At 58.9% G+C, this 57,115-nt stretch carries 52 protein-coding genes, 3 tRNA genes, 3 rRNA genes and 1 pseudogene (2 of these 59 cut by a window edge); 24 read left to right on the forward strand and 35 right to left on the reverse strand.

Translation table 11 applies throughout. From position 1 onward, the window contains the following. The 5 genes from secF to queA all read right to left on the reverse strand — a co-directional run. On the reverse strand, positions 1-741 hold the 5' portion of the coding sequence (gene secF, locus IF199_RS24580) for a protein translocase subunit SecF (RefSeq protein ID WP_096818609.1). Its footprint begins 174 nt before the window's first position; 741 of the gene's 915 nt are visible here — the first part of the coding sequence; it begins with the start codon at positions 739-741; its stop codon lies off the left edge, out of view. A 9-nt stretch (positions 742-750) separates the two neighbouring features. After that, on the reverse strand, positions 751-2,619 hold the full coding sequence (gene secD, locus IF199_RS24585; RefSeq protein WP_096818611.1) for a protein translocase subunit SecD: 1,869 nt from the start codon (positions 2,617-2,619) through the stop codon (positions 751-753). Positions 2,620-2,681: 62 nt separating this feature from the next. Continuing rightward, complete coding sequence (gene yajC, locus IF199_RS24590; protein WP_003227923.1) at positions 2,682-3,020, reverse strand: preprotein translocase subunit YajC; 339 nt, start codon at positions 3,018-3,020, stop codon at positions 2,682-2,684. A gap of 43 nt (positions 3,021-3,063) precedes the next feature. Continuing rightward, positions 3,064-4,179 (reverse strand): tRNA guanosine(34) transglycosylase Tgt, encoded by a 1,116-nt coding sequence (gene tgt / locus IF199_RS24595; RefSeq protein ID WP_161794909.1) that lies wholly within the window; start codon positions 4,177-4,179, stop codon positions 3,064-3,066. Between the two features lie 14 nt (positions 4,180-4,193). Further along, complete coding sequence (queA, locus tag IF199_RS24600; RefSeq protein ID WP_192558931.1) at positions 4,194-5,258, reverse strand: tRNA preQ1(34) S-adenosylmethionine ribosyltransferase-isomerase QueA; 1,065 nt, start codon at positions 5,256-5,258, stop codon at positions 4,194-4,196. A 108-nt stretch (positions 5,259-5,366) separates the two neighbouring features. Here queA and IF199_RS24605 point away from each other — a divergent pair. Both IF199_RS24605 and IF199_RS24610 read left to right on the forward strand, forming a co-directional pair. After that, positions 5,367-5,451, forward strand: a tRNA-Leu gene (locus IF199_RS24605). 138 nt (positions 5,452-5,589) lie between these two features. Beyond that, entirely contained in the window at positions 5,590-5,919 is a 330-nt protein-coding gene (locus tag IF199_RS24610) for a hypothetical protein (RefSeq protein WP_096823087.1), read from the forward strand. A 34-nt stretch (positions 5,920-5,953) separates the two neighbouring features. On the opposite strand, the gene IF199_RS24615 is transcribed toward IF199_RS24610, so the two are convergent. Continuing rightward, the gene (locus IF199_RS24615) at positions 5,954-6,703 is read right to left on the reverse strand and encodes a hypothetical protein (protein ID WP_192558932.1); all 750 of its coding nucleotides are present in this window, start codon (positions 6,701-6,703) and stop codon (positions 5,954-5,956) included. Between the two features lie 119 nt (positions 6,704-6,822). Here IF199_RS24615 and IF199_RS24620 point away from each other — a divergent pair, with 119 nt between their 5' ends. Further along, positions 6,823-7,068, forward strand: a complete 246-nt coding sequence (locus IF199_RS24620; protein ID WP_192558933.1) for a hypothetical protein — start codon at positions 6,823-6,825, stop codon at positions 7,066-7,068. A gap of 454 nt (positions 7,069-7,522) precedes the next feature. On the opposite strand, the gene rrf is transcribed toward IF199_RS24620, so the two are convergent. From rrf to IF199_RS24650, 6 genes are all read right to left on the reverse strand, one after another. Next, positions 7,523-7,638 (reverse strand): 5S ribosomal RNA (rrf, locus tag IF199_RS24625). 179 nt (positions 7,639-7,817) lie between these two features. Then, positions 7,818-10,708: ribosomal RNA gene (locus IF199_RS24630) — 23S ribosomal RNA — on the reverse strand. Between the two features lie 245 nt (positions 10,709-10,953). Continuing rightward, a tRNA-Ala gene (locus IF199_RS24635) sits at positions 10,954-11,029 on the reverse strand. Positions 11,030-11,059: 30 nt separating this feature from the next. Beyond that, positions 11,060-11,136 (reverse strand) — tRNA-Ile (locus tag IF199_RS24640). A gap of 81 nt (positions 11,137-11,217) precedes the next feature. Beyond that, positions 11,218-12,754 (reverse strand): 16S ribosomal RNA (locus tag IF199_RS24645). Together the 16S, 23S and 5S rRNA genes with 2 tRNA genes alongside form the textbook arrangement of a ribosomal RNA operon. A 293-nt stretch (positions 12,755-13,047) precedes the next feature. After that, positions 13,048-13,227: a hypothetical protein gene (locus IF199_RS24650; protein WP_192558591.1), complete on the reverse strand. Its 180-nt coding sequence runs from the start codon at positions 13,225-13,227 to the stop codon at positions 13,048-13,050. 131 nt (positions 13,228-13,358) lie between these two features. Here IF199_RS24650 and IF199_RS24655 point away from each other — a divergent pair, with 131 nt between their 5' ends. The 3 genes from IF199_RS24655 to IF199_RS24665 all read left to right on the forward strand — a co-directional run bounded on the left by IF199_RS24655 (position 13,359) and on the right by IF199_RS24665 (position 16,433). After that, a complete protein-coding gene (locus IF199_RS24655) occupies positions 13,359-13,565 on the forward strand; it encodes a hypothetical protein (protein WP_192561027.1) in 207 nt (68 codons plus the stop codon). A 111-nt stretch (positions 13,566-13,676) separates the two neighbouring features. Then, positions 13,677-14,441 (forward strand): hypothetical protein, encoded by a 765-nt coding sequence (locus IF199_RS24660; protein ID WP_192558934.1) that lies wholly within the window; start codon positions 13,677-13,679, stop codon positions 14,439-14,441. Between the two features lie 72 nt (positions 14,442-14,513). Next, the gene (locus IF199_RS24665) at positions 14,514-16,433 is read left to right on the forward strand and encodes an alkaline phosphatase D family protein (RefSeq protein WP_192558935.1); all 1,920 of its coding nucleotides are present in this window, start codon (positions 14,514-14,516) and stop codon (positions 16,431-16,433) included. 90 nt (positions 16,434-16,523) lie between these two features. Here the strand turns inward: IF199_RS24665 and IF199_RS24670 are convergent, their stop codons facing one another. Continuing rightward, on the reverse strand, positions 16,524-17,696 hold the full coding sequence (locus tag IF199_RS24670) for an aspartate aminotransferase family protein (RefSeq protein WP_192558936.1): 1,173 nt from the start codon (positions 17,694-17,696) through the stop codon (positions 16,524-16,526). A gap of 102 nt (positions 17,697-17,798) precedes the next feature. Here IF199_RS24670 and IF199_RS24675 point away from each other — a divergent pair, with 102 nt between their 5' ends. The 3 genes from IF199_RS24675 (at position 17,799) to IF199_RS24685 (ending at position 19,745) form a co-directional block, all read left to right on the forward strand. Then, positions 17,799-18,704: a LysR family transcriptional regulator gene (locus IF199_RS24675; protein ID WP_192558937.1), complete on the forward strand. Its 906-nt coding sequence runs from the start codon at positions 17,799-17,801 to the stop codon at positions 18,702-18,704. A 57-nt stretch (positions 18,705-18,761) separates the two neighbouring features. Then, positions 18,762-19,166, forward strand: a complete 405-nt coding sequence (locus IF199_RS24680) for a GNAT family N-acetyltransferase (RefSeq protein ID WP_096822799.1) — start codon at positions 18,762-18,764, stop codon at positions 19,164-19,166. A 63-nt stretch (positions 19,167-19,229) separates the two neighbouring features. Next, complete coding sequence (locus tag IF199_RS24685; protein ID WP_192558938.1) at positions 19,230-19,745, forward strand: DUF6622 family protein; 516 nt, start codon at positions 19,230-19,232, stop codon at positions 19,743-19,745. A gap of 18 nt (positions 19,746-19,763) precedes the next feature. Here the strand turns inward: IF199_RS24685 and msrA are convergent, their stop codons facing one another. The 3 genes from msrA to msrB are packed head-to-tail and all read right to left on the reverse strand — an operon-like array spanning position 19,764 to position 22,854. After that, on the reverse strand, positions 19,764-20,468 hold the full coding sequence (msrA, locus tag IF199_RS24690; RefSeq protein WP_096822801.1) for a peptide-methionine (S)-S-oxide reductase MsrA: 705 nt from the start codon (positions 20,466-20,468) through the stop codon (positions 19,764-19,766). A gap of 15 nt (positions 20,469-20,483) precedes the next feature. Continuing rightward, entirely contained in the window at positions 20,484-22,292 is a 1,809-nt protein-coding gene (locus IF199_RS24695) for a cytochrome c biogenesis protein DipZ (protein WP_192558939.1), read from the reverse strand. Positions 22,293-22,335: 43 nt separating this feature from the next. Beyond that, positions 22,336-22,854 carry a peptide-methionine (R)-S-oxide reductase MsrB gene (gene msrB, locus IF199_RS24700; protein WP_192558940.1) on the reverse strand — a complete coding sequence of 173 codons (519 nt, stop codon included), beginning with the start codon at positions 22,852-22,854 and terminating at the stop codon, positions 22,336-22,338. Positions 22,855-23,005: 151 nt separating this feature from the next. On the opposite strand from msrB, the gene IF199_RS24705 reads away from it, so the two are divergent. The 3 genes from IF199_RS24705 (at position 23,006) to IF199_RS24715 (ending at position 26,064) form a co-directional block, all read left to right on the forward strand. Beyond that, the gene (locus IF199_RS24705; protein WP_192558941.1) at positions 23,006-23,722 is read left to right on the forward strand and encodes a response regulator transcription factor; all 717 of its coding nucleotides are present in this window, start codon (positions 23,006-23,008) and stop codon (positions 23,720-23,722) included. Beyond that, positions 23,719-25,239, forward strand: coding sequence for a sensor histidine kinase (locus tag IF199_RS24710; RefSeq protein WP_192558942.1), 1,521 nt, complete (start codon positions 23,719-23,721; stop codon positions 25,237-25,239). Before IF199_RS24705 ends, IF199_RS24710 begins: the two co-directional genes overlap by 4 nt. 120 nt (positions 25,240-25,359) lie before the next feature. Further along, entirely contained in the window at positions 25,360-26,064 is a 705-nt protein-coding gene (locus tag IF199_RS24715) for a hypothetical protein (RefSeq protein ID WP_192558943.1), read from the forward strand. 70 nt (positions 26,065-26,134) lie between these two features. Here the strand turns inward: IF199_RS24715 and IF199_RS24720 are convergent, their stop codons facing one another. The 11 genes from IF199_RS24720 to hmpA all read right to left on the reverse strand — a co-directional run bounded on the left by IF199_RS24720 (position 26,135) and on the right by hmpA (position 35,703). Next, positions 26,135-26,626 (reverse strand): RidA family protein, encoded by a 492-nt coding sequence (locus tag IF199_RS24720; RefSeq protein ID WP_085709372.1) that lies wholly within the window; start codon positions 26,624-26,626, stop codon positions 26,135-26,137. Positions 26,627-26,825: 199 nt separating this feature from the next. Then, positions 26,826-27,140: a helix-turn-helix domain-containing protein gene (locus tag IF199_RS24725; protein WP_096822807.1), complete on the reverse strand. Its 315-nt coding sequence runs from the start codon at positions 27,138-27,140 to the stop codon at positions 26,826-26,828. Further along, positions 27,137-27,481, reverse strand: a complete 345-nt coding sequence (locus IF199_RS24730; protein WP_096822808.1) for a toxin — start codon at positions 27,479-27,481, stop codon at positions 27,137-27,139. The genes IF199_RS24725 and IF199_RS24730 overlap by 4 nt, the downstream gene beginning before the upstream one ends. A 125-nt stretch (positions 27,482-27,606) precedes the next feature. After that, the gene (cyoE, locus tag IF199_RS24735; RefSeq protein WP_085668163.1) at positions 27,607-28,494 is read right to left on the reverse strand and encodes a heme o synthase; all 888 of its coding nucleotides are present in this window, start codon (positions 28,492-28,494) and stop codon (positions 27,607-27,609) included. A 10-nt stretch (positions 28,495-28,504) separates the two neighbouring features. After that, positions 28,505-28,840: a cytochrome o ubiquinol oxidase subunit IV gene (gene cyoD / locus IF199_RS24740; protein WP_065261339.1), complete on the reverse strand. Its 336-nt coding sequence runs from the start codon at positions 28,838-28,840 to the stop codon at positions 28,505-28,507. Further along, entirely contained in the window at positions 28,840-29,466 is a 627-nt protein-coding gene (locus IF199_RS24745; RefSeq protein ID WP_007956720.1) for a cytochrome o ubiquinol oxidase subunit III, read from the reverse strand. Before IF199_RS24745 ends, cyoD begins: the two co-directional genes overlap by 1 nt. A gap of 3 nt (positions 29,467-29,469) precedes the next feature. After that, positions 29,470-31,500, reverse strand: a complete 2,031-nt coding sequence (gene cyoB / locus IF199_RS24750) for a cytochrome o ubiquinol oxidase subunit I (protein WP_096822810.1) — start codon at positions 31,498-31,500, stop codon at positions 29,470-29,472. A gap of 3 nt (positions 31,501-31,503) precedes the next feature. Further along, positions 31,504-32,445, reverse strand: coding sequence for a ubiquinol oxidase subunit II (gene cyoA / locus IF199_RS24755; RefSeq protein WP_096822811.1), 942 nt, complete (start codon positions 32,443-32,445; stop codon positions 31,504-31,506). An 823-nt stretch (positions 32,446-33,268) separates the two neighbouring features. Beyond that, entirely contained in the window at positions 33,269-33,778 is a 510-nt protein-coding gene (locus IF199_RS24760) for a disulfide bond formation protein B (protein WP_025109264.1), read from the reverse strand. A gap of 25 nt (positions 33,779-33,803) precedes the next feature. Continuing rightward, complete coding sequence (locus tag IF199_RS24765) at positions 33,804-34,364, reverse strand: ester cyclase (RefSeq protein WP_096822812.1); 561 nt, start codon at positions 34,362-34,364, stop codon at positions 33,804-33,806. 157 nt (positions 34,365-34,521) lie between these two features. After that, positions 34,522-35,703, reverse strand: a complete 1,182-nt coding sequence (gene hmpA / locus IF199_RS24770) for an NO-inducible flavohemoprotein (RefSeq protein ID WP_192558944.1) — start codon at positions 35,701-35,703, stop codon at positions 34,522-34,524. 163 nt (positions 35,704-35,866) lie between these two features. Here hmpA and norR point away from each other — a divergent pair, with 163 nt between their 5' ends. The 5 genes from norR to IF199_RS24795 all read left to right on the forward strand — a co-directional run bounded on the left by norR (position 35,867) and on the right by IF199_RS24795 (position 40,152). Further along, positions 35,867-37,420, forward strand: coding sequence for a nitric oxide reductase transcriptional regulator NorR (gene norR / locus IF199_RS24775; RefSeq protein WP_192558945.1), 1,554 nt, complete (start codon positions 35,867-35,869; stop codon positions 37,418-37,420). Positions 37,421-37,546: 126 nt separating this feature from the next. After that, positions 37,547-38,449, forward strand: coding sequence for a chemotaxis protein CheV (locus IF199_RS24780; protein ID WP_096822815.1), 903 nt, complete (start codon positions 37,547-37,549; stop codon positions 38,447-38,449). A 27-nt stretch (positions 38,450-38,476) separates the two neighbouring features. Continuing rightward, positions 38,477-38,935: a GNAT family N-acetyltransferase gene (locus IF199_RS24785; RefSeq protein ID WP_192561003.1), complete on the forward strand. Its 459-nt coding sequence runs from the start codon at positions 38,477-38,479 to the stop codon at positions 38,933-38,935. Positions 38,936-38,997: 62 nt separating this feature from the next. Next, positions 38,998-39,315: a hypothetical protein gene (locus IF199_RS24790; protein ID WP_192558946.1), complete on the forward strand. Its 318-nt coding sequence runs from the start codon at positions 38,998-39,000 to the stop codon at positions 39,313-39,315. An 87-nt stretch (positions 39,316-39,402) separates the two neighbouring features. Further along, on the forward strand, positions 39,403-40,152 hold the full coding sequence (locus IF199_RS24795) for a YkgJ family cysteine cluster protein (protein WP_192558947.1): 750 nt from the start codon (positions 39,403-39,405) through the stop codon (positions 40,150-40,152). On the opposite strand, the gene IF199_RS24800 is transcribed toward IF199_RS24795, so the two are convergent. The 4 genes and pseudogenes from IF199_RS24800 to IF199_RS24810 all read right to left on the reverse strand — a co-directional run bounded on the left by IF199_RS24800 (position 40,149) and on the right by IF199_RS24810 (position 42,542). Next, positions 40,149-41,213, reverse strand: a complete 1,065-nt coding sequence (locus tag IF199_RS24800; protein ID WP_425220395.1) for a methyl-accepting chemotaxis protein — start codon at positions 41,211-41,213, stop codon at positions 40,149-40,151. The genes IF199_RS24795 and IF199_RS24800 overlap by 4 nt on opposite strands. A gap of 243 nt (positions 41,214-41,456) precedes the next feature. Next, positions 41,457-41,738 (reverse strand): annotated as a pseudogene (locus IF199_RS30690) (PAS domain-containing protein); the annotation flags it as partial. Positions 41,739-41,885: 147 nt separating this feature from the next. Further along, positions 41,886-42,125 carry a hypothetical protein gene (locus IF199_RS24805; protein ID WP_096822819.1) on the reverse strand — a complete coding sequence of 80 codons (240 nt, stop codon included), beginning with the start codon at positions 42,123-42,125 and terminating at the stop codon, positions 41,886-41,888. Between the two features lie 111 nt (positions 42,126-42,236). Then, positions 42,237-42,542: a type 1 fimbrial protein gene (locus IF199_RS24810; protein ID WP_192558949.1), complete on the reverse strand. Its 306-nt coding sequence runs from the start codon at positions 42,540-42,542 to the stop codon at positions 42,237-42,239. A 650-nt stretch (positions 42,543-43,192) separates the two neighbouring features. On the opposite strand from IF199_RS24810, the gene IF199_RS24815 reads away from it, so the two are divergent. The 7 genes from IF199_RS24815 to IF199_RS24845 all read left to right on the forward strand — a co-directional run bounded on the left by IF199_RS24815 (position 43,193) and on the right by IF199_RS24845 (position 52,966). After that, entirely contained in the window at positions 43,193-44,353 is a 1,161-nt protein-coding gene (locus tag IF199_RS24815; protein WP_096822821.1) for an efflux RND transporter periplasmic adaptor subunit, read from the forward strand. After that, positions 44,350-47,451, forward strand: a complete 3,102-nt coding sequence (locus IF199_RS24820; protein WP_192558950.1) for a multidrug efflux RND transporter permease subunit — start codon at positions 44,350-44,352, stop codon at positions 47,449-47,451. The genes IF199_RS24815 and IF199_RS24820 overlap by 4 nt, the downstream gene beginning before the upstream one ends. Positions 47,452-47,459: 8 nt before the next feature. After that, a complete protein-coding gene (locus IF199_RS24825) occupies positions 47,460-48,137 on the forward strand; it encodes a heavy metal response regulator transcription factor (RefSeq protein ID WP_053123617.1) in 678 nt (225 codons plus the stop codon). Continuing rightward, a complete protein-coding gene (locus IF199_RS24830; protein WP_192558951.1) occupies positions 48,127-49,491 on the forward strand; it encodes a heavy metal sensor histidine kinase in 1,365 nt (454 codons plus the stop codon). The genes IF199_RS24825 and IF199_RS24830 overlap by 11 nt, the downstream gene beginning before the upstream one ends. Before the next feature lie 121 nt (positions 49,492-49,612). Next, entirely contained in the window at positions 49,613-49,834 is a 222-nt protein-coding gene (locus IF199_RS24835; RefSeq protein WP_102621250.1) for a hypothetical protein, read from the forward strand. A gap of 194 nt (positions 49,835-50,028) precedes the next feature. Further along, positions 50,029-51,345 carry an OprD family porin gene (locus IF199_RS24840; protein WP_192558952.1) on the forward strand — a complete coding sequence of 439 codons (1,317 nt, stop codon included), beginning with the start codon at positions 50,029-50,031 and terminating at the stop codon, positions 51,343-51,345. Positions 51,346-51,457: 112 nt separating this feature from the next. Next, complete coding sequence (locus tag IF199_RS24845) at positions 51,458-52,966, forward strand: sensor domain-containing diguanylate cyclase (RefSeq protein ID WP_102621248.1); 1,509 nt, start codon at positions 51,458-51,460, stop codon at positions 52,964-52,966. Between the two features lie 61 nt (positions 52,967-53,027). Here the strand turns inward: IF199_RS24845 and lpxC are convergent, their stop codons facing one another. The 4 genes from lpxC to IF199_RS24865 form a co-directional block, all read right to left on the reverse strand. Continuing rightward, positions 53,028-53,939 carry a UDP-3-O-acyl-N-acetylglucosamine deacetylase gene (gene lpxC / locus IF199_RS24850; protein WP_007916984.1) on the reverse strand — a complete coding sequence of 304 codons (912 nt, stop codon included), beginning with the start codon at positions 53,937-53,939 and terminating at the stop codon, positions 53,028-53,030. A 112-nt stretch (positions 53,940-54,051) separates the two neighbouring features. Then, on the reverse strand, positions 54,052-55,248 hold the full coding sequence (ftsZ, locus tag IF199_RS24855) for a cell division protein FtsZ (RefSeq protein ID WP_025109282.1): 1,197 nt from the start codon (positions 55,246-55,248) through the stop codon (positions 54,052-54,054). Between the two features lie 67 nt (positions 55,249-55,315). Next, a complete protein-coding gene (gene ftsA / locus IF199_RS24860) occupies positions 55,316-56,575 on the reverse strand; it encodes a cell division protein FtsA (protein WP_007956755.1) in 1,260 nt (419 codons plus the stop codon). Between the two features lie 15 nt (positions 56,576-56,590). After that, a protein-coding gene (locus IF199_RS24865; RefSeq protein WP_096822827.1) for a cell division protein FtsQ/DivIB crosses the window boundary here: on the reverse strand, positions 56,591-57,115 show its 3' portion. The gene runs 342 nt beyond the window's last position; only the last 525 of its 867 coding nucleotides appear in the window; its start codon lies beyond the right edge, outside the window; the stop codon is at positions 56,591-56,593.

Raw genomic sequence — 57,115 nt, forward strand, 5'->3', positions numbered from 1 at the left:
CAGCAGCGCCGCGATTGCCAGCAAGGTCGAAACCGAAGTCGCGATGGTCCGCAACAGGGTCTGGGTGGTCGAGATGTTGATGTTCTCGATCAGCGTAGCCTTGCGCAGCACACGGAAGTTCTCACGTACCCGGTCGAATACGACGATGGTGTCGTTCAGCGAGTAGCCGATGATCGCCAGTACCGCCGCCAGCACCGTCAGGTCGAAGGTGATCTGGAAGAACGACAGGATACCGACGGTCACGATCACGTCGTGAATCAGCGAAACGATGGCGCCGACCGCGAATTTCCACTGAAAGCGGAAAGCCAGGTAGATCAGGATGCCGCCGAGTGCCAGCAGCATGCCGAGGCCGCCCTGGTCACGCAGCTCTTCACCGACCTGCGGGCCGACGAACTCGACGCGCTTGACCGTCGCCGGGTTGTCGCCACCGACCTTCTGCAGCGCTTGCGCTACCTGATGACCCAACTGTGGATCTTCACCCGGCATACGCACCAGCAGATCGGTGGTAGCACCGAAGTTCTGCACGATGGCTTCGTGATAGCCGGCAGTGGTCAGCTGATCACGCACCTTGGTGACATCGGCCGGACGCTCGTAGGTCAGCTCGATGAGCGTACCGCCGGTGAAGTCCAGACCCCAGTTCATGCCCTTGTGGAATACGCTGAAAACAGCCAGCAAGGTCAGGAACACTGTGACGCCGAACGCGAAGTTGCGGACGCCCATGAAGTTGATTGTACGTAACATGGCAGCCCCTTAAATCCACAACTTCTTGAAGTCACGACCGCCGAAGATCAGGTTGACCATCGCGCGGGTGACCATAATGGCCGTGAACATCGAAGTCAGAACCCCGAGGGACATGGTTACTGCGAAGCCCTTCACCGGGCCGGTGCCCATGGCGAAGAGAATGCCGCCGACCAGCAAGGTGGTCAGGTTGGCGTCGAGAATCGCAGTGAACGCCCGACCGAAGCCTTCGTTGATTGCACGCTGCACGGTCATGCCGGCGGCGATCTCTTCACGGATCCGCGAGAAGATCAGCACGTTGGCGTCGACCGCCATACCCATGGTCAACACGATACCGGCGATACCCGGCAGGGTCAGCGTGGCACCCAGCAGCGACATCAGTGCCAGCAGCAGCACCATGTTCACCGCCAGCGCGACGGTGGCGATCAGGCCGAAGAAGCGATAGATGGCGATGATGAACAGCGAGACGAACAGCATGCCCCACAGCGATGCATCGATACCCTTGGTGATGTTGTCCGCACCCAGGCTCGGGCCGATGGTGCGTTCTTCAGCGAAGTACATCGGAGCGGCCAGACCACCGGCACGCAGCAGCAGCGCCAGTTCGGACGACTCACCCTGGCCGTTCAGGCCGGTGATACGGAATTGCGCACCCAGCGGCGACTGAATGGTCGCCAGGCTGATGATCTTCTTCTCTTCCTTGAACGTCTGTACGGCAACGTCTTTCTCGACGCCGTCGACCATTTGCTTGGTGTACGTGGTCACCGGACGCTGTTCGATGAAGATCACCGCCATGCTGCGACCGACGTTGCTGCGGGTCGCGCGGCTCATCAGTTCGCCACCGTGACCATCCAGACGGATGTTCACTTCAGGGGTGCCGTGCTCACCGAAGCCGGCCTTGGCGTCAGTCACCTGGTCACCGGTGATGATCAGGCCACGCTCGATCTGTGCAGGAGGACGCTTGCCTTCGCGGAACTCAAACGTCTCGGAAGTGGCTTTCGAAGCACCCGGCTCGGCGGCCAGGCGGAACTCGAGGTTGGCCGTCTTGCCGAGGATACGCTTGGCTTCGGCAGTGTCCTGCACGCCCGGCAGCTCAACCACGATACGGTTGGCACCCTGACGCTGGACGATCGGTTCGGCAACACCCAGCTCGTTGACGCGGTTACGTACCGTGGTCAAGTTCTGCTTGATGGAGTATTCACGGATTTCCGCCAGCTTGGCCGGGGTCATCGCCAGACGCAGCACCGGTTGACCATTGAGGTCGGCCGGAACAATGTCGAAATCGTTGAAGTTCTTGCGGATCAGCACACGGGCCTGTTCGCGGGAGTCTTCATCGCTGAAGCCCAACTGAATGGCACCGCCCAGTTGCGGCAGGCTGCGATAGCGCAGCTTTTCTTTACGCAGCAGGCTCTTGACGTCGCCTTCATAGACTTTCAGGCGTGCATCGAGGGCTTTTTCCATGTCCACTTCCAACAGGAAGTGCACACCACCGGACAAGTCCAGACCCAGCTTCATCGGGTGCGCGGCCACGCTGCGCAGCCATTGCGGGGTGGTCTGTGCCAGGTTCAGCGCGACGACGTAGTCATCACCCAATGCCTTGCGCACAACGTCCTTGGCCGGCAGCTGGTCTTCAGCCTTGGTCAGACGGATCAGACCGCCCTTGCCGTTTGCAGCCAGGCTCGAGGCCTTGACGTTGATCCCGGATTCCTTGAGCGCGGTGCTCACGCGATCCAGATCGGCCTGATTGACCTGCAGGGCCGTGCTGGCGCCGCTGATCTGAATGGCCGGGTCATCGGGGTATAGATTCGGAGCGGAATAAATCAGACCGATCGCCAGCACCGCCAGGATCAGAATGTATTTCCACAGAGGATATTTGTTCAGCATCACGCCGCCCGTTATGACGCGGGGCGCCTTGCGCGCCCCGTCGATTGAGTAGAAGTTGAAACTTAGATCGCTTTCAGCGTGCCTTTTGGCAGCGTGGCGGCGATGGCGCCCTTCTGGAACTTCATTTCCACGGTGTCGGAAACTTCCAGAACCACGAAGTCGTCGGCCACTTTGGTGATCTTGCCGGCGATGCCGCCGGTGGTAACCACTTCGTCACCCTTCGCCAGGCTGCTCAGCAGGTTCTTCTGCTCTTTGGCGCGCTTGGCCTGTGGGCGCCAGATCATCAGGTAGAAGATGACCAGGAAGCCAACCAGGAAAATCCACTCGAAGCCGCCACCCATTGGGCCGGCTGCTGCCGGTGCAGCCGCGTCAGCCATGGCATTAGAGATAAAAAAGCTCATTTAGCACTCCAGTTGCAAATGTTGAATCTTGGGGTCAGAAAACTCAGTCCAAAGGCGGAACGGGAAGCCCGCGTTTGGCGTAGAAGGCATCGACAAAGGCGGCCAATGTACCCTGTTGAATAGCCTCGCGCAAACCAGCCATCAGCACCTGATAATGGCGCAAATTGTGGATGGTATTGAGCATGCTGCCGAGCATTTCGCCGCACTTGTCCAGATGATGCAGATAAGCGCGCGAGAAGTTCTGGCAGGTATAGCAATCGCAGGTCGGATCCAGCGGCGAATCATCATGGCGATGGAACGCGTTACGGATCTTCAGCACGCCAGTATCAATGAACAGATGCCCATTGCGGGCATTACGGGTTGGCATCACGCAATCGAACATGTCCACACCGCGGCGCACACCCTCAACCAGATCTTCCGGTTTGCCAACGCCCATAAGGTAACGAGGTTTGTCAGCCGGCATCATGCCCGGCAGATAATCCAGCACCTTGATCATTTCATGCTTGGGCTCGCCCACCGACAGGCCGCCGATGGCCAGACCGTCGAAGCCGATCTTGTCCAGGCCTTCCAGAGAACGCATGCGCAGGTCCTGGTGCATGCCGCCCTGAACGATACCGAACAACGCCGCCGTGTTGTCGCCATGGGCATTCTTCGAACGCTGGGCCCAGCGCAACGACAGTTCCATGGAAACACGGGCAACGTCTTCGTCGGCCGGGTACGGGGTGCATTCGTCGAAGATCATCACGATGTCCGAGCCCAGATCACGCTGGACCTGCATCGACTCTTCCGGGCCCATGAACACTTTCGAGCCGTCGACCGGGGAGGCGAAGGTCACGCCCTCCTCCTTGATCTTGCGCATGGCGCCGAGACTGAACACCTGGAAACCGCCAGAGTCGGTGAGGATCGGGCCTTTCCACTGCATGAAATCGTGCAGGTCGCCGTGTTCCTTGATCACTTCGGTGCCAGGGCGCAGCCACAGGTGAAAGGTGTTGCCCAGAATGATCTCAGCGCCCGTGGCAACGATGTCACGCGGCAACATGCCCTTGACCGTGCCGTAGGTGCCAACCGGCATGAAGGCCGGGGTCTCGACGGTCCCACGGGGGAAGGTCAGGCGACCACGACGAGCCTTGCCGTCGGTGGCCAGGAGCTCGAAGGACATGCGGCATTGGCGACTCATTCTGTTTCCTCGGGGCCTGTTTCTTTAGGGGCTGTAGGTGCGGGGTTACGGGTGATGAACATCGCATCACCGTAGCTGAAAAAGCGGTATTCGTTTTCGACGGCGGCCTTGTAGGCAGCCATGGTTTCCGGATAGCCGGCGAACGCCGAAACCAGCATCAACAGCGTGGATTCGGGCAAATGGAAATTGGTGACCAAGGCGTCGACCACATGGAACGGCCGGCCCGGGAAGATAAAGATATCGGTGTCGCCACTGAACGGCTTGAGCACGCCATCGCGAGCGGCGCTCTCCAGCGAACGTACGCTGGTGGTGCCCACGGCAATCACCCGACCGCCACGCGCACGGCAGGCAGCGACTGCATCGACCACGTCCTGGCCTACTTCCAGCCATTCGCTGTGCATGTGGTGATCTTCGAGCTTTTCGACACGCACCGGCTGGAACGTACCCGCACCGACGTGCAACGTAACGAACGCGGTCTCGACACCCTTGGCGGCGATCGCTTCCATCAGCGTCTGGTCGAAGTGCAGCCCGGCGGTCGGCGCTGCCACCGCGCCGAGCTTCTCGGCGTACACGGTCTGATAACGCTCACGATCCGAGCCTTCGTCCGGGCGGTCGATATAAGGCGGCAGCGGCATGTGCCCGACTCGGTCGAGGAGCGGCAGCACTTCTTCGGCGAAACCCAACTCGAACAGGGCATCGTGGCGAGCCAGCATTTCGGCTTCGCCTCCACCGTCGATGAGGATCTTCGAGCCCGGCTTGGGTGACTTGCTGGAGCGCACATGGGCCAGCACGCGGTGCGTGTCGAGCACTCGCTCGATGAGGATTTCCAGCTTGCCGCCAGACGCCTTCTGACCGAACAGCCGTGCCGGAATCACCCGGGTATTGTTGAACACCATCAAATCGCCCGGGCGCAGATGCTCAAGCAGATCAGTGAATTGACGGTGTGCCAGGGCGCCGCTGACCCCATCCAGGGTCAACAGGCGACTACCGCGACGCTCGGCCAAAGGGTGGCGGGCGATCAGCGAATCAGGAAGCTCGAAGGTAAAGTCAGCAACGCGCATGATGGAGTTCGTCTAGCAGGGCCGGAAAGTCTAGCGGAAATATCGAAAATTGACCATGAAACGTGATTGACCAACGGTAGGTACCTCTCTATACTTCGCCGCCATTGAGCCCTGATGGCGGAATTGGTAGACGCGGCGGATTCAAAATCCGTTTTCGAAAGGAGTGGGAGTTCGAGTCTCCCTCGGGGCACCAAAATTAAGAAAGGTCTTGCTTAGCAAGGCCTTTTTTTTCGCCTGCCGGAAAGTAGCTGCCGTAGTAAGAGCTGCCGAAGGCTGCGATCTTTTGATCTTCCTCTGTTTCACCGACAGGACAACTCAAAGGATTCACTGCATGGAAACGTCACTGGAAACCGTCGCCCTGTTCTCCCTCAAGCTCGCTTACGAGGAAGAAGGCCTGAGCCCGATTCTGCGGGATGACATGGTCATGGGTGATTATCAGAAAGACGTATTCGAGTTGCTGGTGCGCCGGGGTGATGTCGAGACGATCCAGTTCAAGATGAACGAGTGCCTGGCGCTGGCGATGGATGCGCTGGGTGGCTTCGAGAAACCGCTGGGACGGGAACTGCACAAGTTGTCGACCGACCTCAGTCAGGCGCAGTCGCTGGAGCAACTGGATCAGCCGCTCCTCGCGCTGAAGGGTTATTTGAAGGACATTCTGTAATCAGACGCGCGATCTGAAGAAACAGCCCCTCGGATTACTTCCGCACTTTTACCACTTGAATGTCGACGGGGAACCCACCTGCCCCTTCCAGTTTCTTCCATCCCACGTATTGAAAAATCGCGTCCCGATCGATGGCATCACCCCTCTCCACCATTGCTCCGCCCAGCACCGCGACCTCTCTATAGATTGCGCAACTGCCCTCATCGGGATGAGCGGTGTAGATCACATAGGGTTTGACGTATCGCACGGCACGGAAATGTCGGCCGCAACCCCAGTCGACCGTGATCATCAATGTCTTCAGTAACGCTTCGCCATCCATTTCCGGATCCTCGGCGATCTCGTGGAGCTTGCCGAGCTTGCCGACGTCGCTAAAACCCAGAGCACGGGCGCGTTTGTATTCCGGGGACTCTAAATGCTCGGCCTCAGCCTTTAAGGCTTGCTGCAGAATCTCTTTGTCCTGGACGTTATGTTCGTTGTTCGAGATCTCGGTCGCTTGGGCAATGACGTTTTCGCAACGGGCATAATCGGGAGAGGCAAGGCTTGCTTGGGTGAGGTGCCGGCGATGGATGAAAACAGGTGGTATCAAGCTATCGACGTAGAACATCGCTTCCCTGGCTGTAATTGCCCCGTTTTGAGCGTTGTTCACCACTTGCTGAAAACGCTCACAATTGGAGAGGTATCCCTTCCAGGCGACCTCCGGGGTTTCGGCGGCAAGTGCCGGGGTCATTCCGATCGAGAGGAGGAAAGCGCCGAGCAGGCGCGAGACAGAAGAAACGCTGAGCATGTGTAGTCCGTTACGCAGATGAAGAAAGTGGCGCGAAGCTACTATTTTGCCATCTTGCCGTCCACTCTCGCTGGAGGCCTATCAACCGCCTCTGTTATCACGCACTCGGGAATAAACCAATGGATGCTTTGCTGTGCTTGATGGTGTTGGCCGGAACCTGGTGGTGGGTGGTGAAGCAACGGGGTGAGTGGAACTTGCTACTTGGCAACCTTGCTGGCGCCGGAAGTAGCGTGGTAACCGGTATTGTGTTCACGCTGATATACGACGGGGTCATTCTCGCTTATGAGGAAGACTGCCTGAGCCCGCCCCTGCGCGATGATCTGGTCATGGGTGATTACCAGCGGGCTTTTTGCTGTCTGGGATAATGTCCCTACCTCTTCAAGATAGCTCCACCCTCACCTGTCGAGACAGTCTCAACGGCTGCTTATCGATTTCGTGTTGCCACGCCCCTAGCAGCTTGGCGGCATCATCGTTGACTGCAAAACCATCGCAATACATCCGGCACCGGCAAGGCCGAGAAAGCGCCGTAGCCAGCCGCCAATGTGACCCCATTCAAACAAGCTTCACATGGCAGTCCCAGCCCTTCAGTGGCGCCCAAGAGGGCCTCTCATGAGATACCTACACCCTCGGCGGCAAATGGCCGCCAATCGCACTGTGTCCGGCATGAAGGCTTCCTTGGAAAAGTACAAAAGCTAGGGCTGAACCTTAGCATTGTCGGCAGGCGAGGACAGCCGCAGGGCGTCTGAGAATGTCGTACGAACTTTCCTGCGGGCAAAACAAAACCCCAACTGCTTTCGCAATTGGGGTTTCGGAATTTAATCTTGACGATGACCTACTCTCACATGGGGAAACCCCACACTACCATCGGCGATGCATCGTTTCACTTCTGAGTTCGGGATGGGATCAGGTGGTTCCAACGCTCTATGGTCGTCAAGAAATTCGGGTACTGAGTCGTGGCCAGACGGCCTCGCTTCAGCAAATTGGGTATGGGATAGTTTTCGGTGTTTTGTGCTGCCTTTTTAGGTGCAGTCGAACTTTCGGTTCGTTTCGTCTTCACACACCGCAATCTGGTTGCTCTGGTTTAGAGAGCCGACGCAAATTGCTTGGGTGTTATATGGTCAAGCCTCACGGGCAATTAGTATTGGTTAGCTCAACGCCTCACAGCGCTTACACACCCAACCTATCAACGTCGTAGTCTTCGACGGCCCTTCAGGGAACTCAAGGTTCCAGTGAGATCTCATCTTGAGGCAAGTTTCCCGCTTAGATGCTTTCAGCGGTTATCTTTTCCGAACATAGCTACCCGGCAATGCCACTGGCGTGACAACCGGAACACCAGAGGTTCGTCCACTCCGGTCCTCTCGTACTAGGAGCAGCCCCTCTCAAATCTCAAACGTCCACGGCAGATAGGGACCGAACTGTCTCACGACGTTCTAAACCCAGCTCGCGTACCACTTTAAATGGCGAACAGCCATACCCTTGGGACCGGCTTCAGCCCCAGGATGTGATGAGCCGACATCGAGGTGCCAAACACCGCCGTCGATATGAACTCTTGGGCGGTATCAGCCTGTTATCCCCGGAGTACCTTTTATCCGTTGAGCGATGGCCCTTCCATACAGAACCACCGGATCACTAAGACCTACTTTCGTACCTGCTCGACGTGTCTGTCTCGCAGTCAAGCGCGCTTTTGCCTTTATACTCTACGACCGATTTCCGACCGGTCTGAGCGCACCTTCGTACTCCTCCGTTACTCTTTAGGAGGAGACCGCCCCAGTCAAACTACCCACCATACACTGTCCTCGATCCGGATAACGGACCTGAGTTAGAACCTCAAAGTTGCCAGGGTGGTATTTCAAGGATGGCTCCACGCAAACTGGCGTTCACGCTTCAAAGCCTCCCACCTATCCTACACAAGCAAATTCAAAGTCCAGTGCAAAGCTATAGTAAAGGTTCACGGGGTCTTTCCGTCTAGCCGCGGATACACTGCATCTTCACAGCGATTTCAATTTCACTGAGTCTCGGGTGGAGACAGCGCCGCCATCGTTACGCCATTCGTGCAGGTCGGAACTTACCCGACAAGGAATTTCGCTACCTTAGGACCGTTATAGTTACGGCCGCCGTTTACCGGGGCTTCGATCAAGAGCTTCGCGTTAGCTAACCCCATCAATTAACCTTCCGGCACCGGGCAGGCGTCACACCCTATACGTCCACTTTCGTGTTTGCAGAGTGCTGTGTTTTTAATAAACAGTCGCAGCGGCCTGGTATCTTCGACCGGCATGGGCTTACGGAGCAAGTCCTTCACCCTCACCGGCGCACCTTCTCCCGAAGTTACGGTGCCATTTTGCCTAGTTCCTTCACCCGAGTTCTCTCAAGCGCCTTGGTATTCTCTACCCAACCACCTGTGTCGGTTTGGGGTACGGTTCCTGGTTACCTGAAGCTTAGAAGCTTTTCTTGGAAGCATGGCATCAACCACTTCGTCGCCTAATGGCAACTCGTCATCAGCTCTCGGCCTTAGAATCCCGGATTTACCTAAGATTCCAGCCTACCACCTTAAACTTGGACAACCAACGCCAAGCTGGCCTAGCCTTCTCCGTCCCTCCATCGCAATAACCAGAAGTACAGGAATATTAACCTGTTTTCCATCGACTACGCTTTTCAGCCTCGCCTTAGGGACCGACTAACCCTGCGTCGATTAACGTTGCGCAGGAAACCTTGGTCTTTCGGCGTGGGTGTTTTTCACACCCATTGTCGTTACTCATGTCAGCATTCGCACTTCTGATACCTCCAGCAAGCTTCTCAACTCACCTTCACAGGCTTACAGAACGCTCCTCTACCGCATCACTTACGTGATACCCGTAGCTTCGGTGTATGGTTTGAGCCCCGTTACATCTTCCGCGCAGGCCGACTCGACTAGTGAGCTATTACGCTTTCTTTAAAGGGTGGCTGCTTCTAAGCCAACCTCCTAGCTGTCTAAGCCTTCCCACATCGTTTCCCACTTAACCATAACTTTGGGACCTTAGCTGACGGTCTGGGTTGTTTCCCTTTTCACGACGGACGTTAGCACCCGCCGTGTGTCTCCCATGCTCGGCACTTGTAGGTATTCGGAGTTTGCATCGGTTTGGTAAGTCGGGATGACCCCCTAGCCGAAACAGTGCTCTACCCCCTACAGTGATACATGAGGCGCTACCTAAATAGCTTTCGAGGAGAACCAGCTATCTCCGAGCTTGATTAGCCTTTCACTCCGATCCACAGGTCATCCGCTAACTTTTCAACGGTAGTCGGTTCGGTCCTCCAGTCAGTGTTACCTAACCTTCAACCTGCCCATGGATAGATCGCCCGGTTTCGGGTCTATTCCCAGCGACTAGACGCCCTATTAAGACTCGCTTTCGCTACGCCTCCCCTATTCGGTTAAGCTCGCCACTGAAAATAAGTCGCTGACCCATTATACAAAAGGTACGCAGTCACAGAACAAAGTCTGCTCCCACTGCTTGTACGCATACGGTTTCAGGATCTATTTCACTCCCCTCTCCGGGGTTCTTTTCGCCTTTCCCTCACGGTACTAGTTCACTATCGGTCAGTCAGTAGTATTTAGCCTTGGAGGATGGTCCCCCCATATTCAGACAAAGTTTCTCGTGCTCCGTCCTACTCGATTTCATGACTAAGAGATTTTCGCGTACAGGGCTATCACCCACTATGGCCGCACTTTCCAGAGCGTTCCGCTAATCTCAAAGCCACTTAAGGGCTAGTCCCCGTTCGCTCGCCACTACTAAGGGAATCTCGGTTGATTTCTTTTCCTCAGGGTACTTAGATGTTTCAGTTCCCCTGGTTCGCCTCTTGCACCTATGTATTCAGTACAAGATAACCATCTTATGATGGCTGGGTTCCCCCATTCAGACATCTCCGGATCAAAGTCTGTTTGCCGACTCCCCGAAGCTTTTCGCAGGCTACCACGTCTTTCATCGCCTCTGACTGCCAAGGCATCCACCGTATGCGCTTCTTCACTTGACCATATAACCCCAAGCAATCTGGTTATACTGTGAAGACGACATTCGCCGAAAATTCGAATTTCTCAACTAAGAGAACTCACAAATTTTACCTTAGCCTGATCCGTTACCAGTGAAAGTAACGTTCAGTCTATCTTTCTATCACATACCCAAATTTTTAAAGAACGAACTAGTCAAAGACTAGAAATCAACATTCACCATCCACTCGATGGAATGCTCATTTCTAAGCTCTTACTTCAGAAGCAGTAGTGGTGGAGCCAAGCGGGATCGAACCGCTGACCTCCTGCGTGCAAGGCAGGCGCTCTCCCAGCTGAGCTATGGCCCCGTATTTCTACAGGCGTTTCCCACACAAAATTGGTGGGTCTGGGCAGATTCGAACTGCCGACCTCACCCTTATCAGGGGTGCGCTCTAACCAACTGAGCTACAGACCCAATTTCGGGCTGCTTCTTTCGTCTTCTTCAATGAATCAAGCAATTCGTGTGGGAACTTATGGAGCAGCTGATGTCGTCGATTAAGGAGGTGATCCAGCCGCAGGTTCCCCTACGGCTACCTTGTTACGACTTCACCCCAGTCATGAATCACACCGTGGTAACCGTCCTCCCGAAGGTTAGACTAGCTACTTCTGGTGCAACCCACTCCCATGGTGTGACGGGCGGTGTGTACAAGGCCCGGGAACGTATTCACCGCGACATTCTGATTCGCGATTACTAGCGATTCCGACTTCACGCAGTCGAGTTGCAGACTGCGATCCGGACTACGATCGGTTTTATGGGATTAGCTCCACCTCGCGGCTTGGCAACCCTTTGTACCGACCATTGTAGCACGTGTGTAGCCCAGGCCGTAAGGGCCATGATGACTTGACGTCATCCCCACCTTCCTCCGGTTTGTCACCGGCAGTCTCCTTAGAGTGCCCACCATTACGTGCTGGTAACTAAGGACAAGGGTTGCGCTCGTTACGGGACTTAACCCAACATCTCACGACACGAGCTGACGACAGCCATGCAGCACCTGTCTCAATGTTCCCGAAGGCACCAATCCATCTCTGGAAAGTTCATTGGATGTCAAGGCCTGGTAAGGTTCTTCGCGTTGCTTCGAATTAAACCACATGCTCCACCGCTTGTGCGGGCCCCCGTCAATTCATTTGAGTTTTAACCTTGCGGCCGTACTCCCCAGGCGGTCAACTTAATGCGTTAGCTGCGCCACTAAGAGCTCAAGGCTCCCAACGGCTAGTTGACATCGTTTACGGCGTGGACTACCAGGGTATCTAATCCTGTTTGCTCCCCACGCTTTCGCACCTCAGTGTCAGTATCAGTCCAGGTGGTCGCCTTCGCCACTGGTGTTCCTTCCTATATCTACGCATTTCACCGCTACACAGGAAATTCCACCACCCTCTACCATACTCTAGCTCGCCAGTTTTGGATGCAGTTCCCAGGTTGAGCCCGGGGATTTCACATCCAACTTAACGAACCACCTACGCGCGCTTTACGCCCAGTAATTCCGATTAACGCTTGCACCCTCTGTATTACCGCGGCTGCTGGCACAGAGTTAGCCGGTGCTTATTCTGTCGGTAACGTCAAAATTGCAGAGTATTAATCTACAACCCTTCCTCCCAACTTAAAGTGCTTTACAATCCGAAGACCTTCTTCACACACGCGGCATGGCTGGATCAGGCTTTCGCCCATTGTCCAATATTCCCCACTGCTGCCTCCCGTAGGAGTCTGGACCGTGTCTCAGTTCCAGTGTGACTGATCATCCTCTCAGACCAGTTACGGATCGTCGCCTTGGTGAGCCATTACCTCACCAACTAGCTAATCCGACCTAGGCTCATCTGATAGCGCAAGGCCCGAAGGTCCCCTGCTTTCTCCCGTAGGACGTATGCGGTATTAGCGTTCCTTTCGAAACGTTGTCCCCCACTACCAGGCAGATTCCTAGGCATTACTCACCCGTCCGCCGCTGAATCCGGGAGCAAGCTCCCTTCATCCGCTCGACTTGCATGTGTTAGGCCTGCCGCCAGCGTTCAATCTGAGCCATGATCAAACTCTTCAGTTCAAACATCTTTGGGTTTTGAGAAAACCCTAAACTTGGCTCAGCAATCGTTGGTTACATCTTTGATTTCTCGCGGAGCAACTTGCGATGCTGATAATCTTGTTGACTATCAGTCTGACTCCACAAGCACCCACACGAATTGCTTGATTCAGTTGTTAAAGAGCGGTTGGTTAAGATCTTTCGTCTCAACCGAGGCGCGCATTCTACAGCAGCCTCATTTGCTGTCAAGTGATTATTTTCAGAAGTTTTTGAAGAATTCTTCAACAACCTCAACCACTTGCGCTTCCGATCTCTCGTTAGCGGGAGGCGAATTCTACAGCGTTACACGCTGCTGTCAACACCTCTTTTTCTCCGCTTTCGATCGAGAAGATCGAAACGTCAAAAGAGCCAAACATCACCACTCTTTCAACTCCTTCCAGGCTTCGATGATCTGAAGCAAGCCGCTGTCGAAAACTGCGTAACTCATTGAGTTCCAAGGAGTTTTCCGTTTCGACTGCGCCGGAAGTGGGGCGAATTATAGGCCTCCAGAATCTGCCGTCAACCCCTAATTTCGCTTTAGGCTGGAAAGGCCTGTTTTTCGCCTTCTATATAGTAGTGGCAGACCACTATGCCCCCACGCCCCAAAAGACATCACGAAAGGATCCCCATCGAAACGTCACTGGAAACCGTCGCCCTTTTCTCCCTCAAACTGGCTTATGAGGAAGAAGGCCTGAGCCCGATCCTGCGCGATGATCTGCTCATGGGTGATTACCAGCGGGACATGCTCGAACGGTTGGTGCGCCGGGAAGACGCCCAGACCTGGCCCACTACATAGATGAAGGAAGTGGCGCCACGCCTCTATTTTGATATCTTGCCGTCCATCTTCAGCGCTCATCATCGGGAACGCGCTGATCTCAGGCTATCGAAGGTTTAAGGAAAGGATCGAATGGATTTTTTGTGTTTTCTGGCATTTGTCGCGGCCTGGGGGTTCATGTGGCGCTGGGTGGTGAAAAACCGCGGCAGCTGGAACCTGTTTCTCGGAAACCTCATTGGCGCGGTCGGCGGTTTCATTGTTGGCGTCGTGGTGCTATCCATCTTCCTGTCGTTGTTCCCGTCCGCAAACAAGTCAAAAGACAAGCCAGCGCCCGAGATTGCAAAAGAGGCCGCCGCGACAAACCCTGGACTGATGCCAGAGCAGGAGTCGGCCGCAACGCAAGCACCAATCGCTCCGGTTCCGGCACCAGCACCGGTTTCCGAAAACCTTGCAAGCTATGTCGCCAGCGAACCGCAGAATGAACCTTCACCACCCGAGTCCGCGCTAATGCCCTACTATAGTAAGCGCATGGCAACATCGGTTTCTGAAAAGAAGATCGAAGACACCGCAGGCAAGAACTTTGTCACTCTGCGCCAGATGATGGGCAAGGATCCGAACGCTGACAAATCGGTACTGGCATCGGTCATGTGCACGCCTTTCATCCAGAGCGCCATGCGTTTTCCAATGGCGGCGGTCATTACCCCGCAAGAGAAAACCAGCAGCAAGCGGTTCAAGGATCAGACTTACACCATCAGTAATACTGTCACCGCCCGCAACATGCTCGGCGATGATGTCCGTTACCGGTTCGATTGTTCGATACAACAACTGCCGGCCAATGACTCGGGTTATGCCGAGTGGCGCCTGCTGGATCTGAAGCTGCAAAAGGCTGGCTCTTAAGCCTCGCTTAAGAGTTGAAGGCGCAGGCTGCGCTATCATCGCCAGCCTGTGCGCCTTGAGCTTTCCCCTTTGATGTCTCGACCCTCTGCTGACCTCTCCCCGCTGCCTCCTGTATTGGCCGGCCCGCTGTTGCGGCGGCTGGAACCGACACGACTTGTATTGTGGCTGGTGGGTACTCGCCAACTGACGCTGACCCTACGCCTGCAAGGTGTGGGAGACATTCCTCTCGACGCAACGAAATGCACGGTCATCCCTGTAGGCACTCGGGCGTTTGTCCATCTGATCGACGTCGTCCTCGACAGCGCCCTGCCCTGCGAAGAACGCATCGACTATGACTTGCTGATTGACGGCGAAACACAGATCGCCGATTGGGCGCCCCATCTCCTGTACCAGACAGACCCGCGCCCGAACTTCGTCCTGCGTTCTCGGATCGATCAACTGTTGCACGGCTCCTGCCGCAAGCCCCATCACCCGGCAGCGGACGGCTTGCTGTGCGTCGATCGATTACTCGCCGCCGAAACCGATCCGCAACAGCGCCCGGCCCTGCTGATGATGAGTGGCGACCAGATCTACACCGATGACGTCGCCGGCCCGATGCTGCGGGCGATTCACGCCCTGATCGAACGGCTTGGTCTGTTCGGCGAGCACCTCGAAGGTGCGGTGGTCAGCAACAGCTCCAAACTTTATGAGCACCCGGCCAGTTACTACCACCGTGCGGATTTGTTACCCGCGCTCGAAAGCAACGAGACATTGCGCGAACGTTTTTTCGGCGGTGCGCGTAAGCCGATTTTCACCAGCAGTAGTGCCGACAATCATCTGGTGACGTTTGCCGAAGTCATGGCCATGTACTTGTTGGTGTGGTCACCAACGCCATGGACATTGATCGACCCGCAAGCACCAGCGCTGGCACCCGAACGTCGCCAGCGCTATACCCTGGAGCAGACCCGGATCGATGCCTTCAAGGCAGGTCTTGGCAACGTTGCCCGAGCCTTGGCGCACTTGCCGAGCCTGATGATCTTCGATGACCACGACATTACCGATGACTGGAACCTTTCCGCGCAGTGGGAAGAAACGGCCTACGGCCATCCGTTCTCCAAACGCATCATCGGCAATGCGCTGATCGCCTATATGTTGTGCCAGGGCTGGGGCAACAACCCGGATGCATTCAGTGAGCTGCTGGAGAAAACCCGACGCCTGAGCGACAGCGGTGATGACCACTATCTCGATGCGCCAGTGCAAGACGATCTGATCGATGAGCTGCTGCGTTTTCAGCACTGGCACTTTGTACTGCCGACCAGTCCGGCCCTGGTTGTACTCGACACCCGCACCCGACGCTGGCGCAGCGAAATGGCGCTCAAGCAACCTTCCGGTCTGCTCGACTGGGAAGCCTTGAGCGAACTGCAACAGGAACTGCTCGATCATCCGTCGGCAATCATCGTCTCACCGGCACCGATCTTTGGTGTAAAGCTGATCGAAACGGTGCAAAGGGTATTCAGCTGGTGCGGTTATCCACTGCTGGTGGACGCGGAAAACTGGATGGCCCATCGCGGCGCCGCCCAAGTGATCCTGAATATTTTCCGACACACGCGTACACCGGGTAATTACGTGGTGCTGTCAGGGGATGTGCATTATTCGTTCGTCTACGAAGTGCTTATCCGACACCGCAAGGCCGGCCCGCGAATCTGGCAGATCACCAGCAGCGGTATCAAGAACGAGTTCCCGAAAACCTTGCTGGAATGGTTCGACCGTCTGAACCGCTGGCTCTACTCACCCCGCTCGCCGCTGAACTGGCTGACCAAACGCCGACGCATGCGTATTGTGCCGTACGTTCCCGAGCATGCCGAAGCAGGTGAACGTCTGTGGAACTCGGCGGGGATTGGTCAGGTGTTTTTCAATGAACAAGGGCAGCCACAGGACATCATCCAGCACAACTCGAATGGCGCGCCAAAGACCCGAATGATGGCACCGGATCTGACGGATTATCCTGATTAGGATTGCGACAATTTCCGACAGCAGATTGCCCGGATGAAAAATGTGGCTGCCGAAAATAATCGGCAGCCACTTCAGACCAAGTCGCGACAGTCACTTTGCCTCAAGTATCCGTCCCATACCCCTGACAATCATCCCCACCTCCCGCTCATCAATCGTCAGCGGTGGCAGCAACCGTATGGTTTTGCCCCGGGTGATGTTGATCAGCAGTCCATGATCCCGCGCAGCAATCAGTGTCAGGTCGCGAATCGGCTGTTTCAGTTCGATGCCGACCATCAACCCTTGCCCACGAATTGCCAGCACATTCGGATTGCCCGCCAGTTCCGCGTGCAAGCGACTGAGCAAGCGCTCACCTTGAATCCGCGCATTTTCCAGCAGGCCTTGTTCCTCGATGATCTCGAGCACGGTGCAGCCAACCCGGCAGGCCAGCGGATTACCGCCAAACGTGCTGCCGTGGCTGCCAGGGGTAAACAGCTCCGCTGCCCTGCCCCGGGCCAGGCAGGCACCAATCGGCACACCGTTACCCAAGCCCTTGGCGAGGGTCATGACGTCGGGAACGATGCCCTCATGCTGGAACGCAAACCAGCGCCCGGTCCGGCCGATGCCGGTCTGGATTTCGTCGAGCATCAGCAGCCAGGCGTGACGGTTGCAGAGTTCGCGCAGGGCTTTCAGGTAACCCGACGGCGCCATTTGCACGCCGCTTTCGCCCTGGATCGGCTCGACCAGAATCGCCACAATCCGCTCGCCATGTTGCTGCTGCACCTGCTCCAGTGCTTCAAGATCACCAAACGGCACTTTGACGAAATCACCTGGTAGATCGTTGAAACCCAGACGTACCGCCGGGCCATCGCTGGCTGACAAAGTGCCAAGAGTACGACCATGAAACGCATTGGCCATCACCACCACCAGCGGCTGCTCGATCCCCTTGCGCCAGCCGTGCAGCCGCGCCAGTTTCAGCGCGGTTTCATTGGCCTCGGCGCCAGAGTTGTTGAAGAACGCCCGCTCCATTCCCGACAGCTGCGTCAATTTCAGCGCCAACTGCTGCTGCCAGTCGATGCTGTAGAGGTTGGATGTGTGCAGCAGTAATCCAGCCTGTTCGCTGATCGCCGAAACGATCCGCGGATGCGAATGGCCGACATTGGTCACCGCCACACCCGCGACGGCATCGAGGTACTCGCGACCGGCCTGATCCCACAGACGGGTGCCCAGGCCTTTGGTGAAACTCAGGGCCAGCGGTTGGTACGTGTTCATCAGGGCGGCGGTCATGACTTCAAACTCCAGTGAAGGTCGGTGTGTTTGCAGTATGGTTAGCCACCAGAGCTGGATAAACTCGGGAAAACTTCAATCATTTAGAAGCAGGGCTTGATAATGGATCTGTTCCAGTCGATGAGCGTCTACGTCAAAGTCGTCGAAGCCGGCAGCATGACTGCCGCCGCCCTGCAGTGCGAAATGTCCACGACCATGGTCGGCAATCACCTTCGCGCACTGGAACAGCGACTCGGTGTGCAACTGTTGCAACGCACCACCCGGCGTCAGCGGCTGACCGAATTCGGCACGGTCTACTACCAGCGTTGCCTGGAAGTATTGGGGCTCGTGACAGACTCCGAACGTCTCGCCGAACAAACCATGGATGAGCCGCGCGGCCTCCTGCGCATCACCGCACCGCTGACTTTTGGCGTCGAACGACTGGCCCCGGCGCTAAGCGAATTTTCCCTGCAATACCCGCAGGTAAAAATGGATGTGGTCCTGACCAACCGCCGACCTGACTTGATGGAGAGTGGTCTTGATGTTGCGTTCCGGCTGGGGCATTTCGAGCAGTCGAATCTGATCGCCCGGCCATTGATCGACTACACGCTGACCGTCTGCGCCTCTCCGGAATACGTAGCCCGGCGCGGCATGCCACTGACGCCCGAAGACCTGCAACAGCACGATTGCCTGTCGTTCGCCTACCCCGCCGGTGATGACTGGCAATCGGTGGAAAAACGCTGGAGATTGAGTGGTCCGGACGGCGAAATCATGATCGACGTCAGCGGGCCGATGCTGATGAACACCTCCGCCGGTTTGCATCAGGCGGCCCGTACCGGCATGGGCATCGTGATGTTGCCGGATGCACTGGTGGAACAGGATCTGCGCGACGGCAAACTCGTCACGGTGATTCCCGACTACCAACCGCCGAGCCGCCCATTGCACCTGCTTTATGCTCAGGATCGCTATCGACTGCCAAAGCTTCGGCGCTTCGTTGAGTTTGCGATGCAGACGTGGGGGAAAAGCTGACTACGCTTGGCATCGGTTCAATAACAATCACTTGGTCATCAAGGACACGATCACCCAATGAAAAACGATCTGACGGTACGCGATCTACTACCCGCCGAAACGGAATCGGTGCGGTTGTTTCTCGGGCAGCACGGCTGGGCGCATCGAGTCGGATCCGCGGAGCATTTTGCGCAGTTGATTCAAAACTCGCAGCGGACGGCCGTCGCGCTATCGGGCGAACAGATTATTGGCTTTGCCCGCGGCATCACCGACGGTTTGTCCAATGGCTACCTGTCGATGGTGGTCGTTGATGTGCAGCACCAACGCAAAGGCGTGGGCCGGGCACTGGTCGAGCATGTGATGGGCGACAACCCCGACATCACCTGGGTACTGCGTGCGGGGCGCGAGGGAGCCGAAGCATTTTTTACCCGCCTGGGGTTTGAAACCTCAGTGATTGCGATGGAACGCCCGCGATTGAAATAACGGGTACTGAATGCGACCTCGGCTATTATCCACCTTCTTCTTTTTCAGCATGGATGCTGCGCGATGCTCACGATTCTGCAAAACACCCCGATACGGGCCTACGTATTTTTTCTGATTGTGATTTATTTCGGGATCAAGGCGTTTTCTCCCCGCCGTGAAAGCCGTCTCTCGATGCTCATAACACCACCCGCATTTTTGGCGTGGTCGTTGTACTCCCTGAACTTGACGATCGACCCGGTCCTGTTTTTTAGCAGTTGGTTCGGCGCGCTGTTGCTGGGCGGTCTCTCGGCCTGGCTGGTTTTCTCCCGTAAGGGCGTGGTACTCGACGACTCCGCGACGGGGCTGATCATGCCGGGCACCGTGAAAATCCTGATCATGTTCCTGATGTTTTTTTTCGCAAACTATTACTTCGGGTATCAGGATGCCGTAAATCCGGAGCTTGCCGCGTCCCCCGACATGCTGCTGCTCAAGTCCACGGTGTCGGGTTTCATGTGCGGCCTGATCAGTACCCGCTCGCTGAAGCTCTACTGGGCACTGCGAGCCCTTGTTGCCCGACAGTCGCCCGTGACCGCACATTAACCATTGGATAACCGGTGATCACGATCCGCTTTTCACCAGCACCGGTTTCTCCTGATAACGCTGAGCAAACAACTGCTTCAACTGCGCCACTTTCGGCATGTCATTGATCACGATGTACGGATAGCTCGGGTGTTCGGTGAGGAAGTCCTGGTGATAGTCCTCTGCCGGGTAGAAGCCGTTGTAGGTTTCCAGTTTGGTCACGATGGGTTTGCTGTAGGCATGCGCCGCATCAAGCTGGGCGATATAGGCCTGTGCAACGCGTTGCTGATCGGCATTGACCGGGAACAGCGCCGAGCGATATTGAGTACCGCTGTCCGGCCCCTGGCGGTTGAGCTCGGTGGGGTTGTGGGCCACCGAGAAGTAGATCTGCAACAGGCTGCCGTAGCTGACCTGAGTGGGGTCGAAGGTGACTTGCACCGACTCGGCATGCCCTGTGTCGCCCTCACTCACCCGCTCGTATTCCGCCGTATTGGCAGCACCGCCGGCATAGCCGGAAACGGCTTTCTGCACACCTTTGACATGCTGGAAAACACCCTGCACGCCCCAGAAGCAGCCACCGGCAAACACCGCGGTTTCGCTGTGTGCCTGGGTGTTTTCGTCGAGTGCCGGCGGCGGAATGACCACGCCCTCCTCGGCCCCGAAGGAAAACGCCGAGCACTGCGCGACAACCCCAGCCGTCGCGACGCCCAGCAGCAGACGACGCCAGATAGTTTGAGCTTTCATGTTCTGTACTCCTGATCAGCCGAAGGTAAAGGCGTAGGCCGACACGCCCGGATCGAGAAACTCGATGCTGAAGGTGCGGTCCTTCACGTCAGCGGTTTGCCGTACCAATTGATACAAGCGTTGTTCGGTCACGCGACCGCTGCCGTCAGGCGCCACGTCGACACCGTGGGCATCGCCCGGCGCCTGACCATCGATCATCACTTTGAAGCGCACCGGTTTACCGTCCGCCCCAGGGCCCAGCACCAGGTGCAGGTCGCGGGCATGGAAGCGATAAACGATACGACTGGCCGGCGCACTGGCGGTGGCACGCTCAGCACCGACCGCCCATTGGCCGCCGAGGCTCCAGTCATTCAGGGCAAGATTTGCAGGTGTCTTGTAGGCCGCGACCTTGTCAGGCACCAGGCTGGTTTCCGGTACGAAATGTTCTGCGCGCTGGTAGCCGACGTAGGTTTCCGGTGACAGCACCTGATTCATGTCCGGTGCAAGCTGCACGCCTTGAGCGTCTGCGTTGATCAGGCCATCAGCCACGGTTTTTGCACCGGCCTCACGCAACAGTTGCTGGATGACTCGTTCCGACTCGGCGTAGTCCCCTTCGCCAAAATGGTGGTAACGAATGCGCCCCTGAGCGTCGGCAAAGTAATGCGCCGGCCAGTATTCATTGTTGAAAGCGCGCCAGATCTTGTAGTCGTTATCGATGGCTACCGGGTAGTTGATGCCCAGTTCCTTCATGGCTTTGGTGACGTTGCCTACATCACGCTCAAAGGCGAATTCCGGCGCGTGGACACCAATCACCACCAGCCCCTGATCGCGATACTTCTCGGCCCAGGCTTTGACATAAGGCAGCGTGCGCAGGCAGTTGATGCAGGAGTAAGTCCAGAAATCCACCAGCACCACTTTGCCCTTGAGTGCCTGGGCATCCAGCGGCGCGGAGTTGAGCCACTGCACTGCGCCATCAAGCGCCGGCAACTGACCTTCGACCGGCAGCGAGCCGGGTGCCTTGGCGGCCATTTTCATCGCGCCGCCGGCTGCCATCATGCTGCCGTTCGCCGCGTCATCCGCTGCGGGAATCTGCGCCATCATCGTGCCGTTGCCCTGAGGGGATTTGCCCGAAAGCTTGCCGACCAATGCCTGCTCCAGCCCTCCGGTGGAGGCGGTCGAGAACCGCGCCAGAATCCCGGTATCGAGGCCCAGCGCAATGGCGGCCACACCGGCCAGCATCGCGGCCCCGAGCCCGCGCCGGATCCACTCGCCAGTCCCGATCGAACGCTTCATCACCGCGAAGACTTTACCGCCCAGCAGCAACGCCGCAGCGAGCGAAGTCGCGGCACCGGCGGCGTAGGCCAGCAGTAACAACGTGGTGGCGATGCTTGCACCTTGCAGTGCGGCACCGGTCAGAATCAGCCCGAGGATTGGCCCGGCGCAAGGTGCCCACAGCAGCCCCGTGGCGACGCCGATCAGAAACGAAGCGCCGGGACGCGGACGATTGTCCTGGCCGGCGGCCTGCGACAATCGACTGCCGGCGGACACCAGCGGCCGGGTCAGACGCTCGGCCAGACGCGGCAACAGCAGCGTCAGCCCGAACAGTGCAACGAACAGCAACGCGAGCCAGCGACCGTACTGATTGACTTGCACCACCCAACCGCCGCCCACCGCCGCCAACGAGGCGACGAGCGCGAAGGTCAGCGCCATCCCCGCCAACAGCGGCAAGCCACTTTTGATAAACGGCTGCCCGGTGCGAGCGAAGACAAAAGGCAGAACCGGCAGGATGCACGGACTGACGATCGTCAGCACACCACCGAGATAAGCGAGAACCAAGAGCCACATAGTGTCGTCCTGTTGTAAGTGAAGATCGCCGGCGAGCCACGACTCAGGCCGCCACGGGTTTGAAGGTCATGGCCAGACCGTTCATGCAGTAACGCAGACCGGTGGGTTTGGGCCCGTCGTCGAACACATGACCGAGGTGACCGCCGCAACGCCGACAGTGGACTTCCTCCCGCGTCATGCCGAAAGAACGGTCCTGACGTATGGCCACGGCGTGTTCCAGCGGCGCCCAGAAACTCGGCCAACCGGTGCGGCTGTCGAATTTGGTCTCGGACGAGAACAGCGCCAGATCGCACCCGGCACAGGCAAACGTGCCGGTCCGGTGTTCGTTGTTCAGCGGGCTGCTGTAAGCGCGCTCCGTGCCCTCTTTGCGCAGCACTTCGAATTGCTCATCAGTGAGCAACCCATGCCATTCACTGTCGCTGTGTGTCACTTCAAACGCTTCGTCGGCCAACGCCTCGCCGACCAACGCAGAACCGGTGGATAACTTTGGCAATACACCGGCCAGAAGGGCTGCAAGCCCCAGCCCGCCGCCCGTTGCCAGAATCTGTCGCCGTGAAAACATGGCCGTCTCCCAAAATTCCAGATGCCTGTCGTGGAACACAGCCTAGGCTTGGGTTGATCGCCAAATCCTCACGGGAAGTTAAACAATTCGTGATAACTCGCCCGGAGGAAAACCCGCACAATGCGTTCATCGCGCCGAAGGATTGAGCTTCATGGAACAGACCAAACGCGTCCTGGTGGTCGAGGACGACCTGCACATTGCCGACCTCATCTGCCTGCATCTGCGGGACGAGCAATTCGAGGTGGTACACAGCGCCGACGGCGATGAAGGCATGCGCCTGCTGCAACAAGGTCACTGGGATGCGCTGATCCTCGACCTTATGCTGCCGGGGGTAGATGGTTTGGAAATCTGCCGCCGCGCCCGGGCCATGGCCCGCTACACGCCGATCATCATCACCAGCGCCCGCTCCAGCGAATTGCACCGCATTCTCGGCCTTGAACTGGGCGCCGATGATTACCTCGCCAAACCGTTTTCGATGCTTGAACTGGTGGCTCGGGTCAAAGCGCTGCTGCGTCGCGTGGACGCCATGGCCCGCAATCTGAAGATGGACGCCGGCAGCCTGAGCCTCGATGGCTTGACCATCGACCCGATCACCCGTGACGTGGCCCTCAACGGCCAGCGCCTGGACCTCACTCCCCGGGAATTCGACCTGCTGTATTTCTTCGCCCGTCAGCCGGGCAAGGTGTTCTCGCGCATGGATCTGCTCAACGCAGTCTGGGGCTACAGCCACGAAGGTTACGAACACACGGTCAACACCCACATCAATCGCCTGCGGGCGAAAATCGAGGCCGATCCTGCGCAACCGCTGCGCATCCTCACGGTGTGGGGCCGCGGCTATAAATTCGGCACGAGCGCAGAGCAACCATGAAACTGACCCTGACGCAGCGCCTGTCCCTGGTGTTTGCCGTATTGCTGCTGGCGTGCTGCGGCACATCGGCGTGGTTGCAGGTGCGCTCCAGCCAGATGCATGAGCTGGAGGTGGTGCAGGGTCTGTCCCGTGATCTGGCGCAACACATCGCCCACGACACGGTGCTGATGGACAGCAACGGACTGATGCCCGGCGCGGTGCGCGAATTGTTCAGCCAGTTGATGCTGGTCAACCCGAGTGTCGAGGTGTACTTGCTCGACACCGAAGGCCGGATCGTCGGTAACGCGGCACCGGAAGGACGCCTGCGTCGGCAGACCGTCGATCTCGCGCCGATTCGACGATTGCTCAATGATCAACCGTTGCCGATCCTCGGCGACGACCCGCGCAGCGTCGATGGTCGCAAGGTCTTCAGCGCGGCGCCATTGCAGGTCAACGGCAAGGCGGCCGGTTACCTTTACGTGGTCCTGCTCAGCGAAGCGCACGACCGGTTCGCCGAACGCGGCGCCACCAGCGCAGCGCTCAACACGGCGCTGCTGTCCATCGGACTCGTGGCATTCCTGTGCCTGATTGCCGGCCTGACGGCATTCAATCTGATCACCCGGCCGTTGCGACGACTGACCGAAACCGTGGGCCAATTCGACATCGACGGCACACCGCAATCACTGCCCGTCGCGCCGACACCTGTGGACAAGTCCGCGGACCCGGATGAAATCGCGGTGCTCGACGCGGCGTTCCGGCAAATGCAAAACCGCCTCGGTGAACAGTGGCGCTCACTGACCCGCCAGGATCAGGAGCGTCGGGAACTGGTGGCGAACATTTCCCATGACCTGCGCACACCGTTGGCCTCGCTGCATGGTTACCTTGAAACCCTGTCACTCAAGGACGCGACCCTGTCCCCGGAAGAACGCCGTCGCTATCTGGGCATTGCCCTGGATCAGAGCCGCAAGGTTGGCGGGCTCGCGCAATCGTTGCTGGAGCTGGTGCGCCTGGAACATGGATTCGTGCAGCCTGTGCTGGAGAAGTTTTCCCTGACCGATCTGGTACAGGACATCTTCCAGAAATTCGAACTGGGCGCCGAAGCCCGAAATGTTGCACTCAAGGCCAGCTTCAACACCAACCTGCCGACCGTCTGCGCGGACCTCGGGCTGATCGAGCGGGTGCTGACCAACCTGTTCGATAACGCCTTGCGCCATACGCCGTCGGGTGGCGAAATCGAACTCGGTCTGAAACCCCAGGGGGCCCTGGTTGAAATCACCGTCAGCGACACCGGCCCCGGCATCGCCGCCGAGTTGCGCGAGGGTTTGTTCCTGCGACCGTTCAATATCGGCGGCGCGCGACGTGATGGCGGGCTGGGCTTGCGAATCGTGCACCGGATCCTGCAACTTCACGGGCGCGAAATCCAGTTGCTCGATGTCGCAGGACGGGGCGCGACCTTTCGCTTCTCGCTACCGGTGGATCAACAGAACGCCGAACTGTGGATCGTACGTTCGATGAACCTGAATACGCCGGGCAAATAATCAACTCCACCGGGCCGTTGCTCCGTGACAACAACGTCCCGCTCCCCTAAATTAGTCGGCCTGAAAAAGCCCCCCGAGCTTTCTCGTCTCATCTCAAGTTAAAAAAGTAGTGAAATTTCAATGTCCGATTTCAACACCGCTGAATCCGTAGTCACCCTGTCGTCCAAAGCGGAATACGAAAACTCCATCAATCTTTCACAACACATCCCACAGGCGAAGATCATCAGCGAGATGGTGCTGGACGCGTTCCAGTCGAGCCGCGAAAGCGACCAGATCCGCGAGCTGCGCGCTGCGATCCGCCAGGCCCACGACCGCTTCGATGACGACCAGGCCTACGAGCTGATGGGTGAACTCAAGCGCCTGAAAGATGCCGAAGCCGCCGACATTGCTGCGCTTGAAGACCTGAGCAGCAAATTCCCGATCAGCCGCATCCTGTCCAGCTTCAAGGACGACCCGGCGTTCCAGGAAATCGTCTACGGCCTGGCCCTCAAGGTACTGAACCAGACCCATCAGGCGATCAGCAATCCGAGCGGCGGCAAGAGCAAAGCCGCGCGCGCCAAGAAAGACGTCGAAGTGTTCAGCATCAGCAAGGACGGCATCAGCGTGACCCTGCCAATGCGCACGCCGCGTTCGCGCCTGAGCGTGGATCGTGAAGCGCTGGAATTCCTCGGTTTCACCTTCGTCGGTGAAGGCGAAGAAGCCGAGCTCGAAGGCGAGACCTTCGTCGACAACGCCGGCGCTGAGCACGCGATCAACCGTAAGAACATCATCACCGCGCTGCAACAGCAGACCGCATTCGACGGTTACAGCATCACCGCCCAATAAGCGCAGCGCTGACGAAAAAAGCCCCGCTCTGAATTTCAGGCGGGGCTTTTTGTTGTGCGGCTTTCAGCGATTACGCCGAAGGATGCACCGCTGCGATCATGTCGACTTCGATGGCGGCGTTTTTCGGCAACTGATAGACGCCGACAGTTGTACGCGTATGGCGGCCAGCATCACCCAACACATAACTGAAAACGTCGGATGCACCGTTGGCCACTTCGCTCAGGTCGACGAAGTCCGGGGTCGACTTCACATAGACCGTGACCCGCAACAACGCCCTGACCTTGTCCAGCGAACCGACTGCATCGACGATGAACGCCAGGCAACGCATGGCACTGATGCTCGCTGCGGCCTGCGCATCCTTGAGCGTCAGCTCCAGCCCGACCCGCCCCGGATACTGAATCTTGCCCTCGGTGCGCGGCACCATGCCACTGATGTACAGCTCATCGTGATGGCGCACCAGCGGCGCGTAATTGCCACCCACCGTGTTCTCGCCATTGATGTCGTAGTTCAGCTCTTTTGCCAGGGCAATGAAGCGTTCGTCGCAGGTCATCCTCTCAGTCATTTCGCCCAGCCTCTTGATCGATGCATGAAGAATTGCAGATTACGACAGTCGAGCGCCGAGCAGCACGTGGCGCTATAACTGACAGGGTTGGATCCAAATCTAGGGCTTTTACCGACACACCGCAACCCGTGGTTGCTTGTACGAAAAAGCCCCGCACGACATTGAACGTGCGGGGCCTTATATAGACGTGGAAACGACTTTAAACAGCGCTCAGTCGCTCGACCATGTCAGGGAATTTTTCCACCAAACGGATCAGCAAGGCAGCCTGAGCGTTGGGCTTTGATTTCTCCTGCTCCCAGTTTCTGAGGGTGCTTGGACTTGTCCTGATTCGTCTGGCAAAAACTGCCTGTGACATGTGCAGTTTTTCCCGTAACGCTACGATTTCCTGAGCAGCGACTTCGGGGGCTGGTTTGTCCTCAAGTGTCGTATTACGTAGCGTGATTTTTCCTTCGCGTTGAGCCGCCATCTCATCAACGCCCTGCATCAATTCTGCAAACAGGTCGCGTTTTTTCATGGGGTACCTCGTGTTTTCAACTCTTTCTCTATGGCTCCCTTGAGCGCCCTCTCTTGATCGGCGGTCAAATTCTCAAGCTCATCTTTGTCATAAATCGCAAACATCCAAAACTGGCCATCATTCATAAGCCAATAATAGATAACTCGCAAGCCGCCTCTCCTGCCTTTACCACGACGAGCATCCGCCCAACGCAGTTTTCGGAAGCCACCGGTTCGTGGCATGACATCGCCTGCATGCGGATTGCTCTGCATGTAGGTCTGTAGCTCACGATATTCGTCGTCCGTGAGGTAATGACCCAGGTTTGCGGTGAACAGTGTGGTTTCAAAGAATATTGTTCTCATTCAAAAACTATAAGCAAATTGCTTATAGCTGGACAATAAACACCTTTCGTTGCGGATAAACAATCCTCAACAAAAAACCCCGCTCATCTCTCGATGAACGGGGTTTCTCGTACAGCGTTCGAACCTTACGGCGCGTACGTCAGCAACAGCTCGGTCGGCACCTTGAAGTCCAGGGACATCATGACGCTCAACGCGGTGATGGTGAAGATCGAGAACACGAACAGCTTGCGTGCCCAGACCGTGTCATCCACCGCCTTGTAGCCGGTCCAGGCCATGTACAACCAGTACATGCCCATGGCCGCGGCGACGGCGAGGTAGCTCATGCCGGCGTAACCGCTGAAGGTCAGCATCAAGGTCGCCACGAGGAAGGCCAGGATGTAGAGCAGGATGTGCTTCTTGGCCACCTGGATTCCGCGCTTCACTGGCAGCACCGGAATCGATGCGGCCAGGTAATCGTTGAAGCGGAAGATCGCGATGGCATAGGAATGCGGCATCTGCCACAGGCTGAACATCACCAGCAGGGTCAGCGCGGCCATGTCGAAGCTGTTGGTCACGGCCACGTAACCGATCACCGGCGGCATGGCACCCGACAGACTGCCCACCAGCGTGCCGTGAACCGACTTGCGCTTGAGGTACAGGCTGTAGAAACCGACGTAGATGATGAAGCCGATCACGGCGAACAATGCAGCCAACGGGTTGGCCACCTTGTACAGCAACGCAACGCCGGCGACACCCAGGACGGTCGCATAGACCAGGGCCAGTTTCAGGGAGATCAAGCCCTGGACCAGCACCCGGTTCTTGGTGCGTTCCATCTTCAGGTCGATGTCACGGTCGATGCAGTTGTTGAACACGCAACCGGAGGCCACGACCAGGGAAGTGCCGATCATGGCGGCCAGGAACACCGCCAGATCTACATGCCCTTTCGAGGCCAGGAAGAACCCGCCTGCCACAGAAAGCACGTTACCGAAAATGATCCCCGGTTTGGTGATTTGGATAAAGTGCTTGAGCGACATCGGGTCTACCTCACTTCGCCATCATGAACGTGTGGATGCTGAACATGATCCACAGCGACAGGCCGACCAGCAGCAGGATCACGATGGCCGTGAAGACGAACGCGATCACGTTGTTACGCTGAGCCACGGAGCGGTCCAGGTGCAGGAAGTAATACAGGTGAACGATCACCTGGATCACTGCGAACAGCAGGACGATTGCCAGCGTGGTGGACTTCGGCAAGGTCGGGAACATCACCAGGCCGAACGGGATGACGGTCAGGATCACCGACAGGATGAAGCCGATGGCGTACGACTTTACGCTGCCGTGGCCAGCATCATGGCTGTCATGGGAGTGTGCATTAGCCATTACAGGGTCCCCATCAGGTAAACAACGGTGAATACGCAGATCCACACCACGTCCAGGAAGTGCCAGAACAGGCTCAGGCAGCTCAGACGGGTCTTGTTGGTCGCCGTCAGGCCGTGCTTGTTGACCTGGTACATCATGATGCCCATCCAGATCAGACCTGCGGATACGTGCAGACCGTGGGTACCGACCAGGGTGAAGAACGCCGACAGGAAGCCCGAACGGCTAGGACCGAAGCCCTCGGAGATCAGCAGGTGGAACTCGTTGATCTCCATGGCGATGAAGCCTGCGCCGAGCAGGAAGGTCATGAACAACCAGCCCAGAACCTGCTGCTTCTTGCCTTTGTACAACGCCAGCATGGCGAAGCCGTAGGTGATCGAACTGAACAACAGCAGAGCGGTTTCGCCCAGCACGTATGGCAGTTCGAAGATGTCGTGGCCCGACGGGCCACCGGCGACGTTGTTTACCAGTACCGCGTACACCGCGAAGATCGACGCAAACAGAATGCAGTCGGTCATCAGGTAGAGCCAGAAACCGTATACGGTCATCTCGCCCGAGTCGTGGTGATGGTCATCGTGCCCATGGTCATGACCATGAGCGTGTCCAGCATTGGTCACTAAGTTCGACATTGTTTAAGCCTGTTCCAACTTGGTTTCAACACGGGTTGCGGAAGCAGGGATCTTCCCGGCCGCTACCAGACGCTTGTGCTGCTCGGCTTCGATGCGCTCGATCGTTTCAACCGGAACCATGTAGCCCTGGTCGTCACGTGCAGCGTGGATCACGAAGTAGATGACAGTGCCGGCCAGGCTGGCGATCGCCAACCACCAGATGTGCCAGATCATCGCGAAACCGAACACGGTCAGCAGTGCGCCCATCACCACGCCAGTGGCGGTGTTGTTCGGCATGTGGATCGGTTCGTACTTGGCTGGAGCCTGGTACGCGGTACCGTTTTCCTTGGCCTCGGTGAACGGATCGATGCAGTCTGCTTTTGGCAGTACAGCGAAGTTGTAGAACGGAGGTGGCGACGAGGTCGACCATTCCAGGGTATGGGCATTCCACGGGTCACCGTGTTCGCACATGTTTTCTGGCTTGTTGCGGTCACGCACCGATACGTACAGCTGGATCAGCTGGCAGGCGATACCGACAGCGATCATCACCGCACCGAACATGGCAACGTACAGGTACGGTACCCACTCAGGGTTGGTGGTGGCGTTCAGACGACGGGTCATGCCCATGAAGCCCAGAGCGTAGAGCGGCATGAACGCGACGAAGAAGCCCGAGATCCAGAACCAGAACGCTGCTTTACCCCAGCCTTCGTGCAGCTTGAAGCCGAACGCTTTCGGGAAGTAGAAGCCGAAGCCTGCGATGTAGCCGAATACCGCGCCGCCGATGATCACGTTGTGGAAGTGAGCGATCACGAACAGGCTGTTGTGCAGAACGAAGTCAGCACCCGGGATGGCCAGCAGTACGCCGGTCATGCCGCCGATGGCGAAGGTCACCATGAAGCCCAGAGTCCACAGAACCTGGCTGGTGAAGCGCAGACGGCCCTGGTAGATGGTGAACAGCCAGTTGAACAGTTTCACACCCGTCGGGATGGAAATCAGCATCGTTGCCAGACCGAAGAAGGCGTTGACGCTGGCACCCGAACCCATGGTGAAGAAGTGGTGCAGCCAAACCATGAAGCCCAGTACCGAGATCGCGCCCGAAGCGTAGATCATCGAGTGGTGGCCGAACAGTTTCTTGCCGGTGAAGGCCGAGATGACTTCCGAGAAAATGCCGAAGGCCGGCAGGATCAGGATGTAAACCTCAGGGTGGCCCCATGCCCAGAACAGGTTGACGTACATCATTGGATTGCCACCAAGTTCATTGGTGAAAATGTGGAAATCCATGTAACGGTCAAGGGTCAGCAGTGCCAGGGTAGCGGTCAGGATCGGGAACGAAGCCACGATCAGAACGTTGGCCCAGGTGCAGGTCCAGGTGAAGATCGGCATGTCCATCAGTTTCATGCCAGGGGTACGCATTTTCAGCACGGTAGCGAGGAAGTTAACCCCCGTTAGCGTTGTACCCAGACCGGATAGCTGTAGCGCCCAGATGTAGTAGTCCATACCCACGCCAGGGCTGTATTGCAGACCCGACAGCGGTGGATAGGCAACCCAGCCGGTCTTGGCAAATTCGCCGACGCCCAGGGACAGGTTGATCAGCACAACGCCGGACACCAGCAGCCAGAAGCTCAGGGAGTTCAGGAACGGGAAGGCAACGTCACGCGCGCCGATCTGCAGCGGCACTGCAAGGTTCATCAGGCCGGTGAAGAATGGCATCGCCATGAAGATGATCATGATCACACCGTGAGCGGTGAAGATCTGGTCATAGTGTTCAGGTGGCAGGTAGCCAGGCGAACCCTCGGTGGCCATGGCCAGCTGGGTACGCATCATGATGGCGTCGGCAAAACCACGCAGCAGCATGACCATGGCAACGATGATGTACATCACGCCGATTTTCTTGTGGTCGACCGACGTCAGCCACTCGGTCCACAGGTAAGTCCACTTCTTGAAGTAGGTGATTGCAGCGAACAACGCCAGACCACCGAGCGCGATCATCGAGATGGTGACCATCACGATCGGCTCGTGGAAAGGGATCGCTTCCCAACTTAATTTACCAAACATCGTTTACTCCTCTGCCCCGGCAGCTGAATGCGAATTCGAGTCCATATCCGTTGCCGCCACTTCTTTCTCTTTCTTCTCGTGCTTCAGCGGCTTGCCCGGTTTCATGCCTTCGTACTTGTCGACGATGGTCTGGAACAGGTTCGGCGTGACCGAGGAGTAGAGCTCGACTGGATTGTTCTGGCTTGGCTTGGCAAGGGCTGCGTATTCAGCTGGTTCAAGCTGTTTAGGTGCCTTTTTGACTTCACTTACCCAGGCGTCGAAATCTTCCTGAGAAGTTGCGATCGCTTTGAATTTCATACCGGTGAAACCAGCGCCGCTGTAGTTGGCGGAGATACCGTCCATTTCAGCGTTGCGGTCAGCGATCAGGTGCAGCTTGGTGGTCATGCCCGCCATCGCGTAGATCTGGCCGCCCAGGCCCGGGATGAAGAACGAGTTCATCACGGCGTCGGAAGTGATCCGGAAGTTGACCGGGGTGTGCGCCGGGAACACGATCTTGTTGACCGTGGCGATGCCTTGTTCCGGGTAGATGAACAGCCACTTCCAGTCCAGCGCGACCACTTCGATGGTCACAGGCTTGACGTCGGATTCGATCGGACGATACGGGTCCAGCTCGTGGGTCGACTTATAAGTGATGTAACCCAGAGCGATGATGATCAGGACCGGAATGGTCCAGACCGCCACTTCGATCTTGGTCGAGTGCGACCATTTCGGGGTGTAGACGGCGTTCTGGTTGGAGGCGCGGTACTTCCAGGCGAACAGGAAGGTCATGATGATGACCGGCACAACGACCAACAGCATCAGCAGCGTGGCGGTGATGATCAGGTTGCGCTGTTCCAGGCCGACCTGGCCCGTTGGATTGAGCAAGGTCATGTTGCAGCCTCCCAGCAACAACGTGCCGAGCAGCGGCACTAGGCCTAGTAATCTGGGGTACCTGTTTTTACTCATCTCACGACCTCTAAAGCAGCTTGCGCAATGCAGTTGGGTTTTGATCGCCAACACTTCACCCTGCCAAGGGTTGGCATTTTCTTTGGATTGAATAAGGGCCGCCCGTCGCGCGTCAGACGCTCGACAAATCCTGGGACAGCGGTCAGTTCTTATTCGAATTCGTGGTCAAAGGCCTTGTTACAGACCAATTCCATTTGGTGCGGAAAGTTGGAAGGCACCGACACCTGGGTGTCTCGCAAGCCTTTCGGCCGCTCGACACCCGACTTCCTGCTCAGTTCCTTATAAAGGCTGAACAGTGCCGGGAATTCAGTGCGGGCGATTGTAGATAGGTAGCGCCCTATACACCATGTCTTATCCCGAAATAATTTTTATCCGTTCGAGCAACAATCCATCACCATTTTTGCAAAAGTTCCGCATGTTATCGAAATCGATTCTCAACAAAAACACCAAAAAATGTAGGTCTATCGGCCTCAGTTCAGACAGCTCCGAAAGCTTTTTCTGACGTCGCGATCCGCGCAAAGCCCGATACCCCAAGGCTTTTGGCCATGTGCCAGCGTCTGTTAAAACTGCCTGATCCGGCACACGCGTGCAAAAACAGACAAACGCTGAAACAGACCAATCCTTTTTTGTAACAGCGCACCAATCCGTGCCTGTGAAACGCACTGCGACACAGCGCGTGTGACAACATGTCGCACACCTGTCGCACCGTCCCTTGCCGTTCGTCACGGTGTTTTCACAAAGACCCTGAAATGCAAAACGCCCCGATTTGCAGAACCGCAAATCGGGGCGTTTGTTTTATCGGCGCCGGGGCCGAAAAGTTGATTCAGCGCAGTGCTTTTCGGTTACGCGAAGTCAGCAGCGGCACCAGGATCACCACCAGCACGAAGGCCACCAGCGCCCATTGCGCCAGCGACAGACCGAGGATCGGCGGGTACGGCGTCGAGCAGAAACCGTCTACCTGAAAGCCCAGCGGGAAGATCTTCGCCAGCGGCAAATCATCGACGATCGGCTGCAGTACATCGATGCCGCAGCTCACTGCCGGGTAGAACTGGGTGTACACGTGATGCCCTGCGACACCGGCCCCGGCAATCGCGCAGATCACCACCAGCACTTCGAACACGGTGATGCTGCGGCGGGTGCGCATGGCCGCGCCGATGAACGCGAACAGCGCGATCAACAGCAGGGCATAGCGCTGCAGGATGCACAGCGGGCATGGCGCCTCGCCCAGCACGATCTGCATGTACAGCGCGCCGCCGATCAGCGCCAGGCAGATGATGCCCAGCAGCACCAGAAAGCGCCGCTCACGTCCCAATCGAATCGTTTCCTCGCTCATCGCGTTTCCCTTTCATGTCCATGGTTCAGCTGGCCGGCGGCTGCGCTTGCAGTTGCGCCATCAGGCTGATGTTGTCTTCGATATGCCAATTGGCCGCGATGCGACCGTTGTCGATCTGATAGATATCGGTTGCCCGGAAGTCTACACGCTGCCCCTGCCCTTTGAGAGCCTTGAACGTACCGGTGAAATGCCCGCGAAAGTGCAGATGCACCACCACGCGATCACCGGCGACGATCATTTGTTCGATCTCGCAGCTCAAGTCCGGTACCGCCGTGCGAAAGAACTTCGACGCCAGCAGCGGTCCCGTCGGCCCTTGCACCCGGCCTTCCGGCGGGGTCTTGTCGACAAACTGCGGCGACAGGGCTGCAGTGGCCAACGCCTCTTCGCCAGTGTTCCAGAAACTGCCATAACGCCGCGCCGCCAGTTCCATCGCGTCACGCTGCGCCTTGGGCAGGCTCTGATCGACGATCAGGGTCTGCGGCTGGATCAACGCGGATTCGGCAAAGGCAAACGGACTGGACAGCAAGGCAACCGACAGGCCCAAAGTGGCCAGGCTGAAACGGCGGGAGGAAGCGAAGTGCGACATGGGGGCGATCCTGATCATGTAAACGAACGAGCGCCTATCATCAGCATCGGGGAATAAACGATAAACCGGTTAAGAAACGATTAACCTTTAAACACTTTTTAAGAATCAGAACGGTTCGAAAAAAAGCGACCCGAGGATCTCGGGTCGCTCATCAGGCTTATTCCAGAGCAGCCGCCGGACCGAAGAACTCGTAACGGCTCTGTTTCTCCGGCACACCCAGCGCCTTCAGGTGACGCTTGATCGCCCCCATGAAGCCTTTCGGCCCAAGGAAATAGGCGTCCACATCACGCTGTTCCGGCAGCCACTCACCCAGTTGTTCCTGGCTCAGCAACCCGACCTTGTCCGCCGCCGGGCTCACGCCATCATCTTCGGCGTAGCAATAGAAGCGCTTGAGCTGCGGATAACGCTCGGCCAGACCATCGATCCAGTCACGGAACGCATGCACGCTGCCATTGCGCGCGCAGTGAATGAAATGCACCGGACGCTCAGTTTCCAGCGCCGCTTCCAGCATGGCCAGCGTCGGGGTGATACCGACGCCGCCGCTGATCAACACCAGCGGTTTGTCGCTGGCCGTCAGAGTGAACTCGCCCGATGGCGGGAACAGTTGGATGCTCGCACCGACATGCAGTTGATCGTGCAGGTGATTGGACGCACGACCGCCCGGTTCACGCTTGACGCTGATGCGGTACTGACCCTTGTTGGCCAGGGCAGACAGCGAGTAATTGCGGCGGATTTCTTCGCCGTCGAGCACCAGCTTCATGCCGATGTACTGCCCCGGCTCGGCCGCGAGGATCGGGCCTTTGTCCGCTGGCTCGAAGTAGAACGAAATGATTTCCGCACTCTCCTCGACCTTGGCCGCGACGATGAACTCCCGCGCCCCGCGCCAGCCGCCGACGGCTTGTTCTTTCTGGTCATAAATGGCGGTTTCGGCACCGATCAGGATGTCGGCCAACTGACCATAAGCAGCGCCCCAGGCACTCATCACTTCCGGCGTGGCGATTTCTTCGCCGAGCACTTCGGAGATGGCGCGCAGCAGGCAGGTGCCGACGATCGGGTAGTGTTCCGGCAGAATCTGCAACGCCACGTGCTTGTTGATGATCTTGGCCACCAGATCGCCCAACTGGTCGAGCTGATCGATATGGCGGGCGTACATCAACACGCCATTCGCCAATGCACGAGGCTGGTCACCGCTGGCCTGGTGAGCCTGGTTGAACAGCGGGCGGACTTCCGGGTACTCGGAGAGCATCATGCGGTAGAAATGGGTGATCAGCGCTTCACCGCCGCTTTCCAGCAGAGGCACAGTGGATTTGACGATGGCACGATCCTGGACGCTAAGCATAAGGGTGACTCCTGAGCTTTCTCTAAAAGTGCCTTAACCGTTTCAGTTATCGTGCCAATTAAATTATCCATATAAATCAATAAGTTGAAATTTATGTAGTCAGATCGACACAAGCCCATCTATAGTCGATTCGACTACAACGTGTCTCTTTGACTACAAGACCATGTCTGCCAAATCCCTGCTGACCGCCCTGCTCCCACTGGTTTCCGACCTGTCCCGCGAATTGCCCGAAGGCGAGCGCTATCGGCGCCTGCTCGAAGCCATGCGCGCCCTGCTGCCCTGCGATGCCGCCGCACTGCTGCGCCTCGATGGCGAGTGGCTGGTGCCGCTGGCTGTCGACGGGTTGAGCACCGACACCCTCGGCCGCCGCTTCAAGGTCAGCGAACACCCGCGCTTTGAAGTGCTGCTGGCAGGCGCAGGCCCGACTCGTTTCGCCGCCGACAGCGAATTGCCCGACCCTTATGACGGACTGGTCGATGGCCTCGACGATCACCTCGAAGTCCACGACTGCCTCGGTTGCCCGCTGTTCGTTGATGAAAAACTCTGGGGACTGATTACCCTCGACGCACTCGATCCGGAGCGATTCGAACCGATCGAACTCGATGCCCTGCAAGCCTTCGCCAGCCTCGCTTCGGCCACGGTCAACGCCGCCGAACGCATCGAACGCCTGGCGACTCGCGCCGAGGACGAACACCAGCGCGCCGAGGTTTATCGCCAGGCCAGCGGCCAGCAGAATCGCGAAATGATCGGCCAGAGCAAGGCCCACAAACGGCTGGTGGAAGAGATCAATCTGGTCGGCGGCAGCGACCTGACCGTGCTGATCACCGGGGAAACCGGGGTCGGCAAGGAACTGGTGGCCCAGGCGATCCACGCCGCTTCCAAGCGTGCCGACAAACCGATCATCAGCCTCAACTGCGCGGCCCTGCCGGACACCCTGGTGGAAAGCGAACTGTTCGGCCACGTGCGCGGCGCCTTCACCGGCGCCACCAGCGACCGGCGCGGCAAGTTCGAACTGGCCAACGGCGGCACGCTGTTTCTCGATGAAGTCGGCGAGTTGTCGCTGACCGTCCAGGCCAAGCTGTTGCGGGTTTTGCAGAGCGGCCAGTTGCAGCGTCTGGGTTCGGACAAGGAACACCAGGTCGATGTGCGCCTGATCGCCGCGACCAACCGCGACCTGGCCGAAGAAGTGCGCAGCGGCCGCTACCGCGCCGACTTCTATCATCGCCTGAGCGTGTACCCGTTGCGGGTCCCGGCGCTGCGAGACCGGGGCCGCGATGTGCTGCTGCTCAGCGGTTACTTCCTGGAACAGAACCGCTCGCGCATGGGCCTCAACAGCCTGCGCCTGAACAGCGACGCGCAAGAAGCGCTGCTTGCCTACACTTGGCCGGGCAACGTACGGGAACTGGAACACCTGATCGGACGCAGCGCGCTGAAGGCGCTGGGCAACTGCAAGGTGCGGCCGAAGATTCTCAGCCTGAGCGCGATGGATCTCGATCTGCCGCGCGAGGTTGTGGATAACTCGCCGGAGCCGGCCAGTGCCGTCCTCGCGATGCCGTTGATTTCCGGGGATCTGCGCGCAGCCACCGAGCAATATCAGCGGCAGTTGATCAGCGCAGCACTTGAGCGTCATCGGGATAACTGGGCTAGCGCCGCGCGTGAACTGGGGCTGGACCGGGCGAATCTGGGGCGCATGGCCAAGCGGTTGGGGATGAAATGACAGTCCCGCCGTCGGATTGGCGCCAGAATCCCTAAAGCCTGCCGGTTACAAGTCGATAACCCGGCATCAATAGTTTTCGGCGATTTCCACCCTCGCCCATCACCTTTTTTTCCACAGAAGGTTTTTATGTCTTCCAACAAAGCCCGCGCAGATTCACTTTCGCTTCTGCTGTTTACCTTGCGCAGCGGCAAGCTGATGGCGATCAACCTGCTGAAAGTCAGTGAAATCATCCCCTGCCCGCCGCTGACCAAGCTGCCGGAGTCGCACCCGCACGTCAAAGGCATCGCCACCCTGCGCGGCGCTTCGCTGTCGGTGATCGACCTGAGCCGTGCCATCGGCGAGCGTCCGCTGGAAGACCCGAACGGCGGCTGCCTGATCGTCACCGATGTCAGCCGTTCGAAACAGGGCCTGCACGTGCAGGCGGTGAGCAAGATCGTGCATTGCCTGACCACCGACATCAAACCGCCGCCGTTCGGCTCCGGCGGTTCCCGCGCCTACATCACCGGGGTGACCTCGGTCGACGGCACTCTGGTGCAGGTGCTGGACATCGAAAAGGTCATCCACAGTATCGCCCCGGCGCAAATCGAGATGGCCCCGACCGACCTGAGCATGGAAGACGCCGAAGTGCTGGGCAACGCGCGGATTCTGGTGGTCGACGACAGCCAGGTGGCGCTGCAACAATCGGTGCACACCCTGCGCAACCTCGGCCTGCAATGCCACACCGCCCGCAGCGCCAAGGAAGCGATCGACTGCCTGCTGGACCTGCAAGGCACGGCGCAGCAGATCAACCTGATCGTCTCCGACATCGAAATGTCCGAGATGGACGGCTACGCCTTCACCCGGACTCTGCGCGAGACCCCGGACTTTGCCCACCTCTACGTGCTGCTGCACACCTCGCTGGACAGCGCGATGAACAGTGAAAAGGCCCGCCTCGCCGGGGCGAACGGGGTGCTGACCAAGTTCTCCTCGCCAGAACTGACCCACTGCCTGATCGAAGCGGCCAAACACGTCGCCGCCCACGGACACTGAGCCTTGAGCGAAACGTTCTGTTTTCTGATGCGGCGCGACCTGAGCCAGGACGTGCCGGCCATCGAGTGGCCGAATGGCATCGAACTCACGACCTACAGCGCCGAACGGGCGCCCGCCGTGCATGAACTGATGCAAATCGGTTACCGCGAAGGTGGCGGCCGGGTGCCAGCACTGGACGTCTGGCAACAGCAGTTTGAAAACGATCCGGAATATGATCCCGCATTGTGCTTCATCGCCAGCGATGCAGACGGCGTCCTCGGCGTGGCGCAATGCTGGACCAGTTCCTACATCAAGAATCTGGTGGTGCATCCCCGCGCTCAAGGTCGTGGATTAGGCCGGGCGTTGTTGCTTCATGCGTTCAAGGCGTTTCGGGATCGGCGCGAAGGCTTTGTCGATCTGAAGGTACTGGAAGACAACCGTCGGGCGCAGAGCTTGTACGAAACGTCCGGAATGTATGTGGTCCGCCGGGAATTGGTGCCGGACTGACAAACTAAAATCCTGCGGCATACTCAAACCCTGGCGATCAAACCTCCAAGGATGCCCGAACCATGAAACGTCTCGCCCTCTCCGTGCTTTGTCTCATTGCCCCGTTTGCCCACGCTTCCAGCCCCGATGCCTGGGCCGCCCATGACAAAGCCGTACTCGCCAGCTGCACCAAGGCCAGTGGCCTGAAAGACGTCAAACCCGTCGGCAACGCTGCGCAATTCGATGACCGCGTCGGTTACACCGCGCTATTGCTGCAAGGTCAGTACCCACAAAAACACATGAAGGGCCAGCAAGGCACCGAGTTGTGCCTGTACAACAAAAAGTCGAAAACCGCGTTCGTCACCGAATGGGACTCGATCCGCCCGACCGCCAAGCCCTGAGTGAATGGCGCACAACTTGCTTCAACCCAGGCCTGCATGGCGGTTTTACGTCGCCGTTTCACACCCTGATTGAAGATCGCCCGCTCAATGAATACGACGTTTTCCTGCGTAGGTTGCGGCAAATGCTGCACCGATCACCACGTGCCTCTCACGCTGACCGAAGCCCGTATGTGGGCGGCTGACGGCGGTCAGGTGATCGTGTTGGTGGAAGCATTTCTCGCCAACGGCCTGGGCCTGCCGGAACAGCAGCGTGAGCATGCGCAGCGTCGTTCGGCGGTAGTGCGCAGCGGAAACTCCGACGCCCATGTGGCGATCACCTTCGCCGCCTACAACGTCGGTCCCTGCCGGAATCTTGACGAAGACAAGCTGTGCCGCATCTACGAGCGCCGGCCGCTGGTGTGTCGCATCTATCCCGCCGAAATCAATCCGCACATTCCGCTGAACCCTGCCGCCAAGGACTGCCCGCCGGAATCGTGGGAACAAGGGCCGGAGCTGATCGTCGGTGGTGAATTGGTGGATCAGGAACTGGTGACGCTGATCCAGCGCTCCCGTCAGGCGGATCGCGATGACATCCGGACCAAGGATGCGATCTGCGGGTTGCTCGGTATCCGCACCACGGCACTCAAGGGCGACGGGTTTACCGCGTACCTGCCAGACATGGGCGTGTTTGCCTCGGTCATCGATCAGGTCACCGCGCAACCATTGAGCGAAGTGGCCAGTGAATGGCTGTTTCACCTCTCCGGTGATGATGTCGCCGGGCAAGTGCTGGCGGCAGGTGCACAAGTGGTCACCGAGCCGCCGCAGACTTACGCGTTCATTTCCCTGCGCGCGGCCTAGGATCCCTGCCGCCGCCCCCAGAACTCCCGCGCCAGCGAACGCAAATCCCCCGCCAGCCCCGCCACGTCCTGTGAGTTGAGCTGGCTCTGGCGCCCTTCATCCACCGTCAGTTCACAGGCCGTGCGAATGCTGACAATGTTGCGGTTGATGTCCTCGCTCACCGCGCTCTGCTCCTCGACTGCGGCAGCAATCTGCAAGCTCATCTCGGTGATCTGCTCGACCCGGCCGCTGATGCCATCCAATGCCCGCGCCGCACGCTGGGCCTGTTCAACACTGTTATCCACATGCTCGCTGCTCTGCTGCATCACCAGCACCGCATCCCGCGCACCGTTTTGCAGGGTGCTGATCATCCGCTGAATCTCGTTGGTCGACTGCTGAGTGCGCTGGGCCAGACCCCGCACCTCATCGGCCACCACCGCAAACCCGCGCCCGGCATCCCCGGCCCGCGCCGCTTCGATCGCAGCGTTGAGCGCCAGCAGATTGGTCTGCTCGGCGATGCTGCGGATCACCTCCAGCACCCCGGAAATCTCGCTGCTGTGACCTTCGAGCTGATGAATCACCTCGGTCGCCCGCCCCAACTCCTCGGCCAGCCGCAACACCGCACTGCGACTCTCGCCGACCAGCAGATGCCCCTCACGGGTTTCCGTCCCCGCCATATCAGCCGCCACCGACGCCTGCTGCGCATGGCTGGCCACCTCGGCAACACTCGCCGCCATCTGATGAATCGCCGCCGCCACTTGATCGGTTTCCGCCTGCTGCGCCAACGTGCTGGTGTGACTGCTGTGCAAATGATCCACCAGTTGCGCGGCATGCCCGGCCAGTCGTTGCGACGCATCACCGATCCGCCCGACCACCGCGCCGACCTGGGCTTCGAGCATCTGCAAGGCGAACTCGATCTGCCCGAACTGATCCCGCCGCCCGGTATAAATACCCTGACTCAACGGATTATCGGCAATCTGCCGCGCACGCTCGGTCAGACGTTCCAGCGGCCGCAGCAACCAGCCCACGCCCAGGGCACAGGCGCCACTGCCGGCCACCAGCGCAGCGGCTTCGATGCCCATGGACTCCGGCCGCAGCCAGGCTTCAATCCCCAGCACCACCGCCAGCACCGAACTGCTCAGCACCATGATCCGCGTCCGCAACCCCAACACCGGCAGCCGCTGCCAACGCGACACCCGCTCCCCGCGCAACTGCGCGTAAGCCCGCTCTGCCGCAGCGACCTGCCGCGCATCCGGCCGGGTACGCACCGACTGAAACTCCACCGCCGCACCGTTCTGCGTGACCGGCGTGACATAGGCACTGACCCAATAGTGATCACCGTTCTTGCAACGATTCTTCACCAGCCCCATCCACGACCGCCCGCGCTTGAGCGTCTGCCACATATGGGCAAATGCCTGCGCCGGCATGTCCGGATGACGCAACAGGTTATGCGGCGTGCCCAGCAGCTCGTCACGGCTGTAACCGCTGATCTTGATGAAGTCGTCGTTGGCGTAGGTGATCGCGCTGGTCAGATCGGTGGTCGAGAGAATGTTCGCATCCGGCGCAACATCGACATTGCGCCCGGTCACCGGGAGATTGATCTTCATGGAAAGCGCGCTCGTTTTATTGGAAAGAGTCGGCAGGGCTGCTGACTCTAAGCGCACTAACTGGTTAAACGTTGATCTGGCTCAGGAACTGAGCACTTAGCCATCACTGTGATCGAAAATCACAGCGACGGCCGAGGCGGGAGTGAATCAGCGCTTGCCCATCGAACGGCGAGTGCCTGACGGTGCCACGCCCGGGATCTTGGCATGACGATCACCGTCCTTGCCCTTGAACTGCGGCTGCTTGGCCGCTTTGGCAGCCGCAAGGTCACCTGGCTTGAACGGGAACTTGAAGGCCGGGATCTTGGCTTTGGTTTCGTTGGTTTCAGCATGCTCGGCCGTGACGTCGCTGATAGCGTCATCAACTGGCGGTTGGGTCGGGGAAGTCATAAAAGCTCCGCAAAGCAAAAAGTCGGGCCCGAACAGTGAGCCGCGAAGGCGCGCAGTATACCCGCGCGCCCAATATCGGCACCTGAAGATTTACACGGCACGCCGAACGGCCTACAGATAACTGATGGTGACAATGCCCTTGTCGCTCGAAGTCTTCAGCGCCTCATACGTGACGGACAACGGCAACGCCTCATGACTGCACGCATTGCGATAGGAATCGACATCAAGCGTCAGGCCAGGCTTGACCTCAACCTGCCGCGACGCCTTCGAACCCAACGCCCCGACACGCCCCACCTCACAACCGGAATCGACAATCCGCCCGCTGAACCGAATCTCACCGGCACTCGTTTGCGGCGCGGCAAAAACACAAAGCGGAAGCAAGACAAGCGCAGCCGATATTGCGATTTTCAACTTCATGGCAAAGACACTCCCGAAAGACCCACCCCAATGGCGTCAGGGCCGTACACCGTGTATCCGCTGGTGGGGGCGGATCTTTAGGAGCGTAGTTGGCAGAGACCGGGAAGGATGAAAATCCGGAAATCGCCACCACCACCACCACCACCACCACCACCACCACCACCACCACCACCACCCTGCTCCTCACCACTCAACACGATGAGCGTTAGCTCGAGTAAAGCTTTTGACGTGCCGGCCCCTTCGGCAGGCTGAGTGGAGGGATTTATCCGGGGGTGGGCGCGCAGCGCCGTTTGGCGAAGCCAAACACATCGAGAGGAGGTGCAGCGAAGCAAACCGTAGGCGATGCCCCCGGATGAATCCCGTAACGAAGGAACACCGAGCCACAGCGAGGTGCCGAACGCCGGGGCCCAGCGTTTTGCTTACTTTTGGGCGTCTGCAAAAGTGAGCCGCTGTAAGAGCGGAACCGCCAGCCGCAACCCCCGCAGAAACGGATATTCACAAAGAACACCCAAAACCTGGTCGGCCCAAAGGCCGCCAAGCCCAAAGCCGAAACTGACAACCGCGACAGCCAGCCGTCACCCTCCTGACCCCCAAACAAGTTTATAAAGAACCAACCTGCCCAAACCCCGTCCCCCTGGCGCCCCACAAGCATGCAAATCCAGAAGAAAAAGGCCCTGCTCGCCACCCTGCTGATCGCCCTCGCAGCCGCTGGCCTGTGGTACGCGATAAAACCCGCACCGGCCAAACTCGCCGCCCCCACCGCCATCCCGGTCAGGGTCGTCGCCGTCAGCGAAAAAGACGTCCCCCGCTACACCAGCGGCATCGGCTCGGTCCTCTCGCTGCACAGCGTGGTGGTGCGCCCACAGATCGACGGCATCCTCACCAAGCTTCTGGTCAAAGAGGGTCAACTGGTCAAACAGGGCGACCTGCTCGCCACCATCGACGACCGCTCGATCCGCGCCAGCCTCGACCAGGCCCGGGCGCAACTGGGCGAAAGCCAGGCGCAACTGCAAGTGGCGCTGGTCAACCTCAAGCGCTACAAACTGCTCAGCGTCGACGACGGTGTATCGAAGCAGACCTACGACCAGCAACAGGCACTGGTCAACCAGCTCAAAGCCACCGCCCAAGGCAACCAGGCGTCGATTGACGCAGCGCAGGTACAACTTTCCTACACCCAGATTCGCTCCCCGGTCACCGGCCGCGTCGGGATTCGCACGGTCGACGAAGGCAACTTCCTGCGCATGACCGACACCCAGGGTCTGTTCACCGTGACCCAGATCGACCCGATCGCCGTAGAGTTTTCCCTGCCGCAGCAAATGCTGCCGACCCTGCAAGGTTTGATCAGCGATCCGCAGCGCGCCCAGGTCAAGGCCTACATCGGCGCCGACACCGATGGCGAAACCGGCAACCTGCTCGGCGAAGGTCACCTGACCCTGATCGACAACCAGATCAACGCCAACACCGGCACCATCCGCGCCAAGGCCGAATTCGACAACCCCAATCAGAAGCTCTGGCCCGGCCTGCTGGTGACGGTAAAGATTCAGACGGCGCTGGATAAAGATGCGCTGGTGGTCCCGCCCACTGTCGTACAACGGGGACTGGATCAACACTTTGTATACCGGGTCAACGGCGACAAGGTCGAAGCCGTGCAGGTGCAGATGGTTTATCAGGGCAGCGGCCAGGACATCATCAAGGGTGTGAAACCCGGCGACGTATTGGTCAGTGACGGCCAGTCGCGGCTCAAGCCCGGTTCGACCGTGCAGGTCATGAGCGAGCCGCCGCAGGTGGTGCAAGCGGAGCCCAAGCCATGAAGCAGCACAAAGGCGTTTCGACCTGGTGCATCGATCACCCGGTGGCGACGATTCTGCTGACCATCGCGCTGGTGCTGGTCGGGGTGATTGCCTTCCCGCGCCTGCCGATTGCCCCGCTGCCGGAAGCGGAATTTCCGACGATCCAGGTCTCCGCGCAACTGCCCGGCGCCAGCCCGGACACCATGGCGTCGTCCGTGGCCACGCCGCTGGAGGTGCAATTCAGTGCCATCCCCGGCATGACCCAGATGACCTCCAGCAGTGCGCTGGGCTCCAGTCTGCTGACCCTGCAATTCACCCTCGACAAGAGCATCGACACCGCCGCCCAGGAAGTGCAGGCCGCGATCAACACCGCCGCCGGCAAACTGCCGAAAGACATGCCGACCCTGCCGACCTGGAAGAAGGTCAACCCGGCCGACAGCCCGGTACTGATCCTCAGCGTCAGCTCGACCCAGATGCCCGGTACCGAACTCAGTGATCTGGTGGAAACCCTGCTGTCGCGTCAGATCAGCCAGATCGACGGTGTAGGCCAGATCAACATTACCGGTCAGCAACGTCCGGCGATTCGTGTACAGGCTTCGGCGGACAAACTGGCCGCCATCGGCCTGACCCTCGCCGACATTCGTCTGGCGATCCAGCAGACCAGCCTCAACCTCGCCAAAGGTGCGCTGTACGGCGAGTCGAGCATTTCCACGCTGTCGACCAACGACCAGTTGTTCCACCCTGAGGAATACAGCCAGCTCATCGTTTCCTACAAGGATGGCGCCCCGGTTCACCTGAAAGATGTCGCCAAAGTCGTCAACGGTTCGGAAGATGCCTACGTGCAAGCGTGGGCCGGCGATCAACCGGGGGTGAACCTGGTGATCTCCCGCCAGCCGGGGGCCAACATCGTCGAAACCGTGGATCGTATTCAAGCCGCCCTGCCCGGCCTCGAAGCCATGCTGCCGGCCTCGGTGCAGGTCAAAGTGCTGATCGACCGCACCCAGACCATTCGCGCCTCCCTGCATGAAGTGGAAATCACCCTGCTGATCGCGATCCTGCTGGTGGTGGCGGTGATGGCGCTGTTCCTGCGCCAATTGTCGGCAACGATGATTGTCTCGGCGGTGCTCGGCGTATCGCTGACCGCCAGTTTCGCCTTGATGTATTTACTCGGTTTCAGCCTGAACAACCTGACGCTGGTTGCGATTGTGGTGGCGGTGGGGTTTGTGGTCGACGATGCGATCGTCGTGGTGGAGAACATTCACCGTCATCTGGAAGCCGGCGACAGCATGCGCGAAGCAGCGGTCAAGGGCGCCGGCGAGATCGGATTCACCGTGGTCTCGATCAGTTTCTCGCTGGTGGCCGCGTTCATTCCGCTGCTGTTCATGGGCGGCGTGGTCGGGCGCCTGTTCAAGGAATTTGCCCTGACGGCGACCTCGACCATCATGATTTCCGTGGTGGTGTCGTTGACGTTGGCGCCAACGCTCGCAGCGCTGTTCATGCGCAAACCGGTGCATCACGCCCATGACAAACCGGGGTTCAGCGAGCGCCTGCTCGGCTGGTACGAAAAAGGCCTGCGCCGCGCCCTCGCCCACCAGAAACTGATGATCGCGGTGTTCGGTGTTTCTGTAGCGATGGCCATCGGTGGTTACATCTTTATCCCCAAAGGGTTCTTCCCGGTGCAGGACACCGGCTTCGTCCTCGGTACGACGGAAGCCGCCGCGGACATTTCCTACAGCGACATGGTGAAAAAACACCTGGCGATGGCCGAAATCGTCGCCGCCGACCCGGCCGTCCAGGCGTTTTCCCATTCGGTGGGTGTGTCCGGCAGCAACCAGACCATCGCCAACGGCCGCTTCTGGATTGCTCTGAAAAAACGCGGTGATCGCGACGTTTCGGCCAGCCAGTTCATCGACCGCATCCGTCCGCAACTGATGAAAGTCCCCGGCATCGTGCTTTACCTGCGCGCCGGCCAGGACATCAACCTCAGCTCCGGTCCGAGCCGTGCGCAGTATCAATACGTGCTCAAGAGCAACGACGGGCCGACCCTCGCCACCTGGACCCAGAAACTCACCGAAAAGCTGCGCAGCAACCCGGCGTTCCGTGACATTTCCAACGACCTGCAACTGGGCGGCAGCATCACCCACATCAGCATCGACCGCAGCGCCGCCGCGCGTTTCGGTCTGACGGCGAGTGATGTCGACGAGGCGCTGTACGACGCCTTCGGCCAGCGACAGATCAACGAGTTCCAGACCCAGGTCAACCAGTACAACGTGATCCTGGAACTGGACACCGCACAGCGCGGCAAAGCCGAAAGCCTCAACTATTTCTACCTGCGCTCGCCGCTGAGCGGGGAGATGGTGCCGCTGTCGGCGCTGGCCCGATTCGACGCACCGACCATCGGCCCGCTATCAATTGCCCACGACGGCATGTTCCCGGCCGCCAACCTGTCGTTCAACCTGGCGCCCGGCGTGGCGTTGGGTGACGCGGTGATCCTGCTCAATCAGGCCAAGGCCGAGATCGGCATGCCGACCGCGATCAGCGGCAACTTCCAGGGCGCGGCGCAGGCGTTCCAGAGTTCGCTGGCCAGCCAGCCGTGGCTGATTCTGGCGGCGCTGGTGGCGGTGTACATCATCCTTGGTGTGCTTTATGAAAGCTTCGTCCACCCGCTGACGATCATCTCGACCTTGCCGGCGGCGGGTCTCGGTGCGGTGATCATGCTGTGGATCTGCGGCCAGGACTTTTCGATCATGGCGCTGATCGGGCTGGTGCTGCTGATCGGTATCGTCAAGAAGAACGGCATCCTGATGATCGACTTCGCCCTGGAAGCGCAACGCCATCGCGGGCTGTCGCCGCAGGATGCGATTTTCGAGGCGTGTATCACGCGGTTCCGGCCGATCATCATGACCACCCTCGCCGCCCTGCTCGGCGCCCTGCCGCTGATGCTCGGCTACGGCACCGGCGCCGAACTGCGCCAACCGCTGGGGATCGCGGTCGTGGGCGGCCTGCTGGTCAGCCAGATGCTGACGCTGTTCACCACACCGGTCATATACTTGTGGCTTGAGCGGCTGTTCCACAAGCCCAAACCAGCGCCCGTCGCGGCGCTGGCAACGACAGACTGAGGCGGGTCATGCGCGTTCTGATTATCGAAGACGAAGAGAAAACCGCGGACTATCTGCACCGCGGCCTGACGGAACAGGGTTACACCGTGGATCTGGCCCGCGACGGCATCGAGGGCCTGCACCTGGCGCTGGAAAGCGACTACGCGGTGATCGTCCTCGACGTGATGCTGCCGGGCCTCGACGGCTTTGGCGTACTGCGCGCGTTGCGTGCGCGCAAACAGACGCCAGTGATCATGCTCACCGCCCGTGAACGTGTCGAAGACCGGATCCGTGGTTTGCGCGACGGTGCCGACGATTACCTCGGCAAACCGTTTTCCTTCCTCGAACTGGTGGCGCGTCTGCAAGCGCTGACCCGGCGCAGTGGCGGCCATGAACCGGTGCAAGTGAGCATCGCCGACCTGTGGATAGATTTGATCAGCCGCAAGGCCACCCGCGCCGGCACGCGACTGGACCTGACCGCCAAGGAGTTTTCGCTGCTCAGCGTTTTAGCCCGGCGTCAGGGTGAGATCCTGTCGAAAACCGCGATTGCGGAAATGGTCTGGGACATCAATTTCGACAGCGACGCCAACGTTGTCGAAGTCGCGATCAAGCGTCTGCGGGCCAAGCTCGACGGGCCGTTCGACGAGAAACTGCTGCACACCATCCGTGGCATGGGTTATGTGCTGGAGAGCCGTGGTGTCCAGTAATTCGATTGCGCTGCGCCTGAGCGGAATGTTCACGCTGGTGGCGCTGCTGGTGTTTCTGTTGATCGGCGGCGCGCTGTATCAGCAGGTGGACAAGGGCTTGGGGTTGCTGCCGGAAGCCGAGCTGGACGCGCGTTATAGTGTACTGGAGTCGGCACTCAACCGATTCGGCACTCCCGAACATTGGGTGAAGATCAACGCCAAACTGAACTTGCTCGGCGAAGAAGACAAACGCATCCGCTTCTGGGTGGTGAGCGGTGACCCGGGTTATGAATATGGCCAGCCGGACGCCATGATCCGCGCCTTTGCCCAAGGCCCCCTGGGCATGCGCGACCTGCAACTGCCCAACCATGATTACCCGCTGAAAGTGCTGCTGACCGAACTGCCGGCCAAGGACCAACGCCCGCCCCTGCGGTTCATGATCAGCATCGACACCGAGACCTTTCACCAGACCCAGCACAACCTTCTTATCGCCTTGATCGGCCTGGCGATTGTCGGCGTGTTGATGGCCTCTGCATTGGGTTACTGGGTGGCGCGGATCGGCCTCAAGCCACTGATCAAGCTGTCCCACGAGGCGCAACGCCTGGCACCGCCGCTGCGGGCCGGACGCCTGCGTCTGTCGCCGTTGCCACCGGAACTGGAACAGTTTGTCGACTCGTTCAACTCGACACTGGAGCGGGTTGAACAAGCCTGGTCACGGTTGGAATCGTTCAACGCTGACGTGGCCCATGAGCTGCGCTCACCGCTGACCAACCTGATCGGCCAGACCCAGGTTGCCCTCACTCGCGGGCGTTCTGCCGAACATTATTTCGAAGTGCTGCAATCCAACCTCGAAGAGCTGGAACGCCTGCGCTCGATCATCAACGACATGCTGTTTCTGGCCAGTGCCGACCAGGGCAGCAAGGCCACCAAACTGACCTCGACGTCACTCGCCGATGAAGTGGCGACCACCCTCGAATACCTCGATTTCATCCTCGAAGATGCACAGGTCGAAGTACGAGTGAGCGGCGACGCGCAGGTGCAGATCGAGATCGCTCATTTGCGCCGGGCGTTGATCAATCTGCTGAGCAACGCAGTGCAACACACCGCGCCAGGACAGGTGATCGAAGTGCAGATCACGGTCGAGGAACATCAGGTCAGCATCGGCGTGGCCAACCCTGGCTCACCGATTGCCAGCGAGCATTTGCCGCGCTTGTTCGAACGCTTCTACCGGGTCGATGCGTCGCGCAGCAACAGCGGCAACAACCATGGTCTGGGGCTGGCGATCGTCAAGGCGATTGCGCTGATGCATGGCGGGGATGTGTTTGTGCGCAGTGATCGCGGAATGAACACTTTTGGCATTCACCTCCCGGTCTGAGGACCTGGATCGTTGCCATTCCCGCAACAGTCATTTATGAAAATCACGCTGTTTCCCGGCGCCCGGCGACCTTATCTTTGCCCGCACCAAACAGCACTTGCCAAGCAAGAAGGTTTTCAAGATGTCCAACAGTATGGGTATTGCCAGCGCTTTCGTTTTGTCCTCATTGATCCTGTCGCCGATGGCGATGGCTGAAGAATCGCAGTCGTTCGTAGCGCAAAACGCCGCTCGCGCCCAGGCATTCGAGCAGTATCAGGCAGAAGTGATGGCCAAGGCCCAAGACGCCACGCAAGCCCCTCAGGCCGCAACTTCCAAGGTTCAGGCAGCCGAGAAAGACAGCTGAGTCGCACACAGCGCAGTTTCCCTCGACGCGGTTGTTTGGCTCTTCCCGTTCAACCGTCGTCCTTCCAGGCCGCTGACTTTCAGCGGCCTTTTTTCGTTGTGGTGTGCAAGCGGCCTGGTTCGTCTCTTACAATTAGAAACATCCCGCACCTCAAGACATTGAAGTGTCAGTTGACCCAAGGAGCTTTACCGCACGTGCGTTACCCAGTTCGCTTCACCCCGCTGTTCATTGCAATTGCCGCAACGATTGCCCCCGCCGCCCATGCTGCCGAACCCGAGAAAGAGGGTTTCGTCGAAGGCTCGAGCCTCAACCTCAACGCCCGCAACTACTACATGAACCGTAACCGCCTGCAGCAGACGGACGACAACATCGAGTGGGGCCAGGGTTTCCTCGGCAAATTCCAGTCGGGCTACACCGAAGGCACGGTCGGTTTCGGCATTGATGCCCACGCCATGCTCGGTCTGAAACTCGACGGTGGTGGCGGTACGGACAACTCCAGCATCCTGCCGGTCAGCGACGGCAACGGCAAAGCGCCGGGCTCGTTCTCCACCGCGGGTGGCACGCTGAAAATGCGCGCGTTCGATACCGAATTGAAGGCCGGTGACCTGTTCCTCACCAACCCGGTGATCGCCGGCGGTGAAAGCCGCATGCTGCCGCAGACCTTCCGTGGCGTCAGCCTGACCAACCACAGCTTCGACGGCTGGATGATCGAAGGTGGCCAGGCCAGTTTCACCAAACCGTACAACCAGAGCGGTCACAAACGCATCGGCACCTCTTACGGCACGCTCGCCGAGCACGATGACAGCCAGCACCTGAACTGGGCCGGCGTGGCCTGGAGCGGCGTCGAAGGACTGACCAGCAGCCTTTATGCTTCCGAGCTGAAGGACATCTGGAACCAGTACTACTACGACCTCGACTACACCTGGGCGCTGAACGACCTGGTGACCCTCAACCCGGGCCTGCACTTCTATCACACGCAGGACACCGGCGACGCGTTGCTGGGCAACATCGACAACAACACCTACAGCCTGCATTTCACCGTCGGCATCGGCAGCCACAGCGTCACCGCCGCGTACCAGCGGGTCAACGGCAACACGCCGTTCGACTACATCAGCCAGGGCGACAGCATCTACCTCGACAACTCCCAGCAATACTCGGACTTCAACGGCCCGAACGAGCGCTCGTGGAAACTCAAGTACGCCTACGACTTCGCTGGTCTCGGCATGCCAGGCCTGACCTCGGCGGTGTCTTACTCGCGCGGCACGCTGGACCTGACCAAGGTCGACCCGGACAGCAAAGGCTACGCCTCGTGGTACAGCGCCGAAGGTCGCAACGCCAAGCACTGGGAACGTGACATCGACCTCAAATACGTGGTGCAGAGCGGCCAGGCCAAAGACCTGGCGGTACGTCTGCAATGGGCCACCAACCGTGGCGGCAACGGTTACGGCGCGCTGGATACGGACACAGATGAATACCGCGTGATCATCGACTACCCGATCAACGTCTTCTAAGATCGGCGCTACAGTAAGAAGGCCAGCCTTATGCGCTGGCCTTTTTCTTGCGTGTGCGGCAGCGACGTTTGTACAACTACGCTTAGAAGACTCTTCAACCGATAACCCAACCATGATCGCGAGCCGTACCCCACCCGTTGCGGGCAAGACCGGACGCCCCGAGTTGCTGTTGATCCTCGGCAGTCTGCTGAGCGTCATCGCGATTGTGTGCATCGTCACTTTTTTGCTGATTCGTGAGCACGCCAACGCTCAGGAATCGGCAACGCGCAGTGCCACCACCATCGCCCAACTGATCGATGCCGATGTGTTGCGCACCGTTGAGCTGTACGACCTGACCCTGCAAGGGCTGATCGCAGCGGCCCAGCGCGATGACCTGAAAAGCGTGTCACCGCAGATTCGTCACCTGGCGCTGTTCGACCGCTCCACGACCGCGCGCTTCAAGGGCGACATTCTTCTGCTCGACAAACATGGCGAGGTCATCGCCGACTCCTCGCGGGTCGAACCGCTGCCGGGCAATTTCGCCGACCGCGATTACTTTCTCGCCCACGCCTTCAACCGCGACACCGGCATGTACATCAGCCGCCCGTTCAAGCCACGTTGCGACTGCGACGACGCCAACCAGTGGCGTGTCAGCTTCAGCCGGCGCATCTCTTCGGACACCGGTGAATTCCTGGGTGTGGCGGTCGCTTCGATGAAGCTCGATTACTTCGACCAGTTGTTCAACAGCCTCGACATCGGCGTCGACAGCACGCTGAACATCATCAACAACGACGGCATCCTGCTGGCCCAGAAGCCCTATCTGCAAAGCGATTCGATCGGCAAGAGTTTTGCCGCCCGTCCCAATGTGGTGCGGATTCTGCGCGACCGCAGCGGCAATGGCAGTTTCAGCAGCATTTCGAGCATGGATCACCAGCAACGGCTGTACACCTACTCTCAGGTCGGCAACCTGCCGCTGACCGTGATCGTGGCGCTGTCGAGCGATGAAGTGTTCGGGGCGTGGAAGCGCACGGCGATTCTGATCAGCGGCGCCACCGGCGTGCTTTGCCTCGGCCTGTTATGGCTGACCTGGCTGCTGGCCCGGGAGCTGCGCCTGCGGCAACGGGCCGAACGAGAACTGGCGCAACTGGCGGCCACCGATGCCCTGACCGGCGTCGCCAACCGGCGGATGCTCGATCAGGCGCTGCGGCACGAATGGTTTCGTGCCCAGCGCTCGGGCAAGGCGTTGTCGGTGCTGATGGTCGATGCCGATCACTTCAAGGCATTCAACGACCGGCATGGTCATCAGGCCGGGGATCAGGCACTGCGCGAACTGGCCAAAGTGATTAGCGCCAATGTGCGGCGTCCGGCGGATCTGGTGGCACGTTATGGCGGTGAAGAGTTCTCGGTGATCCTGGCCGAAACCGACAGCGTCGGCGCGCAACAGATTGCCGAACATGTACGGGCGGCGGTGGAGCAGTTGCCGCGCCTGGAGGGGGATGAAGTGCCGATGACCGTGAGCATCGGTATCAGCACCTGGACGGCGGCGAGCGAGATCAGTCTGGAGCAACTGATGTTTGCGGCAGACAAGGCGCTGTATCAGGCCAAGGAAGGTGGCCGGAATCGAGTCGTGGTGGCGTCCTGAAAACAGGCATAAAAAAAGGCCACCCAAAGGTGGCCTTCAAAAAACTAGAGAGGTTTTTTACTTACACTGCCGCAACCGGGCGCATGTAAGAGATTGGTGCGGTGCTGGCGTCTTCGAACGTCACGACTTCCCAGGCATCTGTCTGCTCAATCAACTTGCGCAGCAGCTGGTTGTTCAGTGCGTGGCCGGACTTGAAGCCCTTGAACTCACCAATCAGGCTATTGCCCAGCAGGTACAGGTCGCCAATTGCATCGAGGATCTTGTGCTTCACGAATTCGTCTTCATAGCGAAGGCCGTCTTCGTTCAGTACGCCATCGGCATCGACCACGATCGCGTTTTCAACGCTGCCGCCGAGTGCGAGGTTGTGCTTGCGCAGGTACTCGATGTCACTCATGAAACCGAAAGTACGGGCGCGGCTGACTTCTTTTACGAACGAAGTGCTGGAAAAATCCACGCTTGCACTTTGGGTGCGGTCCCGGAAAACCGGGTGATCGAAATCGATCTCGAAGCTCACCTTGAACCCTTCGAAAGGGACGAAAGTGGCGCGCTTGTCGCCGTCTTCCACTGTCACTTCACGCAGGATGCGGATGAATTTCTTGGCGGCGTCCTGTTCTTCCAGGCCTGCCGATTGAATCAGGAATACGAAAGGTCCTGCGCTACCGTCCATGATCGGGACTTCGGACGCGGAGAGCTCGACGTAGGCGTTATCGATGCCCAGGCCAGCCATGGCCGAGAGCAAGTGCTCTACCGTGTCCACTTTGACGTCGCCGTTAATCAGCGTCGTCGACATAGTGGTTTCACCGACGTTTTCCGCGCGGGCAGGAATCTGCACCACAGGGTCGAGGTCAGCGCGACAAAACACAATGCCAGTGTCGACAGGCGCAGGCTTGAGGGTCAGGTAGACCTTCTCCCCGGAGTGCAGGCCTACACCTGTGGCACGGATAATATTTTTCAGTGTGCGTTGTTTAATCATGGCTTGGGCCGCTTCAGCGCAAATTGCGAACTGGTATCAACAAAGGCTGGCGATGATAGCAGACCATGCCTTTGCTGAACACCAATCACCTTCATAGCCCTGATACATTCCATCAATCAGCCTGACGACGCAGGAAAGCCGGGATGTCCAGGTAGTCCAGGTCATCTTGCGGATTCATCTTCGCGGCAGTCGCAGCACCGGCCTGAGCCTGGTTGCGCATGACGGTCGGACGGTCCAGATCACGGTAGTTCACCGCTGGCGCTTCCTGACGGGCGGGAGCCGGTTGTTGCACCTGAGCGGCAGCCATGGAGGTGTGAACGGTGTTGTCGATGACCTTCACAGGCTTCTCGATTTTCGCGCCCAGACCGGTGGCAACCACAGTTACGTGCAGCTCGTCGCGCATGTCCGGATCGATAACGGTACCGACCTTGACCATCGCGTGCTCGGAGGCGAAGGCTTCGATGATCGAACCCACGTCGGAGTACTCACCCAGGGACAGGTCAGGACCGGCAGTGATGTTCACCAGGATGCCGCGTGCGCCTTGCAGGTTCACGTCTTCCAGCAGCGGGTTGCGGATGGCCGCTTCGGTCGCTTCACGTGCACGGTTCGGACCGCTGGCGCAGCCAGTGCCCATCATCGCCATGCCCATTTCGCTCATCACGGTACGCACGTCGGCGAAGTCGACGTTGATCATGCCCGGACGCTTGATGATGTCGGAGATACCGCGAACGGCACCGGCCAGTACATCGTCAGCCTTGGCGAAAGCCGACAGCAGGCTGGCGTCTTTACCGAGGATGGTCAGCAGCTTCTCGTTGGGAATGGTGATCAACGAGTCGACGCTTTCGGAGAGCATGCGGATGCCTTCGTCGGCGATCTGCATACGCTTGCGGCCTTCGAACGGGAACGGACGCGTCACGACAGCAACGGTCAGGATGCCCATTTCCTTGGCCACTTCGGCGATGATCGGCGCAGCACCGGTACCGGTACCGCCGCCCATGCCAGTGGTGATGAACACCATGTTGGTGCCGGCCAGCACTTCAGCGATGCGCTCGCGATCTTCCAGCGCAGCCTGACGGCCGACTTCCGGGTTGGCGCCGGCGCCCAGGCCTTTGGTCACGCCGGTGCCCAGTTGCAGAATGGTACGCGCGCCGATGTTTTTCAGCGCTTGAGCATCGGTGTTGGCGCAGATGAACTCGACGCCTTCGATGTTGCTCTTGACCATGTGGTTGACAGCGTTGCCGCCGCCACCGCCAACACCGATAACTTTGATTACCGGGCTTGCGGGGATGTTGTCTACGAGTTCGAACATTTTCCCTCTCCTTACATTCTCTAGTTTTTTCGCCTACTGCATTTTGTTGCGGTGTTGCGGTAAAGCTTTAGAAGTTGCCTTGAACCCACTTCTTCAATCGGTCCAGCAACGGCGCCTGCGGCTCATCGTTGCTGTAGCTGTCGCGGCTGCCGATGCCCGAGAACGAGATCCCGTCGGACTGCTTCTGCAGGCCGTACATCAACAAGCCAACGCCAGTGGAATAAATCGGGTTGCGCACCACGTCATCCAGACCTTTCACACCATGGGGCACACCCAGGCGGACCGGCATGTGGAAGATTTCCTCGGCCAGTTCGGTGGCGCCTTCCATTTTCGACGTACCGCCGGTCAGCACGATGCCGGCCGGGATCAGGTCTTCGTAGCCGCTGCGACGCAGCTCGGCCTGGATCAGGGTGAACAGCTCGTCGTAACGCGGCTCGACCACTTCGGCCAGGGCCTGACGGGACAGTTCGCGCGGCGGACGGTCGCCGACGCTCGGCACCTTGATGGTTTCGCCGGCACCGGCCAGTTTGGCCAGCGCGCAGGCGTAACGGATCTTGATCTCTTCGGCGTACTGGGTCGGGGTGCGCAACGCCATGGCGATGTCGTTGGTCACCTGGTCCCCGGCAATCGGGATCACGGCCGTGTGGCGGATGGCGCCTTCGGTGAAGATCGCGATGTCGGTGGTGCCGCCGCCGATGTCGACCAGGCACACGCCCAGCTCTTTTTCGTCGTCGGTCAGTACCGAGTAGGCCGAGGCCAATTGCTCGAGAATGATGTCGTCGATTTCCAGACCGCAGCGGCGCACGCATTTTTCAATGTTCTGTGCAGCGTTGACGGCGCAGGTGACCACGTGGACCTTGGCTTCCAGACGCACGCCGGACATGCCCAGCGGCTCGCGCACGCCTTCCTGGTTATCGATCACGTAGTCCTGCGGCAAGGTGTGCAGCACCCGCTGGTCAGCCGGGATCGCCACAGCCTGGGCGGCGTCGAGTACGCGCTCCAGGTCAGCCGAGCTGACTTCGCGATCACGAATCGCCACGATGCCGTGAGAGTTCAGGCTGCGGATGTGATTGCCCGCCACGCCGACGAACGCCGAGTGAATGCGGCAGCCCGCCATCAGTTGGGCTTCTTCAATCGCGCGCTGGATCGATTGCACGGTGGACTCGATGTTCACCACCACGCCTTTCTTCAGGCCGCGGGACGGATGAGTGCCGATCCCGACGATTTCCAGCGAGCCGTCGTCCGCAACCTCGCCGACCAGCGCCACCACCTTGGAGGTGCCGATATCGAGACCGACGATCATTTTGCCGCTTTGCACGTTTGCCATGGGTCCTGCCTCTTCTTAATTCTTTGCGACAGCGGGTTGGGCTGTCGTCGGCGCTACTGGTTCCCGCCAGCCAACAGCGAGGCCGTTGGCATAGCGCAGATCGATGCGCGCAATGTTCGTAATCTGGTCTTTAAGCGTCTTGTCATAGATGGCAATGAAGCGGCGCATCTTTTCCACCAGGTTGCCGCGTCCCAGCAGCAACTCGATGCCGGGGCCGGAACTGCCGGCACCGGTAGTCAGGAACCAGCTGCCACGCTCACGCAGCTCAAGGCGCGCAATCGAGAAGCCCATTGGCCTGAGCATCTGGCTCAGCACCTGATACTGCTGCATCACTTGCTGCTGGGCCCGCTGCGGGCCGAACAGCTGTGGCAAGTGTTCGTAGTTCGCCAGTTCCTTGGGCGTGAACGCCTGGCCCTGGTTGTTGAGCAGCGACTCGTCGCCCCAACGGGCCACGGGCAGTTGCTCTTCGAGGCGGATCACCACCTGGTCCGGCCACACCCGACGGACTTCGGCGTGAGCGATCCACGGCATCTGCTCCAG

Origin of the sequence: Pseudomonas allokribbensis (assembly GCF_014863605.1) — a bacterium.
Classification (GTDB): Bacteria; Pseudomonadota; Gammaproteobacteria; order Pseudomonadales; family Pseudomonadaceae; genus Aquipseudomonas; species Aquipseudomonas allokribbensis.

Excerpts from the sequence above, each read along its gene's own strand:
- IF199_RS24615 (WP_192558932.1), bottom strand. The coding sequence starts at position 6,703 with ATGCTCAGCGTTTCTTCTGTCTCGCGCCTGCTCGGCGCTTTCCTCCTC.
- cyoE (WP_085668163.1), bottom strand. The coding sequence starts at position 28,494 with ATGTCGCTCAAGCACTTTATCCAAATCACCAAACCGGGGATCATTTTC.
- IF199_RS24725 (WP_096822807.1), bottom strand. The coding sequence starts at position 27,140 with ATGAAAAAACGCGACCTGTTTGCAGAATTGATGCAGGGCGTTGATGAG.
- yajC (WP_003227923.1), bottom strand. The coding sequence starts at position 3,020 with ATGAGCTTTTTTATCTCTAATGCCATGGCTGACGCGGCTGCACCGGCA.
- IF199_RS24710 (WP_192558942.1), top strand. The coding sequence starts at position 23,719 with ATGAAACTGACCCTGACGCAGCGCCTGTCCCTGGTGTTTGCCGTATTG.
- secD (WP_096818611.1), bottom strand. The coding sequence starts at position 2,619 with ATGCTGAACAAATATCCTCTGTGGAAATACATTCTGATCCTGGCGGTG.
- IF199_RS24660 (WP_192558934.1), top strand. The coding sequence starts at position 13,677 with ATGGATTTTTTGTGTTTTCTGGCATTTGTCGCGGCCTGGGGGTTCATG.
- IF199_RS24795 (WP_192558947.1), top strand. The coding sequence starts at position 39,403 with ATGAATACGACGTTTTCCTGCGTAGGTTGCGGCAAATGCTGCACCGAT.
- norR (WP_192558945.1), top strand. The coding sequence starts at position 35,867 with ATGTCTGCCAAATCCCTGCTGACCGCCCTGCTCCCACTGGTTTCCGAC.
- IF199_RS24655 (WP_192561027.1), top strand. The coding sequence starts at position 13,359 with ATGCCCCCACGCCCCAAAAGACATCACGAAAGGATCCCCATCGAAACG.
- IF199_RS24730 (WP_096822808.1), bottom strand. The coding sequence starts at position 27,481 with ATGAGAACAATATTCTTTGAAACCACACTGTTCACCGCAAACCTGGGT.
- IF199_RS24680 (WP_096822799.1), top strand. The coding sequence starts at position 18,762 with ATGAAAAACGATCTGACGGTACGCGATCTACTACCCGCCGAAACGGAA.
- tgt (WP_161794909.1), bottom strand. The coding sequence starts at position 4,179 with ATGTCCTTCGAGCTCCTGGCCACCGACGGCAAGGCTCGTCGTGGTCGC.
- msrB (WP_192558940.1), bottom strand. The coding sequence starts at position 22,854 with ATGTTTTCACGGCGACAGATTCTGGCAACGGGCGGCGGGCTGGGGCTT.
- msrA (WP_096822801.1), bottom strand. The coding sequence starts at position 20,468 with ATGAAAGCTCAAACTATCTGGCGTCGTCTGCTGCTGGGCGTCGCGACG.
- IF199_RS24835 (WP_102621250.1), top strand. The coding sequence starts at position 49,613 with ATGTCCAACAGTATGGGTATTGCCAGCGCTTTCGTTTTGTCCTCATTG.
- IF199_RS24815 (WP_096822821.1), top strand. The coding sequence starts at position 43,193 with ATGCAAATCCAGAAGAAAAAGGCCCTGCTCGCCACCCTGCTGATCGCC.
- IF199_RS24610 (WP_096823087.1), top strand. The coding sequence starts at position 5,590 with ATGGAAACGTCACTGGAAACCGTCGCCCTGTTCTCCCTCAAGCTCGCT.
- hmpA (WP_192558944.1), bottom strand. The coding sequence starts at position 35,703 with ATGCTTAGCGTCCAGGATCGTGCCATCGTCAAATCCACTGTGCCTCTG.
- IF199_RS24790 (WP_192558946.1), top strand. The coding sequence starts at position 38,998 with ATGAAACGTCTCGCCCTCTCCGTGCTTTGTCTCATTGCCCCGTTTGCC.
- lpxC (WP_007916984.1), bottom strand. The coding sequence starts at position 53,939 with ATGATTAAACAACGCACACTGAAAAATATTATCCGTGCCACAGGTGTA.
- IF199_RS24810 (WP_192558949.1), bottom strand. The coding sequence starts at position 42,542 with ATGAAGTTGAAAATCGCAATATCGGCTGCGCTTGTCTTGCTTCCGCTT.
- IF199_RS24620 (WP_192558933.1), top strand. The coding sequence starts at position 6,823 with ATGGATGCTTTGCTGTGCTTGATGGTGTTGGCCGGAACCTGGTGGTGG.
- IF199_RS24765 (WP_096822812.1), bottom strand. The coding sequence starts at position 34,364 with ATGTCGCACTTCGCTTCCTCCCGCCGTTTCAGCCTGGCCACTTTGGGC.
- IF199_RS24685 (WP_192558938.1), top strand. The coding sequence starts at position 19,230 with ATGCTCACGATTCTGCAAAACACCCCGATACGGGCCTACGTATTTTTT.
- IF199_RS24805 (WP_096822819.1), bottom strand. The coding sequence starts at position 42,125 with ATGACTTCCCCGACCCAACCGCCAGTTGATGACGCTATCAGCGACGTC.
- IF199_RS24695 (WP_192558939.1), bottom strand. The coding sequence starts at position 22,292 with ATGTGGCTCTTGGTTCTCGCTTATCTCGGTGGTGTGCTGACGATCGTC.
- IF199_RS24675 (WP_192558937.1), top strand. The coding sequence starts at position 17,799 with ATGGATCTGTTCCAGTCGATGAGCGTCTACGTCAAAGTCGTCGAAGCC.
- ftsA (WP_007956755.1), bottom strand. The coding sequence starts at position 56,575 with ATGGCAAACGTGCAAAGCGGCAAAATGATCGTCGGTCTCGATATCGGC.
- IF199_RS24785 (WP_192561003.1), top strand. The coding sequence starts at position 38,477 with ATGCGGCGCGACCTGAGCCAGGACGTGCCGGCCATCGAGTGGCCGAAT.
- cyoD (WP_065261339.1), bottom strand. The coding sequence starts at position 28,840 with ATGGCTAATGCACACTCCCATGACAGCCATGATGCTGGCCACGGCAGC.
- IF199_RS24800 (WP_425220395.1), bottom strand. The coding sequence starts at position 41,213 with ATGGGCATCGAAGCCGCTGCGCTGGTGGCCGGCAGTGGCGCCTGTGCC.
- IF199_RS24705 (WP_192558941.1), top strand. The coding sequence starts at position 23,006 with ATGGAACAGACCAAACGCGTCCTGGTGGTCGAGGACGACCTGCACATT.
- cyoA (WP_096822811.1), bottom strand. The coding sequence starts at position 32,445 with ATGAGTAAAAACAGGTACCCCAGATTACTAGGCCTAGTGCCGCTGCTC.
- IF199_RS24715 (WP_192558943.1), top strand. The coding sequence starts at position 25,360 with ATGTCCGATTTCAACACCGCTGAATCCGTAGTCACCCTGTCGTCCAAA.
- IF199_RS24845 (WP_102621248.1), top strand. The coding sequence starts at position 51,458 with ATGATCGCGAGCCGTACCCCACCCGTTGCGGGCAAGACCGGACGCCCC.
- queA (WP_192558931.1), bottom strand. The coding sequence starts at position 5,258 with ATGCGCGTTGCTGACTTTACCTTCGAGCTTCCTGATTCGCTGATCGCC.
- IF199_RS24780 (WP_096822815.1), top strand. The coding sequence starts at position 37,547 with ATGTCTTCCAACAAAGCCCGCGCAGATTCACTTTCGCTTCTGCTGTTT.
- IF199_RS24825 (WP_053123617.1), top strand. The coding sequence starts at position 47,460 with ATGCGCGTTCTGATTATCGAAGACGAAGAGAAAACCGCGGACTATCTG.
- IF199_RS24665 (WP_192558935.1), top strand. The coding sequence starts at position 14,514 with ATGTCTCGACCCTCTGCTGACCTCTCCCCGCTGCCTCCTGTATTGGCC.
- IF199_RS24670 (WP_192558936.1), bottom strand. The coding sequence starts at position 17,696 with ATGACCGCCGCCCTGATGAACACGTACCAACCGCTGGCCCTGAGTTTC.
- ftsZ (WP_025109282.1), bottom strand. The coding sequence starts at position 55,248 with ATGTTCGAACTCGTAGACAACATCCCCGCAAGCCCGGTAATCAAAGTT.
- IF199_RS24820 (WP_192558950.1), top strand. The coding sequence starts at position 44,350 with ATGAAGCAGCACAAAGGCGTTTCGACCTGGTGCATCGATCACCCGGTG.
- IF199_RS24745 (WP_007956720.1), bottom strand. The coding sequence starts at position 29,466 with ATGTCGAACTTAGTGACCAATGCTGGACACGCTCATGGTCATGACCAT.
- IF199_RS24720 (WP_085709372.1), bottom strand. The coding sequence starts at position 26,626 with ATGACTGAGAGGATGACCTGCGACGAACGCTTCATTGCCCTGGCAAAA.
- IF199_RS24760 (WP_025109264.1), bottom strand. The coding sequence starts at position 33,778 with ATGAGCGAGGAAACGATTCGATTGGGACGTGAGCGGCGCTTTCTGGTG.
- cyoB (WP_096822810.1), bottom strand. The coding sequence starts at position 31,500 with ATGTTTGGTAAATTAAGTTGGGAAGCGATCCCTTTCCACGAGCCGATC.